49 protein-coding genes, 6 pseudogenes and 1 riboswitch (1 of these 56 only partly in view) are annotated in these 56694 nt (G+C 71.2%); of the genes and pseudogenes, 30 read left to right on the top strand and 25 right to left on the bottom strand.

Translation table 11 applies throughout. The features are described from left to right. On the bottom strand, positions 1–3271 hold the 5' portion of the coding sequence (locus tag POF73_RS19015) for a pyruvate carboxylase (RefSeq protein WP_272116829.1). 104 nt of this gene lie to the left of the window's left edge; 3271 of the gene's 3375 nt are visible here — the first part of the coding sequence; the start codon lies at positions 3269–3271; its stop codon lies beyond the left edge, outside the window. A 237-nt stretch (positions 3272–3508) separates the two neighbouring features. Between POF73_RS19015 and POF73_RS19010 the strand changes: the two genes are divergently transcribed. The 13 genes and pseudogenes from POF73_RS19010 (at position 3509) to POF73_RS18950 (ending at position 19905) form a co-directional block, all read left to right on the top strand. After that, on the top strand, positions 3509–5602 hold the full coding sequence (locus POF73_RS19010; protein WP_272116827.1) for a SpoIIE family protein phosphatase: 2094 nt from the start codon (positions 3509–3511) through the stop codon (positions 5600–5602). 170 nt (positions 5603–5772) lie between these two features. Then, on the top strand, positions 5773–8217 hold the full coding sequence (locus POF73_RS19005; protein WP_272116825.1) for a SpoIIE family protein phosphatase: 2445 nt from the start codon (positions 5773–5775) through the stop codon (positions 8215–8217). A gap of 60 nt (positions 8218–8277) precedes the next feature. Then, positions 8278–8550: pseudogene (locus POF73_RS19000) on the top strand (cellulose binding domain-containing protein); the annotation flags it as partial. A gap of 36 nt (positions 8551–8586) precedes the next feature. Next, positions 8587–10218, top strand: a complete 1632-nt coding sequence (locus POF73_RS18995) for a cellulase family glycosylhydrolase (protein WP_272116820.1) — start codon at positions 8587–8589, stop codon at positions 10216–10218. Positions 10219–10476: 258 nt separating this feature from the next. Continuing rightward, the gene (locus POF73_RS18990) at positions 10477–10731 is read left to right on the top strand and encodes an EF-hand domain-containing protein (RefSeq protein WP_272116818.1); all 255 of its coding nucleotides are present in this window, start codon (positions 10477–10479) and stop codon (positions 10729–10731) included. Positions 10732–10749: 18 nt separating this feature from the next. Continuing rightward, positions 10750–11268, top strand: a complete 519-nt coding sequence (locus POF73_RS18985) for an alpha/beta fold hydrolase (RefSeq protein WP_272116816.1) — start codon at positions 10750–10752, stop codon at positions 11266–11268. Next, a complete protein-coding gene (locus POF73_RS18980) occupies positions 11244–11528 on the top strand; it encodes a hypothetical protein (protein ID WP_272116814.1) in 285 nt (94 codons plus the stop codon). The genes POF73_RS18985 and POF73_RS18980 overlap by 25 nt, the downstream gene beginning before the upstream one ends. Before the next feature lie 149 nt (positions 11529–11677). Beyond that, positions 11678–13486: a methylmalonyl-CoA mutase family protein gene (locus POF73_RS18975; protein WP_272116812.1), complete on the top strand. Its 1809-nt coding sequence runs from the start codon at positions 11678–11680 to the stop codon at positions 13484–13486. Continuing rightward, on the top strand, positions 13486–15678 hold the full coding sequence (gene scpA / locus POF73_RS18970) for a methylmalonyl-CoA mutase (protein ID WP_272116810.1): 2193 nt from the start codon (positions 13486–13488) through the stop codon (positions 15676–15678). The genes POF73_RS18975 and scpA overlap by 1 nt, the downstream gene beginning before the upstream one ends. Then, positions 15675–16661 carry a methylmalonyl Co-A mutase-associated GTPase MeaB gene (gene meaB / locus POF73_RS18965; RefSeq protein WP_272116808.1) on the top strand — a complete coding sequence of 329 codons (987 nt, stop codon included), beginning with the start codon at positions 15675–15677 and terminating at the stop codon, positions 16659–16661. Before scpA ends, meaB begins: the two co-directional genes overlap by 4 nt. A gap of 80 nt (positions 16662–16741) precedes the next feature. After that, a riboswitch (cobalamin riboswitch) is annotated at positions 16742–16896 on the top strand. An 86-nt stretch (positions 16897–16982) separates the two neighbouring features. Continuing rightward, positions 16983–18026 carry an ABC transporter substrate-binding protein gene (locus tag POF73_RS18960; RefSeq protein WP_272116806.1) on the top strand — a complete coding sequence of 348 codons (1044 nt, stop codon included), beginning with the start codon at positions 16983–16985 and terminating at the stop codon, positions 18024–18026. Beyond that, on the top strand, positions 18023–19075 hold the full coding sequence (locus POF73_RS18955; protein WP_443049548.1) for a FecCD family ABC transporter permease: 1053 nt from the start codon (positions 18023–18025) through the stop codon (positions 19073–19075). Before POF73_RS18960 ends, POF73_RS18955 begins: the two co-directional genes overlap by 4 nt. After that, on the top strand, positions 19072–19905 hold the full coding sequence (locus POF73_RS18950; RefSeq protein ID WP_272116804.1) for an ABC transporter ATP-binding protein: 834 nt from the start codon (positions 19072–19074) through the stop codon (positions 19903–19905). Before POF73_RS18955 ends, POF73_RS18950 begins: the two co-directional genes overlap by 4 nt. Positions 19906–19944: 39 nt before the next feature. On the opposite strand, the gene POF73_RS18945 is transcribed toward POF73_RS18950, so the two are convergent. Beyond that, a complete protein-coding gene (locus POF73_RS18945; RefSeq protein ID WP_272116803.1) occupies positions 19945–20760 on the bottom strand; it encodes a methyltransferase in 816 nt (271 codons plus the stop codon). A gap of 338 nt (positions 20761–21098) precedes the next feature. Here POF73_RS18945 and POF73_RS18940 point away from each other — a divergent pair, with 338 nt between their 5' ends. Beyond that, positions 21099–21746, top strand: a complete 648-nt coding sequence (locus POF73_RS18940) for a hypothetical protein (protein ID WP_272116800.1) — start codon at positions 21099–21101, stop codon at positions 21744–21746. Further along, positions 21743–22162, top strand: coding sequence for an expansin EXLX1 family cellulose-binding protein (locus POF73_RS18935; RefSeq protein ID WP_272116797.1), 420 nt, complete (start codon positions 21743–21745; stop codon positions 22160–22162). Before POF73_RS18940 ends, POF73_RS18935 begins: the two co-directional genes overlap by 4 nt. A gap of 13 nt (positions 22163–22175) precedes the next feature. Here the strand turns inward: POF73_RS18935 and rph are convergent, their stop codons facing one another. The 3 genes from rph to POF73_RS18920 form a co-directional block, all read right to left on the bottom strand. Then, positions 22176–24773 (bottom strand): rifamycin-inactivating phosphotransferase, encoded by a 2598-nt coding sequence (gene rph, locus POF73_RS18930; protein ID WP_272116795.1) that lies wholly within the window; start codon positions 24771–24773, stop codon positions 22176–22178. Between the two features lie 205 nt (positions 24774–24978). Next, entirely contained in the window at positions 24979–25167 is a 189-nt protein-coding gene (locus POF73_RS18925) for a hypothetical protein (RefSeq protein WP_272116793.1), read from the bottom strand. 132 nt (positions 25168–25299) lie between these two features. Next, entirely contained in the window at positions 25300–26181 is an 882-nt protein-coding gene (locus tag POF73_RS18920; RefSeq protein WP_272116791.1) for a PhzF family phenazine biosynthesis protein, read from the bottom strand. A gap of 291 nt (positions 26182–26472) precedes the next feature. Here POF73_RS18920 and POF73_RS18915 point away from each other — a divergent pair, with 291 nt between their 5' ends. After that, positions 26473–26661 (top strand): hypothetical protein, encoded by a 189-nt coding sequence (locus POF73_RS18915; RefSeq protein ID WP_272116789.1) that lies wholly within the window; start codon positions 26473–26475, stop codon positions 26659–26661. An 82-nt stretch (positions 26662–26743) separates the two neighbouring features. Here POF73_RS18915 and POF73_RS18910 read toward each other — a convergent pair whose 3' ends face one another. Beyond that, on the bottom strand, positions 26744–27133 hold the full coding sequence (locus tag POF73_RS18910) for a VOC family protein (RefSeq protein WP_272116787.1): 390 nt from the start codon (positions 27131–27133) through the stop codon (positions 26744–26746). Between the two features lie 177 nt (positions 27134–27310). Between POF73_RS18910 and POF73_RS18905 the strand changes: the two genes are divergently transcribed. The 3 genes from POF73_RS18905 to POF73_RS18895 are packed head-to-tail and all read left to right on the top strand — an operon-like array spanning position 27311 to position 30919. Continuing rightward, positions 27311–28633, top strand: a complete 1323-nt coding sequence (locus POF73_RS18905) for an MFS transporter (protein ID WP_272116785.1) — start codon at positions 27311–27313, stop codon at positions 28631–28633. Further along, positions 28630–30015, top strand: a complete 1386-nt coding sequence (locus tag POF73_RS18900) for an alpha/beta hydrolase family protein (protein ID WP_272116783.1) — start codon at positions 28630–28632, stop codon at positions 30013–30015. The genes POF73_RS18905 and POF73_RS18900 overlap by 4 nt, the downstream gene beginning before the upstream one ends. A 52-nt stretch (positions 30016–30067) precedes the next feature. Then, positions 30068–30919 carry a PaaX family transcriptional regulator gene (locus POF73_RS18895; protein ID WP_272117021.1) on the top strand — a complete coding sequence of 284 codons (852 nt, stop codon included), beginning with the start codon at positions 30068–30070 and terminating at the stop codon, positions 30917–30919. Here the strand turns inward: POF73_RS18895 and POF73_RS46260 are convergent. The 9 genes and pseudogenes from POF73_RS46260 to POF73_RS18855 form a co-directional block, all read right to left on the bottom strand. Further along, positions 30916–31059 (bottom strand): annotated as a pseudogene (locus tag POF73_RS46260) (IS481 family transposase); the annotation flags it as partial. The gene POF73_RS18895 and the pseudogene POF73_RS46260 sit on opposite strands and share 4 nt — an antisense overlap. 95 nt (positions 31060–31154) lie before the next feature. Further along, a complete protein-coding gene (locus tag POF73_RS18890; protein WP_272116781.1) occupies positions 31155–31358 on the bottom strand; it encodes a hypothetical protein in 204 nt (67 codons plus the stop codon). A 6-nt stretch (positions 31359–31364) separates the two neighbouring features. Then, positions 31365–31667 carry a putative quinol monooxygenase gene (locus POF73_RS18885; RefSeq protein ID WP_272116779.1) on the bottom strand — a complete coding sequence of 101 codons (303 nt, stop codon included), beginning with the start codon at positions 31665–31667 and terminating at the stop codon, positions 31365–31367. A 263-nt stretch (positions 31668–31930) separates the two neighbouring features. Continuing rightward, on the bottom strand, positions 31931–32734 hold the full coding sequence (locus tag POF73_RS18880) for an Ldh family oxidoreductase (RefSeq protein ID WP_272116777.1): 804 nt from the start codon (positions 32732–32734) through the stop codon (positions 31931–31933). A 126-nt stretch (positions 32735–32860) separates the two neighbouring features. Continuing rightward, positions 32861–33586, bottom strand: coding sequence for a GntR family transcriptional regulator (locus tag POF73_RS18875; RefSeq protein ID WP_272116775.1), 726 nt, complete (start codon positions 33584–33586; stop codon positions 32861–32863). 114 nt (positions 33587–33700) lie between these two features. Continuing rightward, on the bottom strand, positions 33701–35524 hold the full coding sequence (locus POF73_RS18870) for a glycoside hydrolase family 15 protein (RefSeq protein WP_272116773.1): 1824 nt from the start codon (positions 35522–35524) through the stop codon (positions 33701–33703). Between the two features lie 268 nt (positions 35525–35792). Further along, a complete protein-coding gene (locus POF73_RS18865; protein WP_272116770.1) occupies positions 35793–36659 on the bottom strand; it encodes an NAD(P)H-binding protein in 867 nt (288 codons plus the stop codon). A 68-nt stretch (positions 36660–36727) separates the two neighbouring features. Further along, positions 36728–37000, bottom strand: coding sequence for a hypothetical protein (locus POF73_RS18860; RefSeq protein ID WP_272116767.1), 273 nt, complete (start codon positions 36998–37000; stop codon positions 36728–36730). A gap of 102 nt (positions 37001–37102) precedes the next feature. Further along, a complete protein-coding gene (locus POF73_RS18855; protein WP_443049556.1) occupies positions 37103–37972 on the bottom strand; it encodes a helix-turn-helix domain-containing protein in 870 nt (289 codons plus the stop codon). Positions 37973–38337: 365 nt separating this feature from the next. Here POF73_RS18855 and POF73_RS18850 point away from each other — a divergent pair, with 365 nt between their 5' ends. Continuing rightward, on the top strand, positions 38338–38919 hold the full coding sequence (locus tag POF73_RS18850; protein ID WP_272116763.1) for a 2'-5' RNA ligase family protein: 582 nt from the start codon (positions 38338–38340) through the stop codon (positions 38917–38919). A gap of 103 nt (positions 38920–39022) precedes the next feature. Here the strand turns inward: POF73_RS18850 and POF73_RS18845 are convergent, their stop codons facing one another. After that, the gene (locus POF73_RS18845; RefSeq protein WP_272116761.1) at positions 39023–39589 is read right to left on the bottom strand and encodes a TetR/AcrR family transcriptional regulator; all 567 of its coding nucleotides are present in this window, start codon (positions 39587–39589) and stop codon (positions 39023–39025) included. A gap of 85 nt (positions 39590–39674) precedes the next feature. On the opposite strand from POF73_RS18845, the gene POF73_RS18840 reads away from it, so the two are divergent. The 3 genes from POF73_RS18840 (at position 39675) to POF73_RS18830 (ending at position 43786) form a co-directional block, all read left to right on the top strand. Then, a complete protein-coding gene (locus tag POF73_RS18840) occupies positions 39675–40598 on the top strand; it encodes an SDR family oxidoreductase (RefSeq protein WP_272116758.1) in 924 nt (307 codons plus the stop codon). Positions 40599–40971: 373 nt separating this feature from the next. Beyond that, complete coding sequence (locus POF73_RS18835; RefSeq protein ID WP_272116756.1) at positions 40972–42363, top strand: family 2B encapsulin nanocompartment shell protein; 1392 nt, start codon at positions 40972–40974, stop codon at positions 42361–42363. Further along, the gene (locus POF73_RS18830) at positions 42350–43786 is read left to right on the top strand and encodes a cysteine desulfurase (protein ID WP_272116753.1); all 1437 of its coding nucleotides are present in this window, start codon (positions 42350–42352) and stop codon (positions 43784–43786) included. Before POF73_RS18835 ends, POF73_RS18830 begins: the two co-directional genes overlap by 14 nt. A 16-nt stretch (positions 43787–43802) precedes the next feature. Here the strand turns inward: POF73_RS18830 and POF73_RS18825 are convergent, their stop codons facing one another. Further along, the gene (locus POF73_RS18825; RefSeq protein WP_443049547.1) at positions 43803–44150 is read right to left on the bottom strand and encodes a UTRA domain-containing protein; all 348 of its coding nucleotides are present in this window, start codon (positions 44148–44150) and stop codon (positions 43803–43805) included. Between the two features lie 26 nt (positions 44151–44176). On the opposite strand from POF73_RS18825, the pseudogene POF73_RS18820 reads away from it, so the two are divergent. Further along, positions 44177–44521, top strand: a pseudogene (locus tag POF73_RS18820) (cellulose binding domain-containing protein); the annotation flags it as partial. Between the two features lie 34 nt (positions 44522–44555). Here the strand turns inward: POF73_RS18820 and POF73_RS18815 are convergent. From POF73_RS18815 to glyA, 7 genes and pseudogenes are all read right to left on the bottom strand, one after another. Beyond that, positions 44556–44948, bottom strand: a complete 393-nt coding sequence (locus POF73_RS18815) for a VOC family protein (protein ID WP_272116751.1) — start codon at positions 44946–44948, stop codon at positions 44556–44558. 200 nt (positions 44949–45148) lie between these two features. Beyond that, positions 45149–46001 (bottom strand): annotated as a pseudogene (purU, locus tag POF73_RS18810) (formyltetrahydrofolate deformylase). After that, positions 46001–46609, bottom strand: coding sequence for a sarcosine oxidase subunit gamma (locus tag POF73_RS18805; RefSeq protein WP_272116749.1), 609 nt, complete (start codon positions 46607–46609; stop codon positions 46001–46003). The pseudogene purU and the gene POF73_RS18805 overlap by 1 nt, the downstream one beginning before the upstream one ends. Continuing rightward, positions 46602–49442: a sarcosine oxidase subunit alpha family protein gene (locus POF73_RS18800; protein WP_272116747.1), complete on the bottom strand. Its 2841-nt coding sequence runs from the start codon at positions 49440–49442 to the stop codon at positions 46602–46604. The genes POF73_RS18805 and POF73_RS18800 overlap by 8 nt, the downstream gene beginning before the upstream one ends. Further along, complete coding sequence (locus POF73_RS18795; RefSeq protein ID WP_272116745.1) at positions 49439–49720, bottom strand: sarcosine oxidase subunit delta; 282 nt, start codon at positions 49718–49720, stop codon at positions 49439–49441. Before POF73_RS18795 ends, POF73_RS18800 begins: the two co-directional genes overlap by 4 nt. A 23-nt stretch (positions 49721–49743) precedes the next feature. Beyond that, on the bottom strand, positions 49744–50964 hold the full coding sequence (locus tag POF73_RS18790) for a sarcosine oxidase subunit beta family protein (RefSeq protein ID WP_272116743.1): 1221 nt from the start codon (positions 50962–50964) through the stop codon (positions 49744–49746). Next, positions 50961–52265 carry a serine hydroxymethyltransferase gene (gene glyA / locus POF73_RS18785; RefSeq protein WP_272116742.1) on the bottom strand — a complete coding sequence of 435 codons (1305 nt, stop codon included), beginning with the start codon at positions 52263–52265 and terminating at the stop codon, positions 50961–50963. Before glyA ends, POF73_RS18790 begins: the two co-directional genes overlap by 4 nt. A gap of 96 nt (positions 52266–52361) precedes the next feature. Between glyA and POF73_RS18780 the strand changes: the two genes are divergently transcribed. Further along, positions 52362–53042 carry a GntR family transcriptional regulator gene (locus tag POF73_RS18780; protein ID WP_272116740.1) on the top strand — a complete coding sequence of 227 codons (681 nt, stop codon included), beginning with the start codon at positions 52362–52364 and terminating at the stop codon, positions 53040–53042. Positions 53043–53076: 34 nt separating this feature from the next. On the opposite strand, the gene POF73_RS18775 is transcribed toward POF73_RS18780, so the two are convergent. Next, a complete protein-coding gene (locus tag POF73_RS18775; RefSeq protein WP_272116738.1) occupies positions 53077–53214 on the bottom strand; it encodes a hypothetical protein in 138 nt (45 codons plus the stop codon). 78 nt (positions 53215–53292) lie between these two features. Here POF73_RS18775 and POF73_RS18770 point away from each other — a divergent pair. The 5 genes and pseudogenes from POF73_RS18770 to POF73_RS18745 form a co-directional block, all read left to right on the top strand. Beyond that, positions 53293–53541, top strand: a pseudogene (locus POF73_RS18770) (aldehyde dehydrogenase family protein); the annotation flags it as partial. A gap of 85 nt (positions 53542–53626) precedes the next feature. Beyond that, a pseudogene (locus POF73_RS46255) lies at positions 53627–54329 on the top strand (aldehyde dehydrogenase family protein). A 281-nt stretch (positions 54330–54610) separates the two neighbouring features. Continuing rightward, on the top strand, positions 54611–54877 hold the full coding sequence (locus tag POF73_RS18755; RefSeq protein WP_272116731.1) for a hypothetical protein: 267 nt from the start codon (positions 54611–54613) through the stop codon (positions 54875–54877). 146 nt (positions 54878–55023) lie between these two features. Next, on the top strand, positions 55024–55491 hold the full coding sequence (locus tag POF73_RS18750) for a carboxymuconolactone decarboxylase family protein (RefSeq protein WP_272116729.1): 468 nt from the start codon (positions 55024–55026) through the stop codon (positions 55489–55491). A gap of 20 nt (positions 55492–55511) precedes the next feature. Further along, positions 55512–56694 (top strand): alpha-hydroxy acid oxidase (locus tag POF73_RS18745; protein WP_272116727.1); only part of this gene is annotated, 1183 nt, incomplete at its 3' end.

Raw genomic sequence — 56694 nt, 5'->3', positions numbered from 1 at the left:
TCTTCATCGCCTCGATGGTGGCCACCGTGGCACCGGCCTCCACCTCGTCCCCCTCGGCGACCGTGAGGGTCACCACACCAGCGAACGGTGCCGCGACCTGGCCGGGGTTGGCCCGGTCGGCCTTCTCCGTCACCGGGACGTCCGAGGCGGCCGCACGGTCGCGGACCTGGATCGGCCGCAACTGGCCGTTCAGGGACGACATCACGGTGCGCATACCGCGCTCGTCCGCGTCGCCGATCGCCTGCAACTCGATCAGCAGCCGCACACCGCGTTCGAGGTCGACGGCGTACTCCTTGCCCGGACGCAGCCCGTAGAAGAAGTCCTTGCTGTCCAGCACGCTGGTGTCGCCGTAGGTGTCCCGGTGCGTGTCGAACTCGCGTGTCGGCGCCGGGAACAGCAGCCGGTTGAGCGTCGCCCGCCGGTCCTTGGCCAGCCCCTCACGGTCGTCGGCGGCGAGTTCCTGCACCGGCTTGGCCTCGGCGCGGCCCTGCAGCGCCTTGCTGCGGAACGGCTCGGGCCAGCCGCCGGGCGGGGTGCCCAGTTCGCCGCGCAGGAAGCCGATGACGGAGTCGGGGATGTCGAACCGGTCCGGCTCCCCCTCGAAGTCCTCCGGGGACACACCGGCGCCCACCAGGTGCAGTGCCAGGTCGCCGACCACCTTGGACGACGGGGTGACCTTCACCAGACGGCCCAGCATCCGGTCGGCGGCGGCGTACATCGCCTCGATCTCCTCGAAGCGGTCGCCCAGGCCCAGCGCGATCGCCTGGGTGCGCAGGTTGGAGAGCTGCCCGCCCGGGATCTCGTGGTGGTAGACGCGGCCGGTCGGCGAGGCCAGGCCCGCCTCGAAGGGGGCGTAGACCTTGCGGACGCTCTCCCAGTACGGCTCCAGGTCGCCGACGGCCTGGAGGTCGAGGCCGGTGGGCCGCTCGGAGTGGTCGGTCGCGGCCACGATCGCGGACAGCGACGGCTGTGAGGTGGTGCCCGCCATGGAGGCCACCGCCCCGTCCACCGCGTCCGCCCCGGCCTGGATGGCGGCCAGGTAGGTGGCGAGCTGGCCGCCCGCCGTGTCGTGGGTGTGGATGTGCACCGGCAGGTCGAACTCCCGGCGCAGCGCCGACACCAGCCTCGACGCGGCCGGTGCCCGCAGCAGACCGGCCATGTCCTTGACGGCCAGCACATGGGCGCCCGCGTCCACGATCTGCTCGGCGAGCCGCAGGTAGTAGTCCAGCGTGTACAGCCGCTCCGACGGATCCGACAGGTCGGAGGTGTAGCACAGGGCCACCTCCGCGACGGCCGTGCCGGTCTCCCGTACGGCCTCGATCGCGGGCCGCATCTGGTCGACGTCGTTCAGGGCGTCGAAGATGCGGAAGATGTCGATGCCGGTGGCGGCGGCCTCCTGCACGAAGGCGTCGGTCACCTCGGTGGGATACGGCGTGTAACCCACGGTGTTGCGGCCGCGCAGCAGCATCTGCAGGCAGATGTTCGGCGCGGCTTCCCGCAGGGCGGCCAGCCGCTCCCACGGGTCCTCGGCGAGGAAGCGCAGGGCGACGTCGTAGGTCGCGCCGCCCCAGCACTCCAGGGACAGCAGCTGGGGCAGGGTGCGGGCCACCACCGGGGCGACGGCGAGCATGTCCTTGGTGCGCACCCGGGTGGCGAGCAGCGACTGGTGGGCGTCGCGGAACGTGGTGTCGGTGACGCCGATGGTCGGGGAGGCACGCAGCCAGCCGGCGAAGCCCTCGGGACCGAGTTCGGCGAGCCGCTGCCGGGACCCGGCGGGGGGCTCGCCGACCGGCAGCGCGGGCACCTTGGTCAGCGGGTCGAGCAGGTCGGGCCGTTCACCGTGCGGCTTGTTGACGGTGACGTCGGCCAGGTAGGTGAGCAGCTTCGTGCCGCGGTCGGCGGAGTGGCGGGCGGTGAGCAGATGCGGGCGCTGCTCGATGAACGACGTGGTGACCCGGCCGGCCTGGAAGTCGGGGTCGTCGAGGACCGCCTGCAGGAAGGGGATGTTGGTGGCCACGCCGCGGATGCGGAACTCGGCCACGGCACGCCGGGCACGCCCGACCGCGGTGGTGAAGTCCCGGCCCCGGCAGGTCAGTTTCACCAGCATCGAGTCGAAGTGGGCGCTGATCTCCGTACCGGCGTGGGTGGTTCCGCCGTCGAGCCGGATGCCGGAGCCGCCCGGCGAGCGGTAGGCGCTGATGCGGCCGGTGTCCGGGCGGAAGCCGTTGGCCGGGTCCTCGGTGGTGATACGGCACTGGAGGGCGGCGCCGCGCAGGGTGACGGTCTCCTGGGCGAGGCCGAGGTCGGTCAGCGTCTCGCCGGCGGCGATGCGCAGCTGCGACTGCACCAGGTCGACGTCGGTGACCTCCTCGGTCACGGTGTGCTCGACCTGGATGCGCGGATTCATCTCGATGAAGACGTGGTTGCCTTCGCGGTCGAGGAGGAACTCGACGGTGCCGGCGTTGCGGTAGCCGATCTGCCGGGCGAAGCGCACCGCGTCGGCGCAGATCCGGTCGCGCAGCTCCGGGGCGAGGTTCGGCGCGGGCGCCAGCTCGATCACCTTCTGATGGCGGCGCTGCACCGAGCAGTCCCGCTCGAAGAGGTGGATGACGTTGCCCTGCCCGTCGGCGAGGATCTGCACCTCGATGTGGCGGGGCTCGACGACGGCCTTCTCCAGGAAGACGGTCGGGTCGCCGAACGCGGACGCCGCCTCACGGGACGCCGCCTCGATGGACTCCCGCAGCTGGGCGGGCTCCTCGACCCGGCGCATACCGCGCCCGCCACCGCCCGCGACGGCCTTGACGAACACCGGGAAACCGATGTCCTCGGCGGCACGGACGAGCTCGTCCACGTCGTTGGACGGCGCCGAGGATCCCAGCACCGGCACGCCGGCCTCCCGTGCGGCGGCCACCGCGCGGGCCTTGTTCCCGGTCAGCTCCAGGATCTCCGCGCTCGGTCCGACGAACGTGATGCCCGCCTCCTCGCAGGCGCGGGCCAGATCGGGGTTCTCGGACAGGAAGCCGTAACCCGGGTAGACGGCGTCCGCCCCCGCGCGGCGCGCCGCACGGACGATCTCCTCCACCGAGAGATACGCCCGCACCGGATGTCCCGGTTGACCGATCTCGTAGGCCTCGTCGGCCTTCAGCCGGTGCAGGGAGTTGCGGTCCTCGTGCGGGAAGACGGCGACGGTGCGCGCGCCCAGTTCGTAGCCTGCGCGGAACGCGCGAATCGCGATCTCACCGCGGTTGGCGACCAGCACCTTGCGGAACATTCTGGATCCCTTCAGCCTGCCGGTGACTGAGAGCCTGTGGACATACCCCCGTCGTCCGCCCGCAGGCGGGGGTTTGTTCACAGGCTCTGCAGCACCCATGGTGTCGGCGACACTCGGGTCACGCCATGTGAGCCCGGCCACTTATCGATGATCGATCACACGCTCGTTCGGGGCCGGCCGGGCCTAGGCTGTCCTTGAGCCTCCTGTGGTCAAGGGTCATGTGAGCGAGGTGCCCTGATGACCAGCGCGAGTCACCGCGGTGCACGTGCCCACGACGCGATCGGCGAAACGCCGGACCGGCGTGGGCCCGCGGTCGGGCCTGCGGGCGTGGCGGGACATGCGGGGGTGTTCCAGGACCTGCTCCCGCTGGCGCTCTGGGTCGTCGACGCCGACGGGCGCCTGGTCCAGTGGTCGCTGGCCGCGCAGGACCTCCTGGGTCACACGCCGGAGCAGGTCGTGGGTCAGGACGCCAGTCGCGTACTCGTACCCGAGGAGAACCTGGGGCTGGCCGACCGTCTGGCACGGACGGTGCGGACGGGGGCGGCGGTGGTCGCACGGCTACCGGTCCGGCATCGCGACGGGACCGTGGTCGAGATGGAGATGTGGCACTGCCCCATCGCGGATGTGCAGGGGCGTACAGGCGTACTGGCCATCGCGGCGGAGACGTCCGCCGTGGAGCGGATGCGGGATGCGCTGGCCGCGCTGGAGGGACTCTTCACCCAGTCGCCGATCGGCCTTGCCATGCTCGGCCCCGACCTGCGCTTCCTTCGGGTCAACGAGGCGCTGGCCCGGATGGACGGCGTGCCGGTGGCGGAGCACGTCGGCAGAAGCGTGACCGAGGTCGCCCCCGGCGCCGGTGCTCTGGAGTCGGTGATGCGGCAGGTCCTCGACCAGGGCGAGGCAGTGGTGGACTTCCGCCACACCTCCGCAACGACGGACCCGGAACGGCAGCGGACGTGGTCCTGCTCCTACGCCCCCTTGCTCGGCGGGGCCGACCAACGGGTGGGCGTGATCGCTTCGCTGATCGACATCACGGAGGGGCAGCGCGCCCATCTGGAGGCGGAGCGGGCACGGCGGCGGCTCGCACTGCTGGCGGAGGCGGGGACGCAGATGGGCTCCACGCTGGATCTGACGCAGACCGCGCAGGAGGTGGTCCGCGTACTGGTGCCCCGGCTGGCCGACTCCGCCGACGTCCAGTTGCTGGAGGAGACCATGGCCCCGGACGAGACCGCCGCGTCCGCCCACGGCGTGGCCCGCCGGGCCGCGGCGGCCTTCACCGATCCGGCCGCGCCCGCCGACCACCTCACGGTCGGCATGACCATGCAGGTGCCGCCCGGCTCGGTGTACGAACAGGTCATCAGCGCCGGGCGTCCCATGAACCTCTACCTGAGCGACATCGGTCCGCTGATCCCCGGCCCCGACGCCGAACAACTGCGCGAGTATCTGTACGCCCACGTGGGCGCCGCGCGTCTGGTCCCGCTGGTGGCCCGGGGCACCGTGCTCGGCGCGGTGGTGGTCACCCGCACCCGCGGCCGCGAACCGTTCGACGACCAGGACACCCTGCTGATCGACGAGCTGGTCGCGCGCGCGGCGCTGAACATCGACAACGCGCGCATGTACGGCCGGGAACGGGACGCGGCGCTCACCCTCCAGCGCAGTCTGATGAACCCCTCCCTGCCCAGCGTCCACGGACTGGAACTCACCGGGCGCTATCTGCCGGCCGGTGATCACGAGGTCGGCTGCGACTGGTTCGACGCGATCGCCCTCCCGGGCGGCCGGACCGGACTGGTGATCGGGGACGTGATGGGGCACGGCATCCACGCCGCGGCGGTCATGGGACAGCTGCGCACCGCCGTACGGACCCTGGCACGCCGGGACACCCCGCCCGACCAGCTGCTGCGCTACCTGGACGCCGCCGTGGCGGACCTGGGCGACAACGAGATGGCCACCTGCCTCTACGCGGTTCACTATCCGGTCACCGGCGACTGCCTGATCGCCAGAGCCGGCCACCCGCCTCCCGTGATCGCCGACGAACGGGGAAACGTCGCCTTCCTGGACGGACCCGCGGGCCCGCCCCTGGGCGTGGGCAGGCAGGACTGCGAACTGCAGCAGACGGTCCTGGCCCCCCACAGTCTCCTGGTCGTCTACACCGATGGTCTGATCGAGACCCGCGGCACCGACCTGGACGACGGAATGCGCCGTCTGGCACAGGCGCTACGGCACCCCGGGCGCCCGCTGGAGAAGGTCTGCGACGACCTGCTGGCCCACGTCATGCCCGAAGTGGCGGACGACGACGTGGCCGTACTCCTGGCACGGGCGTTGCCCCGCTGACCTCGGCCGATGTCCCCTCGAAGGCGTGACCCGCGGGCACGACGACAAGGCACACGGTGGCCGTTCCACCGATACTGGTGGTGAGCCGCCGAACGGTCGGGCACTCGGAACGGCAGCCATGCTCCGGGCGCCCCACCAGGGCCCCGCGAACGGTGCGAGATGGGTGGGCGATGCAGGACACATCCCCGACGACGCTCAGCGAGAGCCCGGAGGATCCGTTCTCGATCCACCAGTCGGCGTCCGCCGTGCTGGACGGCCGCGGACGGGTCGTCGCCTGGAGCGAACAGGCCACGATGCTCCTCGGGTACCCGGCCGAGGCGGTGCTGGGACGGCCTGTGCGCGAGGTTCTGGTCGAGTACGGGGACGAGGCCCTGGTGGCCGAGGCGACCGTCACGTGCCTGCGGGAGGGCGGCTGGTTCGGGCTGCTGCCGGTCCGGCACCACGCGGGTCACCGCGTGTACGTGGGGTTCAGGGCCCGCAAGGTGCAACGGCTGGACTCCGCCGTCGAGTGGCTCCTCATCGGCTCGCTCGCCGAGGACATCGTTCAGTGGGACATCGACCGGGCCGTACTGGACGGCTTCTTCCGCCGCTCCCCGGTGGGTGTCACGGTGCTCGGTCCGGACCTGCGCATCCTGCGGGTGAACCGGGCGATAGCGCGGTTCGGCGGACTGCCGTCGGAGGCCTACCGCGGGCTTCGCACCGCCGACTTCCTGCTCGGCCCCGACTCGGAACTGATCGAGGAACGGCTCCGGGGGGTTCTGGAGTCGGGCCGGCCCTTGATCTTCGCCGAGCAGCGCTGCCGACTGCTGCGGGACCCTCAGAGCGAACTGATCGTCTCCGTATCCGCCTTCCGGATGGAGGACCCCTCCGGCAGGGTGCTGGGCATCACCGAGATCGTCGAGGACGTCACCGACCGTCATCGCGCCCGGCGGCGACTGGCGCTGCTCAACGAGGCGGGCACCAGGATCGGCAGCACCCTCGACGTGGCCAGGACGGCGCGTGAGCTGGCCGAGGTGGCGGTGCCGGCGCTCGCCGACGCCGTCTCGGTGGATCTGCTGGAACCCGTGCCCCGTGGGGAGGAGCCGGCGCCCGACGCCAGGGGCCCGCTGCGCAGGATGGCGGTGCGCAGCATCCGGTCCGACACGCTGGAGGTGATGTATCCCGAGGGCCGTCTGTTCTCCTTCCCCGAGGACACCGCGCCGACCCGCTGCCTGGCCGAGCGGCGCCCGGTCCTGGATCCCCTCGTGGAGGGCAACCGCGGATGGTTCTCGGCCGAGCCGGAGCGGACCGAGAGGGCGCTCGCGCTGGGCGTCCACTCGCTGATGGTGGTGCCGCTGGCCGCGCGGGGTGTGGTCCTCGGCCTGGTCTGCCTGTGGCGCTCGCAGCGGCCGGAGCCGTTCGAGGAGGACGACCTCACCCTTGCGGGGGAGTTCGCGGCGAAGGCCGCGGTCAGCATCGACAACGCCCGCCGCTACACCCAGCAGCGCCACGCCGCCGAGGCCCTGCAACGCAGTCTGCTGCCGAGCGAGGTGCCCGAGCACCCGGCGGTCGAGACGGCCCACCGCTATCTGCCCGCGCAGGCATCCAGCGGTGTCGGCGGTGACTGGTTCGACGTGATCCCGCTCTCCGGGCTGCGAGTCGCGCTGGTCGTCGGGGACGTGGTCGGCCACGGCATGCACGCCTCGGCCACCATGGGGCGCCTGCGCGCCGCCGTACGCACCCTGGCGCACCTCGACCTGGCCCCGGACGAGGTTCTCGCCCGGCTCGACGACCTGGTGGACCAGCTGGCCACCGAACAGCGGCAAACCGATGCCGGCACTCCCCCGATCGTGGGCGCGACCTGCCTGTACGCGATCTACGATCCGGTCTCCCGGCACTGCACCCTGGCCCGTGCGGGACACCCGCCACCGACCGTGCTGGATCCGGACGGCCGGGTGCGCCCGATCGACCTCCCCGCAGGGCCGCCGCTCGGCCTGGGCGGGCTGCCGTTCGAGTCGGCCGAGTTCGAACTGGACGAGGGCAGCCTGCTCGCCCTCTACAGCGACGGACTCCTCCTGGCCGGCGACCGCGACATCGACCAGGGACTGACCCTGCTGCGCACCGCACTGGCCGCTCCGGCCCATTCGCTGGAGCACATCTGCAAGGCGGTGGAGGACGCGATGCTCCCCGACCGCCCCGCCGACGACGTCGCGCTCCTGCTGGGCCGGACCCGGGTGCTCGGGGCGGAAAGGGTGGCCAGCTGGGAGCTGCCTGCCGAGGTCACCGCCGCCGGGCGGGCCCGGACCCTGGTGCGGGACCGGCTCGCCGAGTGGGGGCTGGAGGAGCTGGCCTTCACCACCGAACTGATCGTGAGCGAGCTGGTCACCAACGCCTACCGGTACGCCGGCGGCCCGGTACTGCTGCGACTGATCCGGGACGGCCACCTCATCTGCGAGATCTCCGACACCAGCAGCACCTCCCCCCACCTGCGCCAGGCCAGCAGCACCGACGAGGGCGGGCGCGGCCTGTTCCTGGTGGCCCAGCTCTCCGAGCGGTGGGGCACGCGCTACGGCCGGAACCGAAAGACGATCTGGGCCGAGCAACCGCTGCCACCGCCGCACACGCCGACATCTTGACGCGTCACTGACAACAGTGGCTTGATGTTCCCATGGGAGCGCTCCCACCCCTCTGCGCGCGAAGCGCGCTGTCGGATGACCAACGCGTCCGCCTCCCTCCTCCCGGGCTGGACGGCGACGCTCGTGCCGGCCGACGGCGCCCGCCTCACCCAGGTCTGGAACGGCACGCTCAGTACGGGCGCCGACGGGACGGCGACCGTCGTCAACGCGTCGTGGAACGGCACGTTGGCACCCGGTACGAGCGCGAGTTTCGGCCTCATCGCCAGTACCCCGGCAACGGCCGGCGCTCCGTCGGCGACTGTCACCTGCACGGCGCGCGCCGCGTCATCCTGACGCACCGTCACCCCCATCCCAACCTTCGGAGCCGCCATGAGATCCCGCACCGGCATCGCCCCACGAGTGGCCGCCGTCATAGCCGCAGTCCTGGCCCTGCTCGCCCCCTTGCTCTCCTTCGCCACGCCCGCACAGGCGGCCGCCACCGGCTTCCACATCCAGAACGGCAGGCTGCTGGAGGCGTCCGGGAACGACTTCGTGATGCGGGGCGTCAACCACGCCCACACCTGGTACCCGGGCGAGACGCAGTCGCTGGCCGACGTCAAGAAGCTGGGTGCCAACACCGTCCGCGTCGTCCTCTCCGACGGCCACCGCTGGACCAGGAACAGCGCCGAGGACGTGGCGGCCGTCATCGCCCAGTGCAAGGCCAACCGGCTCATCTGTGTGCTGGAGGTGCACGACACCACCGGCTACGGGGAGGAGGCCGCGGCCGGGACCCTCGACCACGCGGCCGACTACTGGATCGGCCTGAAGGACGTGCTAGCCGGCCAGGAGAGCTACGTCATCATCAACATCGGCAACGAGCCCTGGGGCAACACCAACCCCGCCGGCTGGACCGAGCCCACGATCGCGGCCGTCAAGAAACTGCGGGGCGCCGGATTCGCCCACACGATCATGGTGGACGCGCCCAACTGGGGCCAGGACTGGCAAGGCGTCATGCGCGCCAACGCCCAGTCCGTCCATGACGCCGACACCACCGGCAACCTGATCTTCTCGATCCACATGTACAGCGTCTACGACACCGCACAGGAGATCACGGACTATCTGAACGCCTTCGTCAACGCCGGACTGCCCATCCTCATCGGCGAGTTCGGAGGCCCGCCCGACCGGTACGGCGACCCGGACGAGGACACCATGATGGCCGCCGCCCAGCAGCTGCGGCTCGGTTACCTGGCCTGGTCCTGGAGCGGCAACACCGACCCGATCCTCGACCTCGCGACCGACTTCGACCCCACCCGGCTCAGCTCCTGGGGCCAGCGGATCTTCAACGGCGCGAACGGCATCGCCGCGACGTCCGAGGAGGCCGCCGTCTACTCCGCCGGCGGCAGTGACACCACTCCCCCGACCACCCCCGGAACGCCGACCGCATCCGCCGTGACGTCCTCGTCCGCCACCCTGAACTGGGCCGCCGCCACCGACGCGACCGGGGTCACGGGCTACGACGTCGTCCGTGTCAGCGGTGCCTCCGAGACGGCCGCCACCACGACGACCGGCACCTCCGCCACGGTCACCGGCCTCGCCCCGGAGACCTCCTACTCCTTCGCCGTCTACGCCCGTGACGCCGCCGGCAACCGCTCGCCGCGCTCCGGCACGGTGACCGTCACGACGTCCTCCGGCGGCTCGTCCGCGGCATGCGGGGCCGGCTACCGGGTGACCAACGAGTGGCCCGGCGGCTTCCAGGGCGAGATCGTCCTCCGCAACACCGGCAGCTCGGCGATCAACGGCTGGACGCTGCGCTGGACCTTCCCCGACAGCCAGCGCGTCAGCAACCTGTGGGGCGGCACCGCGACGCAAAGCGGTGCCGCGGTGAGCGTCGCCTCCGTGTCGTACACGGCGACGATCGCCCCGGCGGGTTCGGTCACCCTGGGCTTCACGGCCACGAAGGGCGGCACGAACCCGAGCCCGACGGCCTTCATGCTCAACGGCTCAGCCTGTTCCCTGACTTGAGCCGCCCCGCCGCTGCGCTGAACCTCCTTGGCTCCCTGCCGTCCGGGGCGTCCGGGAGGCGCAGGCTGCCCCGTCGTCCGTTCTCGCCGGTCGGGCTGCCGGTGGGGGTGCGCACGGCGGCAGCGGGGGCGCCGTGTCCGAGGTGGTGACCGTTCGGATCCGACGTGGCCGTCGGGGAACCCGAGGGGGCGAAAAGGCGTTCTTGTGAGGTAACGGGGTGGCAGGGGACCGCCTGCCGACAGGAACGAGGAAGACACTATGAGTGACAAGGCCCGGAAGCTGTTCGAGGCGCTCGACCTCGACCACAACGGGACCCTGACCCGCATAGAGGTGATCACCGCTCTGCGGACGAAGGGCCCGTCTCTGGCCGCGTCGGGAGATCTGCCGGTCTGGGCCGTGGGAGACGAAGACGCCTCCTCGGCACTGTTCGACGCCGCCGACCAGAACGGGGACGATGTGCTGACCCTGGAGGAGTTCGCGGCGGTGGTGGACCGTCGGTTCGGCTGGTCCTGAGACCGGAGCGGTCGCGGGATGCACCGCGCCCGTCTGTTCCCCACGAGCCTCGGCCCGGCCGACGCCCCGGTCCTGCTGCTGGTGCACGGCTGGGGCGGGGACGGCCGGGAGTGGTCCCCGCACGCGGAGGCGCTCGCCGGCCGGTTCCGGGTCGTCGTGCCCGATCTGCGGGGCCACGGTCGCTCGGAGGTGCCGACGACGGGCAACGCTCCCGTGGAGATGGCCGACGACCTCGCCGCGCTGCTGGGCTCGCTCCGCACCGGCCCCGTGATCGCCGTGGGGCACTCGATGGGCGGGCAGGTCGTCAATCCGCTCGCGGTGCGGCACGCGCAGGCCGTGCGGTCCGTGATCGCCCTCGATCCGGCCCAGGGGGCCACGGGACCGAAGTCGAGGGAATCCCGGCCCGGTTGGCGCGGTACCGCAGACATGGGTCCCGCGACGCTGCCGAGTTCGTGGCCGGCGCCTTCGGGCCGGGCGCGCCGACCGGTCTGCGTACGGCACATGTCCGCACCATGCTCGGCACCCCGGACCATGTGATCGCCCAGGCCTACGCCGGCATGTACACCGCCCCCGGCGCGGTCGGCGTCCGCCCGCACAGCGAAGCGTATCTGCGCCGCCGCACCCGGCCCGCGCTCACCGTGTGGACCTCGGCGGAGGCGGCCGCCTGGGAGCGGAGCACGCTTCACCTGCCCGGGTCCCGAGTGGACCACTGGCCCGGCATCGGTCACTACCTGCACGAAGAGCAGGTGGAGCGCACGATCCGGCTCATCGCGGAGTATGCGCGAGCACAGGCGTGACACGCCCGCCGACACTCGCACGCTGCCGTAAAAGCCTGGCTTGTCTGGGCTTCACCAGCACGAAGAGGCTGAGCTCACAGCCACGGAGAGGGCAAGGTCACAGCCGTGCCCTCTGCTGCTCCTTCGGGCCTCTGGCCTAGCATCCGAACATGACGGTCCTGCCTGACGACGGGCTTGAGCTGGCCGCCGAGTTCCCTGACGTGTCCCACGAGCAGTGGCAGCGCCTCGTTGCGGGTGTGCTGCGCAAGTCGGGCAAGGACGTCGAGGGTGCTCAGGCCGAAGAAGCCCTGTCCACCGCGCTGGAGGACGGGCTGCGCACCCGGCCTCTGTACACCGCGCACGACACCGCGCCCACCCCCGGCCTGCCCGGATTCGCGCCCTTTGTACGGGGCAGCCGCGCCGAGGGAAACACGGTGGGCGGCTGGGACGTACGCCAGCGGCACACGACGGCCGACGGCGCCGCGATCCTCACGGACCTGGAGAACGGCGTCACGTCGCTGTGGCTGGCCGTCGGTGAGGGCGGCATCCCGGTGGCGTCGCTCGGCGGGGCCCTGGACGGTGTCTACCTCGATCTGGCCCCCGTCGTGCTCGACGCCGGACGGGATGTCGAGCCTGCCGCGCGTGAGCTGCTGCGGCTGTACGAGGAGCGGGGCGTCGCCAAGGACGTGGCGCGCGGCAACCTGGGCGCCGATCCGCTCGGCCACGAGGCCCGTACCGGGCAGTCGTACGACTTCGCGCAGGTGGCCGGTCTCGCGCGGCTGTGCGCCGAGGAGTACCCGGGGCTGCGGGCGCTGACCGTGGACGCGCTGCCGTACCACGAGGCCGGTGGCTCGGCCGCGCAGGAGCTGGGCTGCTCACTGGCGACCGGTGTCGCGTATCTGCGGGAGCTCACCGAGGCCGGGCTCAGTGTCGAAGAGGCTTGCGGGCAGCTGGAGTTCCGGTACTCCGCGACCGCCGACCAGTTCCTGACGATCGCCAAGCTGCGGGCCGCGCGCAGGCTTTGGGCGCGGGTGGCGGAGGTCTGCGGGGCCCCGGCGGCGGGGGCGCAGGTCCAGCACGCCGTGACCTCGCCGGTGATGATGACCCGCCGCGACCCGTGGGTGAACATGCTGCGCGCGACGATCGCCACGCTGGCGGCCGGGGCGGGCGGCGCCGACTCCGTCACCGTGCTGCCCTTCGACCACGCCCTCGGTCTGCCGGACGCGTTCGCCCGGCGTATCTCCCGCAACACCTCGACGATCCTCATCGAGGAGTCGCATCTGGCCCGGGTCATCGACCCCGCGGGCGGCTCCTGGTACGTGGAGCGGCTCACCGACGAACTCGCCCAGGCCGGCTGGGAGTTCTTCCAGCGCATCGAGCGCGGCGGCGGCCTGGCCGACGTCCTTCGCTCGGGACAGCTCGGGCAGGACCTCGCCGACACCTGGCAGGCCCGCAGCGCCAAGCTCGCCAAGCGGCGCGAACCCGTCACCGGTGTCAGCGAGTTCCCGCACCTGGCCGAGAAGCCGGTGGAGCGCCGTCCCGCGCCCGAGACCCCGTCCGGCGGGCTGCCCCGGGTGCGCCGCGACGAGGCGTACGAGGAGTTGCGCGCCCGATCCGACGCCCACCTGGCGGCGACCGGCTCCCGCCCGCGCATCTTCCTGGCGGCCCTGGGCCCGGCGGCGGCACACACCGCGCGCCTCACCTTCGCCTCGAACCTCTTCCAGGCGGGCGGCATCGAGCCCGTCACCGAGGGCACCTTCGAGGACAGCGGAGCCACGGAGGTCTGTCTGTGCTCCAGTGACGCCCTGTACGAGGAGCAGGCGGCGACCGTGGCCGCCGAGCTGAAGGCCGCCGGCGCCTCGCACGTGTCCCTGGCGGGCCGTCCCGGGCAGTATCCCGGTGTCGACGCGTACGTGTTCGCGGGCTGTGACGCCGTCGCCGTCCTGTCCGCCACCCTTGACCGCATGGGAGTGTCCTGATGACCGCCCCCCTTGGCCCCTCCGTCCCCGACTTCTCCGGGATCGAGCTGGGGACGCCCGCTGCCGACGGCGGCGCCGACGAGTGGCGTTCGGCCGTCAAGCGGGCGGCCGGCGGGGACGACCTGCTGTGGGAGACCCCGGAGGGCATCCCGGTCAAGCCGCTGTACACCGGGCAGGACCTGGAGGGCCTGGACTTCCTGGGCACCTACCCGGGCGCCACCCCGTATCTGCGCGGCCCGTACCCCACGATGTACGTCAACCAGCCGTGGACGATCCGTCAGTACGCCGGTTTCTCCACGGCCGAGGAGTCCAACGCCTTCTACCGGCGCAACCTCGCCGCCGGTCAGAAGGGCCTGTCGGTCGCCTTCGACCTGCCCACGCACCGCGGCTACGACAGCGACCACCCGCGGGTGACCGGTGACGTCGGCATGGCGGGCGTGGCGATCGACTCGATCTACGACATGCGGCAGCTCTTCGACGGCATCCCGCTGGACAAGATGACCGTGTCGATGACGATGAACGGCGCCGTGCTGCCGGTGCTCGCGCTCTACATCGTGGCGGCGGAGGAACAGGGCGTGCCGCCCGAGAAGTTGGCCGGGACCATCCAGAACGACATCCTCAAAGAGTTCATGGTCCGCAACACCTACATCTATCCGCCGAAGCCGTCGATGCGGATCATCTCCGACATCTTCGCCTTCACCTCGCAGCGGATGCCCCGCTACAACTCCATCTCCATCTCGGGCTACCACATCCAGGAGGCGGGCGCGACGGCCGACCTGGAGCTGGCGTACACGCTCGCGGACGGGGTGGAGTACATCCGGGCGGGCCGTGAGGCGGGCCTGGACGTGGACGCGTTCGCGCCCCGGCTGTCGTTCTTCTGGGCGATCGGCATGAACTTCTTCATGGAGGTCGCCAAGCTGCGGGCGGCGCGACTGCTGTGGGCCAAGCTGGTCAAGCAGTTCGACCCGAAGAACACCAAGTCGCTTTCCCTGCGCACCCATTCGCAGACGTCGGGCTGGTCGCTGACGGCGCAGGACGTGTTCAACAACGTCACGCGCACCTGCGTCGAGGCGATGGCTGCGACGCAGGGCCACACCCAGTCGCTGCACACCAACGCCCTCGACGAGGCGCTCGCGCTGCCCACCGACTTCTCCGCGCGCATCGCCCGCAACACCCAGCTGCTGATCCAGCAGGAATCCGGCACCACCCGGGTCATCGACCCGTGGGGCGGCAGCGCCTACGTCGAGAAGCTGACCTACGACCTGGCGCGCCGGGCCTGGCAGCACATCCAGGAGGTCGAGGCGGCGGGCGGCATGGCCAAGGCGATCGACGCCGGCATTCCCAAGCTGCGCATCGAGGAGGCCGCGGCCCGCACCCAGGCCCGCATCGACTCCGGGCGGCAGCCGGTCATCGGCGTGAACAAGTACCGGGTGGAGAACGACGAGGCGATCGAGGTCCTCAAGGTCGACAACTCCTCCGTGCGCGCCCAGCAGATCGAGAAGCTGCGGCGGCTGCGGGCGGAGCGGGACGAGACCGCCTGCCAGGACGCGCTGGACGCGCTGACCCGGGCCGCCGGCGGCGAGGGCAACCTGCTGGAGCTGGCGGTGAACGCGGCCCGCGCCAAGGCGACCGTCGGCGAGATCTCCGACGCACTGGAGAAGGTGTACGGCCGGCACGCCAGCCAGATCCGTACGATCTCCGGCGTGTACCGCAACGAAGCAGGCGAGTCCCCGACCGTGGACCGCACCCGTGCCCTGGTGGACGCCTTCGACGAGGCCGAGGGCCGACGCCCGCGCATCCTGGTCGCCAAGATGGGCCAGGACGGCCACGACCGCGGCCAGAAGGTGATCGCCACCGCGTTCGCCGACCTCGGCTTCGACGTCGACGTCGGCCCGCTGTTCCAGACCCCGGCCGAGGTGGCCCGCCAGGCCGTCGAGGCGGACGTGCACATCGTCGGGGTGTCGTCGCTGGCCGCCGGTCACCTCACCCTCGTACCGGCGCTCAAGGAGGCGCTGGCCGAGGAGGGCCGCGAGGACATCATGATCGTGGTCGGCGGGGTGATCCCGCCGCAGGACGTGCCCACGCTCCTCGACATGGGCGCGGCGGCCGTCTTCCCGCCCGGGACGGTGATCCCGGACGCGGCGTACGACCTGGTGCAGCGGCTGGCGGCCGACCTCGGGCACGACCTGTGATCGATGTCGACGCGTATGTGAAGGGGGTACTCGACGGGAAGCGGGCGATCATCGCGCGCGCCATCACCCTCGTCGAGTCCACCCGCCCCCAACACCGGCCGCTGGCACAGGAGTTGCTCACCGAGCTGCTCCCGCACAGCGGCCGGGCCCGGCGGATCGGCGTCAGCGGGGTGCCGGGGGTGGGCAAGTCGACGTTCATCGACGCGTTCGGCTCGATGCTGACCGGGCTCGGGCACCGGGTGGCCGTCCTCGCCGTCGACCCCTCCTCCAGCCGTACCGGCGGTTCGATCCTGGGCGACAAGACGCGTATGGAGCGCCTGGCCGTCGACCCGGCGGCGTTCGTGCGCCCCTCCCCCACCGCGGGCACGCTGGGCGGGGTCGCCAAGGCGACCCGTGAGTCGATCGTGGTGATGGAGGCGGCGGGCTACGACGTGATCCTGGTGGAGACGGTCGGCGTCGGCCAGTCCGAGACCGCGGTCGCGAACATGGTCGACTCCTTCCTGCTGCTCACCCTCGCCCGCACCGGCGACCAGTTGCAGGGCATCAAGAAGGGTGTCCTGGAACTGGCCGACGTGATCACCGTCAACAAGGCGGACGGCCCCCACGAGCGCGACGCCCGGGCGGCGGCACGGGAGTTGGCGGGCGCGCTGCGGCTGATGCACGGCAAGGACGCCGCCTGGACACCTCCGGTGCTGAGCTGCAGCGCCCGCGAGTCGAGCGGTCTGGACGTCGTCTGGGAGCGCCTCGAACAGCACCGCACCCTGCTGGACTCGACCGGCCGCCTCGCCGCCAAACGCCGCGACCAGCAGGTCGACTGGACCTGGAACATGGTCCGCGACGAACTCCTCGGCCGCCTCCACGCCGACCCCGCGGTACGGGCCCTGACACCGCTCCTCGAACAGCAGGTCAGGGACGGCACGTTGACACCGACGCTGGCGGCCGAGCGCATTCTGGGGGCGTTGGGGAGTGCCGAGCTCTCCTGAGCCCCGCGGATGCCCCCCACCTGAGGTGTGATCGGGGAGCCTGAGGCTCCTGTGGTAGCTTGCCGAGGCCAGTCGTACCCGTGTGCGTATACGTACGCGCACGGGTCAGGGAATCCGGTGCGAATCCGGAGCTGACGCGCAGCGGTCAGGGCGACGGGCGGGGCAACGGCCACTGGACGGCGAACACGGTCCGGGAAGGCGTCTCGTCCGGGTGACCCCGAGTCCGAAGACCTGCTGGCAGCCTCCGGCAGCGGGAAGGGCCGGGGGGAGCACCGTACGACCGGGCTTCGCGCAAGAGCCCTCGACGCCGAAGGAAGTCCCGTGCCGTTCGCACGCCCTGTCCGTCCTGCCGCCGTACTCCTGAGCGGTGCCCTGCTGCTGACCGGCTGTGGCGGCTCCTCCGGTGCGGAGGCGAACAGTCCGGCCGCAGGTGCCTCCGCCGGTCATCCGGTCGGTCTCGACAACTGCGGTCACCAGGTGCGCGTCGAGGCGCCTCCACGGCGGGCGGTCTCCCTCAACCAGGGCACCACCGAGATCATGCTGTCCCTCGGCCTCGCCGACCGGATGGTGGGCACCGCCACCTGGACCGATCCGGTGGCGAAGGGACTGGAGAAGGCCAACGCCGAGGTGGACCGACTGGCGGACAACGCCCCGTCCTTCGAGAAGGTCCTGGACACCGAGCCGGACTTCGTCGCCGCCTCCTTCGCCTCCACGCTCGGCAAGGGTGGGGTGGCCACCCGCGAGCAGTTCGAGAAGCTCGGCGTGCCCACGTACCTCTCCCCCTCCGACTGTGCCGGCAAGGACAACAGCGGCGACGGCGACGGCTCGCGGGCCAAGCCGCTGACCATGGACGCGGTCTACGGCGAGATCACCGACCTGGCGAGGATCTTCGACGTCGAGGAACGCGGCCGGAAGCTCGTGGCCGAGCTCAAGGCCCGGTTGGCGACGGCGAGCGCCGGGCTCGACGTCGGGGACGTCACCCTCATGTACTGGTTCGCCAACTCCCAGTCCCCCTACGTCGCGGGCTGCTGCGGCGCCCCCGGCGTCATCACCCGCGAACTCGGGGCCAGGAACTCCTTCGACGGCACCCACGAGGAGTGGCCCCAGGTCAACTGGGAGACCGTCGCCGACCGCGACCCCCAAGTCATCGTCATCGGCGACCTGTCCCGCAAGCAGGAGACGGCCGAAACCGCCGCGAGCAAGATCGAGTTCCTGGAGTCCGACCCGGTGACGAAGAACATGACCGCGGTGCGGAGGAAGCAGTACGTGTTCCTGTCCGGGCAGGCCATGAACCCGACCATCCGCACGGTCGAGGGCGTGGAGAAGGTGGCGCAGGCCCTGCGGCAGTTCCGCTACGCGGGGTGAGCACCGTGCTGTCGGCCGTCGCCCCGGCGGCGCTGCGCGGACTGCGGCGTACGGTGCTGTGGGCTGCCGGTCTCACGCTGCTGTGCGTCTCGGTGGCCGTGGCGATCACCATCGGGCCCGCGGACATCGCCGTAGGGGACGTGTGGGCGACGGTTGCGGCCCATCTCGGCTGGGGCCGCGCGGAGTTGACGCCCATCCGGGACGGCATCGTGTGGAACCTGAGGCTGCCGCGCACCCTGCTCGCCGCGGTGTGCGGCGCGGGGCTCGCCGTGTGCGGGGCGGTGATGCAGTCCCTGCTGCGCAACCCGCTCGCCGACCCCTTCGTCCTGGGCGTCTCCTCGGGGGCATCGACCGGCGCGGTCATGGTCGTCGTACTCGGTGCGGGCGGCGGCCTGCTGTCGGTCTCCGGCGGCGCGTTCCTCGGTGCGATGGTCTCCTTCGGGCTGGTACTGCTGCTCAGCCACACCCTGGGCGGCACCACGGACCGGGTGGTGCTCGCCGGGGTCGCCGCGATGCAGTTGTTCTCCGCGCTGACCTCCTTCGTCGTGGTGACGGCGGCCGACGCGGAGGCCACCCGCAGCGTGCTGTTCTGGCTGCTCGGCTCCCTCAGCGGGGCCGGCTGGACCGACGTGGGCGTGGGCCTGGCGGCCCTGGCTGTGACACTGCTGGTGTGTGCCGGGTACGCCCGCGCGCTGGACGCGTTCGCGTTCGGTCAGGACGCCGCGGCCGCGCTGGGCGTGCACGTGGCCCGCACCCGCCTGGTCCTGCTGTGCACGACCGCCCTGCTGACGGCGGCTCTGGTCAGCTCGGCCGGCGCGATCGGCTTCGTCGGCCTGGTCCTCCCGCATGCCGTCCGCCCGCTGACCGGCCCCGGGCACACCCGGCTGCTGCCCGCCACCGCGCTCGCCGGGGCGGTGTTCCTGGTCTGGGTCGACACCCTCGCCCGTACCCTCCTCGACCCGCAGGAGGTGCCGGTGGGCGTGATGACCTCGCTCATCGGTGTCCCGGCGTTCGTCCTCGTCCTCTACCGGAACCGGGGCAGCCGATGAGCAGGGACCCGCTGAGCGACCCCGCCCCGTCGACGGGCCTGCGCGCCGACCGGGTCGGTCGTACGGCCGACGGCACCCTGATCCTGGACGGCGTCAGCCTTGCCCCGCGTCCGGGGACCGTCACCGGTCTGCTCGGCCTGAACGGCTCGGGCAAGTCCACCCTGCTGCGGCTGCTCGCCGGTGTCATCGCCCCGGATTCCGGCTCCGTCACTCTGGACGACCGCCCGCTGGGCCGGCTGGGCCGCCGCACGGTCGCCCGACGGGTCGCCGTGGTGGAGCAACAGGCCGACACCCAGGTCGCGTTGAACGTCCTCGACGTCGTACGCCTCGGCCGCATCCCGCACCGCCGGGCCTTGAGTCCCGCGGCACCGGCGGACGAGGCCGCCGTCCGCTCGGCGCTGGCCCGCACCGGCCTCACCGACAAGGCCGACCGGCCCTGGCACACCCTGTCCGGCGGCGAACGCCAGCGCGTCCAGATCGCCCGCGCCCTCGCCCAGGAACCCCGCGAACTGCTGCTGGACGAACCCACCAACCACCTCGACATCCAGCACCAGCTCGCCCTGCTGGACCTGATCACCGAACTCCGCCTCACCAGCGTCGTCGCCCTGCACGACCTGAACCTGGCCGCCATGTACTGCGACCGGGTCCTCGTCCTCAAGCAGGGCCGCGTGGTGGCGAACGGCACTCCGGCCGAGGTCCTCACCGAACCCCTCATCGCCGAGGTCTACGGCGTACGCGCCGCGGTCACCCAGCCCGTCGGCCCCGGCGACCGCCCCCACATACGCTTCCTGGGCGCCCTTCCGCCCGGCCCCAAGGGCGAACGGCTGTAGGCAGGTTGAACCCTGATCCCGGCTCGGGGCAGGACCGCCTCAGACCGCGGGGCGCCGCCCCCAGGCGGAGATCATCGGCGCGGTGGCCAGATCCAGGCCGCCCGCGGTGACGTTGGCCAGGTGGCGGTCGATCTCCTCGTCGGTGGCCAGCCCCGCGGCGACGAGTTTGTCGCGGACCTGTCGGACGCTGGCCTCCTCCAGCACGGTGGACGCGGGTGAGGTGATCGGGAAGTAGGCGTCGGCCTCGACGTCGACGAGCCCGGCCTCACGCAACAGCCGCGGCAGCTTGCGCCCGTACTCCAGATCCGCGCCACGCTGCCGCATCAGTTCGCGGAAGCCGCGGCGCAGCCTGTTGGCCAACTCCTGCTCGGGGCCGTACTCGTCGGGGCAGATCAGGGGCAGCAACGCCGGGTCGCCGTCCTCCAGCAGCAGTCGGCCGCCGGGGCGCAGCGCCTCGACCATCGACCGCAGGGCCCGGTCGCGCTCGGCGACATGGATCAGTACGAGCCGGGCGTGGATCAGGTCGAACGGCCCCCCGGCCGGGGGTGCGTCGGCCGCCACGTCGTGGCGCAGCACTTCGAAGCCGGTGGCCTCCGGCATCCAGGAGGTGTCGATGTCGGTGGCCACGACGTGCCCGCCGGGGCCGACGCGCTCGGCCAGCCAGGCCGACACGGTGGGCCCGCCGGCGCCGACCTCCCAGCACCGCCAGCCCTCGTCGACGCCGAGCGTCTCGAAGTGCCGGAAGGTCGACGGGTTGAAGAGCGCCGACAGTGCGTCGAACCGCTCGCCCGCCTCGGCCTGACGGTTGTCCAGGAGATAGCCGTTGCCGGAGGTGTCCCGCGCATCCTGTGCCATGGGCCGATCATCGCATGCGAAGCATCACATCGTTGACATGCCCAAGACACGTCATTACCCTCCGGAAATCGGTGAAAGCGCTTTCTCCGGCCCGCCCCGGGAGGACACCTCATGAGGTCGTCGTCACGCGCCGCACTCTGCGTTCGCGCGTCCCCCGGCACCGGAGCCTGCGAGACCCACGGCACCGTCACCGAGCCGCGCACCTACTACGCGTGACGCCGGCCACCGCGACGACCGCACCCTCCCTCGTCCGGGGCGGGAGTCGGCAGGATCGCCACCTGAACCACCGTCGCCCCCAACAGCAGCGCGACGGCCCACCCCCCCAGGAGGACCTCTCCATGAGTTCACGACGGGCTCCGAAGCCCACTCGGCGCACCCCCATACCCTGGCGCGACAAGGCGGTTGTCGTTGCGCTGACCGGCGCTGTCCTGTTCGGTCCTGGCGTGGCACAGGCCACCCCGCAGACCACACCCGCCTCGGCGGCGCAGGAACAGGTGAGGGCCGCGGCCTCCATCACCTGGACGCTCGAACGCGCCGGCAACCCCACCGAGGACCAGCGCACCGCCTACGACCTCATCACCCGGGCCATGAACGCCGCGGTCGCCCGTTACAACATCCTCAGCGACCTGGGCAAGGCCATCACCGTCCGCTACGACCCGAGCGTGCCCACCGCGGACGGCAATCTCAACGGCACCATCCGCTTCGGCAACCGCAGCTACATGAACGAACGGACCGCGCTGCACGAGATCGCCCACACCATCGGCGTGGGCACCAGCTCGGGCTGGTCACGCCTCGGCGGCAGCGGCACCTGGACCGGCGGGCAGGCCACGGCGCTGGTCAGGCAGTTCGACGGCGGCAGCGCCAAACTGTCCACGGGCGGCGGCCACTTCTGGCCCTACGGCCTGAACTACGACAACGAGTTCTCCAACACGGCGGCCGACCGCCACGTCCAGATCGTCGCCGCGATGGTGCGCGACGGACTGTGACCGGTGAGGGGAGCCGGTGCCCGGAGTGCCGCCCCGGGGACATCGACCTCAGTGAGCGTGCCTTCGCGCAGATCGCCGACCCCGTGGCGGGCCGGGTGCCGATCACCTGGCGGCTCGTCAGCCCGGACATCGGCGGTCCCGTCACCTACCGCTACAAGGAGGGCTCCTCGCAGTGGTGGTGCGGCATCCAGGTCCGCAACCACCGCAATCCCGTCGCCGCCCTGGAAGTCCGCACCGGCTCCACCTGGACCCGACTGCCGCGCCACGAATACAACTACTTCGTCTCGGAGAACGGCACCGGCTGCGGCTCCGGCATCCGCATCACCGACCTCTACGGCGAGACACTCACCGACTCGGGCATCACCATCACCCCGAACGTCGACCAGCCCGGCCGGCGCCAGTTCGCCAAGCGCTGACCGGTGTGGTCGGTCAGGACAGGATCTCGACGTACCCCTCGGTTCCGTGCACACGGATCCGCTGCCCGTCCCGGATCAGCCGGGTGGCCCCCTCCACGCCCACGACGGCCGGCAAGCCGTACTCCCGGGCGATCACCGCGCCATGGGTCATCACACCGCCCACCTCCGTCACCAGGCCCGCGATACCGACGAACAGCGGTGACCAGCTGGGGTCCGTGAAGGCCGTGACCAGGATGTCGCCCGCTTCGAGATCGGCCTCCGCCATGTCCAGGACGACGCGGGCCCGTCCCTCGACGGTGCCGGCGGAAACCGGCAGGCCGATCAGCGCGCCGGCCGGCACGTCGTCGCGCCGGTAGGCCCCGGTGACGGCCTCTCCGTCCGAGGTGAGCACCCGGGGCGGTGTGAGCGCTTGGTACGACCGGAACTCGTCCTTGCGCCGCTGGATCAGCCGGTGATCCACCTGGCACGAGCGCACGACGTCGTGGAACTCCTGGAAAGTGAGGTAGAAGACGTCCTCCCGCTCGGGAAGCACCTCGGCCTGCACGAGGCGCTCGGCCTCCTCCAGCAGGGCCTGCTTGTAGACGAAGTAGCGGCTGATGATGCCGTACTTCGGGTATTCCCGGTACCCGATGAAGGTTCTGACCCGGTCGATCATCCGCTTGGCCTCGTCGGCCTTGCGCTCCCCGTCCGGCAGGGCCCGCAGGCGTGCCAGCACGTCCTGTTCCTTTTCCTGCGCCTTCTGCCGCCCTTGTTCGAAGCGCCGTTCGGCGGCACCCGGTTCGAAGTTCCTGACGTTGTCGAGGATCACGGGCACGAGCGTGGCGGGGCGCTCGCGCCAGCGAGGCCTGGTGATGTCGATCTCGCCGACGCAGCGCATTCCGTACCGGTCGAGGTAGGCCTCGATGGCGTCGCGTGCTTCGGTCCCGCCCGGGAGCTTCGCCAACTCGTCCAGGAAGCCGTCGTCGTCGACGCCCTGCAGGAACGCCACCACCTCCGTATGCGGGCGGATCACGTCCGCGACGTCGAGCAGCGCCAGTCCCATCTCCGAGGTGACGTTGTCGGGGGCGGACAGTGTCAGCGTGTCAGCCGCGTTCTTCTCACCCAGCCATTCCCGCAGCTTGTCGTTGAGCCACCACGTGGCCTCCATCCCCGCCATGATCGCCTGCATGCTCAGCGGATCACTGAGGACCCGCTTGTGCTCCTGGAATGCCTCCAACAGGAAGTCGAACAGCGCGGGTCCGGTCCTCGTCCGGATGTCGCGTTCCAGGGCGGCGATGGATGTCCGGCTGCGCTCGATCAGCTCGGTGACGATGGCCGGATCGGTCTCGATCGGGTTGGACGCGCCGCCGACCGGCGGCCCGCCGGGACCCGCGTCCGGGAGCGACGGGACGAAGCCGTCGCGGTCGAGGACCGTCTCCAGAGCGTCCCTGACCAGCGGATCGCCTTTCCCCATGAGCTCCAGGAGGGCGGCGCGGCTCGCAGGCGAGGCCAGGCGCCGGGTGACATCGACGAACAGCCTTCCCCCGGCCTCCTGCATCGGCGCCATGGCCGTCAGCTGCCACATGGAGTACCCCAGTGGCTTCATGGGGTCGGTCATCATCTGCTGATGACCGACGGAGACATAGAGGTGATTCTCCTGGTCGCCGGTCTCCGGGATGGGGAACAACGTGGTGATCGGCCGGCTCTGCACGATCCGGAAGCCATCGTCGACCAGGCACCATTCGATGTCCTGCGGGCGGCCGAAGTGCGCCTCGATCCGCCGCCCGAGCTGCACGAGCCGCACGACCTGCGCATCCGTCAACGCAGGCTGCTCCTGCCGCTGTGCGTCGACCGCCACTTCCTGCGTACCGCCGGCCGGCAGGGCGTGCACGGCACGCTGCTTGGCGGCGATCGTCTTGGCGACCACTTCACCGTCTCGCACCTTGAAGACGTCCGGGTTCACCAGGCCGGAGACCAGGGCCTCGCCGAGGCCGAAGCCGGCGTCCACGGTGGCGACCTTACGATTGCCCGTGACGGGGTCGGCCGTGAACAGGATGCCGGACGCCTGCGGGAAGACCATCTGCTGGACGACCACGGCCATGTGGACCGTACGGTGGTCGATGCCGTTGCGCCGGCGGTAGGTCACGGCCCGCTCGGTGAACAGCGAGGCCCAGCACCGGCTGATGTGCCGGAGGATCGCCGTCGGCCCCACGACGTTCAGGTACGTGTCCTGCTGGCCGGCGAAGGAGGCCGTCGGCAGGTCTTCCGCCGTCGCGCTGGACCGGACGGCGTAGGCGGCCCGCTCGCCGATGCGGGCGAGCGCGTGGGTGATCTCCGTCGCGAGATCGCCCGGGACGGCGGTCTCTTCGATGGTCCGGCGGATCTGTGCGCTGAGCGTGCGGATCGACTCCCCGTCGTCCGGGTCCGCACGCGACAGCTGATCGAGCAGGTCGTCGATCGACGGCACCTGCGCCATGATCCGCCGGAAGGCGCCCGTCGTCACGCAGAAGCCACCCGGGACGCGGATCCCTTCGATCCGCGACAGCCCGCCCAGGTGCGCGCCCTTGCCGCCGACGACCGCGACCTGCGTCTCGTCGACCTCCTGAAGGTCCAACACGTACTGCTCGGTCATTACGTCCCCTCCGAGGCAGCCGTGTGCTGTCGCACCTGCGGTGACCGCCCCCATTTCCGCAGGTTGTGGCATCGGGCGACGATTCTCCGCTGATACCCGGGCCTTGCGGCAAGCCCCCCACCGCGCTATATGTTGAGAGTGGCGAGGAGATGTGTCTCCTCGCCTTTGCTCTTTGTCCTTCGCCTGCCGTCGTCAGCGGTTCGTCTTACAGGACCGAGACACGAATGCAGTCGTCCTGCGCCCCCCTTCCGGTGTCGACCTGCACCGTGATGTCGGCGACGTCGGCCTCGGCGCAGAGCCTTTCCTGCGCCGAGGCCGCGGGTGCGGCGCCCAGGCTCAGCAGGGCGGCCATGAGCGGGACGGCCATCAGGGCGCTGATACGGCGGCTGTGCATGGCGACCTCCGAGGAAGGCGTGAATACTCCATTCAGGCCATGCCCACGCCTTCGTTCAACACCTGCAACCCCTCGCCGTTTCACCCTCACGGGTGACAACTCGAACTTCAGACCTGCTTGCTACGAGTGGCGTCACCGAGGCATGCGGGTGCCCGCGCCGCTGACCCGGACCTTCGGGTCACCCGCGTGCAGGGTCACGGTCAGCACGCCCGGCCTGCCCATGTCCTCGCCCTGGTGCAGGGTGAGCACCGACTCCTCGGGCACCAGGGCGAGTTCACGCGCGTAGGCACCGAAGGCGGCGGCCGCGGCACCGGTCGCGGGGTCCTCCACGACGCCGCCGATCGGGAAGGGGTCGCGGACGTGGAAGACGGTGTCGGCCGCGCGCCACACCAGTTGCACGGTCGTCAGATCCAGCTTGCGCATCAGCGCGGCGAGCCGCTCGAAGTCGTACGACAGGTCGGCGAGCCGTTCCCGGCTTCCCGCGCCGAGCACCAGATGCCGGGCACCCGCGAAGGCGATGCGCGGCGGCAGCTGCGGGTCGAGGTCGGCCGGGGGCCAGTCCAGCGCGGCGAGGGCCTCGGCCAGTTCGTCCGGGGCGATCTCCTCGATCCGGGGCTCGACACTGGTCAAGGTGGCCCGGAGGGTGCCGTCGGCGTCATCGGTGACGGTCACCGGCACCGTACCGGCGCGCGTGGCGAAGACGAGGTCTCCGGGGCCGATCCGCTCGGCGAGCGCCACGGCGGTGGCCACGGTGGCGTGGCCGCAGAACGGAACCTCCGCCAGAGGGCTGAAGTAGCGGGCCGTGAAGGCCCGTCCGGGTTCCCCGCCCAGCCCGTTCGGTGGGTCGGTCAGGAACGCGGACTCGCTGTACCCCAACTCCGCGGCGATCTCCAGCATCGCGGCGTCGTCGAGCCCGGAGGCGTCCAGGACCACGCCCGCCGGGTTCCCCCCTTCCGGGCGGGACGAGAAGGCGGTGTAGTGCAGCACTTCGGCGACCGGCTCATTCGTGTTCATGCCGTACGACAACCAGCGCGCAGGAGCGCCGATTCCCGACCCCTGCCAACCCGGCAGTGACAGACCGCTGTTGCGCCAGAACTTGGCCGAAGCCGGTGCGGCGGGTGAGTTATGGAACGTTCAATAATCCGTGGCGACGTTTTCCGCCCGGTACCGGGCGACCGTTTCGAGGCACCCCACTCCGGCGCAGCCGGGCCCCCGGAGCCGAGAATCCGGAGTTCTCCATGCGTCGTCGCCCAGGCCGGCGTCACCGCCACGCTCCGGGTCACGATCACCGACGGGGACTCCGTCATGACCCAGACCGCGGCCGTCTACAGCTGCCACCGCGACTTCACCGTCGGCCGCGCGAAGGACATCTCCGTCACCGTGCCGGCCGGCCAGTGGGTGCAGGTGTTCAGCAGTCACGGCTGCTACGACTCGATCAACGTCAGCGGCGCCACGATCGAGACCGACGGACAGGTCATCGACTTCACGCTCTGACCGGCATCTTCGTACGCCTGCCCCGCACAGCAGCGGTCGAGGGCCGCACTCCGCGCCGGAGTGCGGCCCTCGGTGCAGGTGCCTAGGCGGTCCAGCCGCCGTAGGGCACGGTGATCAGTTCCATGGCATGGCCGGCCGGGTCCATGAAGTACACCCCGCGGCCGCCGTCGTTGTGGTTGATCGTGCCGGGCTGTCGCCGATGCGGGTCGGCGTAGTGCTCGATACCGCGCTGCCTGATCTGTGCGTACGCCGCGTCGAACTCCTCCTCGGAGACCAGGAAGGCGTAGTGCTGCATGGTGATGTCGTCCGCGGGGATCGTGGCGAAGTCCAGCGTGACGCCGTTGCTCAGGCCGACGGCGATGAACGGACCCCACTCTGCGGTGATCTCAAGGCCCAGCAGGTCCGCGAAGAACTGTGCGGACTCCCGGTTGTCCCGGGCGTGGACGATCGTGTGGTTCAACTCAACTGGCAAGGAATGCCTCCGAAGGCATCTCCCGACACCTCCATGCCTCGCCCAGTCGGCGACCGACACGCGATGTCGCCGCAAACCTTACCTGCCACCACGGATTCATGTTGTGCACTTTCTTGACGGCAGCAACAGACAAGCCTACCTTCGCGGTGTCCTTCCCACCGGTCAAGGGAGACCGCGATGTCCCCGTCCCCGTCTCAACTGCGCCGCGTAGCCCTCTCCGGGCTGCTCGGTACCGCGGTGGAGTTCTACGACTTCCTCGTCTACGGCACCGTCGCCGCGCTCGTGTTCGGCGAGCTGTTCTTCCCCGGCGCCGACCCCGCCGTCGGCACCATCGCGGCGTTCGGCACGTTCGCCGCCGGCTATGTCGCCCGGCCGCTCGGCGGCATCCTCTTCGGGCACTTCGGCGACCGACTCGGCCGTAAGTCCATGCTGTTGCTCACGATGGGCCTGATGGGCGGCGCCAGTTTCCTCATCGGTCTGCTGCCGACGTACGACACGATCGGCGTCTGGGCGCCCGTTCTGCTGATCGCCCTGCGCGTCCTCCAGGGCATCGCCATCGGCGGTGAGTGGGGCGGCGCGACGCTCATGGTCGTCGAGCACGCCGGGGAGCGGCGCCGTGGGCTGTGGTCCAGCTTCACGCAGATGGGAGCCCCGCTCGGCTCGCTCATCTCCGCCGCCGTGGTCGCCTTCGTCTCGACGCTCCCCAAGGACCAGTTCACGGCCTGGGGCTGGCGTGTGCCGTTCCTGCTGAGTGTGGTGCTGCTCGGCGTCGGGTTGTTCGTCCGGCTGAAGGTGGTCGAGAGTCCGCTGTTCGCCGAGGTGAAGAAGGACCGTGCGGAGGCGCGGCTGCCGATCCTCGACGTGCTGCGGCGTCCGCGTCCCGTGCTGCTGGCCTGCGGTGTCGGCATCGGCGCCTTCACCGCCCAGTCCCTGCTGACCAGTTACCTCATCGCGTACGCCACCGGCATCGGATACGCCCGCCCGCAGGTGCTGACCGCGCTCACGGTCTCCGCCGCCGTCGCCCTGGTCGTGCTGCCGTGCGCCTCCGCGCTCTCCGACCGTGTCGGCCGCCGCCCGGTCGTACTCGCCGGAGCCGTCCTGTCGGCCGCCACCGCCTTCCCGGTCCTCGCGCTGGTCGACTCCAAGTCGCCGGGCGCGCTGATCCTCGCCGTCGTCCTCGGCCATGGCATCGCCCAGTCGCTGATGTACGGCCCGCTGGGCGCCCTGTTCAGCGAGATGTTCGGCACCCGGGTCCGCTACACCGGCGCCTCCCTCGGCTATCAGGGCGCCACCCTCGTAGGCGCCGGCTTCTCCCCCATGATCGCCGGCAGCCTGGTCGCCGGCAGCGGCAACAGCACGCCCGTCGCCCTGCTGCTGTGCGGCGGCTCGCTCATCACCGCGCTGACGGTGTGGTTCGTCCGCGAGACCAGCCGTACGTCCCTCTCCGACCCCGCCACCGGACTCCCCACCACCCCCCGCACGGAGGAGATCACCGCATGACGACCGGCGCCCGCGCCCGCACCTCCCTCGCGGCAGCCCTTCTGCTCGCCGTCACCGCGCTCCCCACGTCGGCCGTCGCCGCCACCCCCGACACGACCCACGTCGACGGCCGACTCCCCTCGGGCGCCGCCTACATGATGGATGTGCCCGCCCACTGGAACGGCACCGTCCTGCTGTTCGGCCACGGCTATACGAGCGGCCCGGCCAACCCCGCCCAGGACGCCCCGGACGACGCGACGAAGGCCCTGCTCCTCCAGCGGGGCTACGCCCTGATCGGGTCCTCGTACGCCACCACCGGCTGGGCGGTGACGGACGCGGTACCCGACCAGCTCGCCACCCTCAGCGCCTTCACCGAACGCTTCGGTGCGGCCTCCCGCACCATCGCCTGGGGGCGGTCGTACGGCGGACTCGTCACCACCGCCATCGCCGAGCGCCACCCCGAGCGGATCGACGGCTCGATCTCGCTGTGCGGTCTGGTCCACGGCGGTGTCGCCAACTGGAACAACACCCTCGACCCCGTCTTCGCCATCAAGATGCTCCTCGCACCGGACTCCGACGTCCCACTGGTGGACATCACCGACCAGACGGCCGCGAACGACGCGGCGAACGCCCTGACCACGGTGGTCGACTCGGCGCAGACGACGGCCGAGGGGCGGGCCCGTATCGCCCTCGCCGCCGCCCTGCACAACATCCCGGTCTGGAACCAGCCGACGCAGACCCGGCCGGCCGCGACCGACTGGGACGGCCAGCAGGCCAACCAGTACGAGGCCGTCAAGGGCCTGCTGAAGATCGCCGCCTTCAACCGGCGGCAGGAGTCCGAGGCCCGGGCGGGCGGCAACATGTCCTGGAACACCGGCGTCGACTACGCGAAGCTGCTCGGGCAGTCGTCGGTCCGCAAGGAGGTGACCGAGCTGTACCGGAAGGCCGGGCTGTCCCTGCGCGCCGACCTGGCCGCCCTCGACCGGGCCCCGCGCATCAGCGCCGACCCGAGCGCCGTGGCGTGGATGGCCGGCACCAGTTCCTTCACGGGCAGGCTGGCCAAGCCGCAGCTGTCCGTCCACACCATCGGCGACGCGCTCGTCCCCGTGCAGACGGAGAGCGCTCTGAAGCGGGCCGTCACCGCCGCCGGGTCGGCGTCCCGGCTGCGGCAGGCGTACACCGACAACGCGGGCCACTGCACCTTCAGCCCCGCCGAACAGCTCGCCGCCCTGCACACGCTGGAGGACCGGCTCACCACGGGCAAGTGGGTCGGCACCGACCCCGCGGCCCTCAACTCCCGTGCCACGCGGGCAGATCCGAGCACTCCCGCCCGCTACGTGTCCTACCGACCCACCCCGTACCTGCGCCCGTACGACCTTGCCCACCCCGCCGACGGCCGGTGACGTGGTACGACCGCCCGCCGACGGCACGGCGGGCGGTCGTACCCTTGCCACCGTGGTGGACGACGACATCCTGGACAGTCAGGACACATCCGAGGGCCCGCAGCAGCGCCCCCAGTCACTCATGCTCGCCTTCTTCGGCAACCACGTCCTGGAGGAGGGCGATCTGTGCGTCTACTCGGGCAGCATCATCGAGGTGCTCGGCCGCGTCGGGATCGGTGAGCAGGCCGTACGATCCACGCTCACCCGCATGGTCAACCGCGGCCTGCTGCGGCGCCAGCGCGAGGGCCGCAAGATGTTCTTCGGCCTCACCCCGCAGGCGACGCGTGTCCTGCAGGACGGCCGCGCCCGGGTCTGGCAGCAGGGCGCGGTCAACGACGACTGGGACGGCTCCTGGACCCTGCTCGGTTTCTCCCTGCCCGAGTCCTGGAAACGCCAGCGCCACGACCTGCGCTCCCGGCTCGGCTGGTCCGGGTTCGGCGCGCTGTACAGCGGGCTGTGGATCGCCCCCGGCAACGTCGACGTCGCCGGCGTCGTCGCCGAGCTCGGGCTCGCCGACCATGTCAAGATCTTCCACGCCCAGGCGGACCAGGCCACCGACATCGAGCTGATGATCCGCGACACCTGGGACCTGGAGAGCATCGCCGCGCGCTATGTCACCTTCGACAAGCGCTGGACGGCCCATCTGGACGCCGGAGCCGGGGCCGATCCGATCGGCACCCGGCTGCGGCTGGTCAGCGAGTGGCTCTCCACCATCCGCACGGACCCCCGGCTCCCCGCCCGGCACCTTCCACCCGAGTGGCCGGCCCGCCCCGCCCAGGAGACCTTCCGCCGCGTCGCCGAGCACACCGCACGCCCCGCACAACTGATGGCCCACGACCTGCTGGAGACCACCAGCCTGCGCTAGGTGTATTGGCCTGCGGGGTTGTTCACGCGGGTGATGGGTGGCCGGCCGGCGAGTGCGGTGTGGCAGCGGTGATGGTTGTAGGTATGCAGGAAGTCTGCCAGGGCTGCAGTGCGTTCGTCGTTGTTGGCATAGGGCCGTAGGCACTGGCTTCCTCAAGGAGAGGCAAGTCGTACTCCTCGGCGGAGGGCAGCTGTCGCCGACGCAGGCAGATCGTGCAGCGCATAGCGCGCCGCGGCTAAGAGCAGGGGCAGGCCGTGCCGGGCTGGAAGACGGTCTGGCCGGTGGTGACGACGGCCTTCTCGGAGTTCCACTTGCCGACACAGGGGATGGTCGCGACTCCGCCGCCGCGGTCGAAGCGATCGACCTCGTCGGGGCGGATCAGCAGACTGGGCTCGGTGGGGCGCTGGGGGCACACGGCGGTGGCTCCGTTCAGGGACACGGGAGTTCAGGAGTGGTGGAACAGGCGGCGGGAGAGCGTGTTGACCTGGCTGCCGGGGACGACGTACTTCTCCGCCGCCGTACGCCAGACCTTGAAGTGGGGTGCGGCGCGATGGGCCTCGACGGCGGCCTCGTCGTCGCAGATCTCGTGGAAGGCGAAGTGGTGGTCGTCGGCCAGGTCGCACACGACGTCGAAGGAGCGGCAGCCGGGCTCGTCGGTGAACGAACGCTCGGCGTTCTCCTCGATGGCGGCGAGGAAGTCCTCGCGGCGGCCGGGGACGACCTGGAGGGACACGGTCAGGGCGATCATGCGGGCAGCGCCTGGGAGTTGACGGGACGGGGCAGGGGTACGGCGGTGGCGTTGGCGATGTGGGTGAGGGAGGCCCAGGTGTCGTCGGCGAGCGTGATGCCCTTGGTGCGCAGGCGTTGTGCGGTACGGACCTCGGGCTCGCCGGGGACGAAGACCTCCGCCGTGCCGGGGGGCGGTGGGCGTGGACTTGGTCTCCTCGATCAGGGCCTCCATGCGCGCCTCGAACTCGGCCGGGTCGGCCATCGCCGCGATGTCGACGCAGATCAGCAGATGCCCGACGCCACTGCGCCCGGTGGGCCGGTACGGGCCGTCGCGGACGAGCCGAAGGCACTGCCGGTCAGCACGCCCGCCAGCACGTCGAACATGAAGGACATGGCGTAGCCCCTGTGGCCGGCCATCGGCAGGATCAGGCCCTCGATCGCACGGGCCGGGTCGGTGGTCGGCACACCGTCCGCGTCGGCCGCCCAGCCCTCGTGGATCGGCTCGCCCCGCTCCCTGGCATGGTGGATCTTGCCGCGCGCGACGGCGGTGTCGGCGATGTCCATCACGACCGTTCCACAGCAGCCGCTCGGCGCGGCGATCGACCACGGGTTGGTGCCGATCCGCTTCTCCCGGCCGCCCCAAGGGGCCATCGCCGGACTGGCGTTGGTGGCCTGCAGCGCCACACAGCCCTGCTCGGCGGCTCTGCGGGTGAAGTACGCGGTGGTCCCGAAGTGGCCCGAGTTGCGGACGGCGACCGCGCTGATCCCGTGCCGGTGTGCACGCTCCACACCCTGGGCCACCGTGTGAGCGGTGAGCACCTGGCCGAGGCCGTCATGGCCGTCCACGACGAGGACGGCGCCGTTGTAGCTGACGGTGCGCGGGGCGGCGACGGCGGCCGTCGCACCGTTCGCCAGCCGGTCGAGGTACCCGGACAGACGCAGCATCCCGTGCGACGGGTGCCCCGACAGCTCGGCGGTCACCAGCGTGTCCGCCAGCAGCCCCGCGTCCTCGGCGGGCACACCGTGCGTCTCGGTCGTGGCGGCGGCGAACCCGAACAGGTCGGCGGCGCCGACGGTGTGCGGCATGGGGATCCTCGCGTCGCAAGCGTCGAGATGGGTCCACGGGATGTGTCCACGAGACGCAACCGAGCATGTATCCATCTCTGTATACAGCAGGCCTCGTGAAGGTGACCATGACCCGGGATCGGGGTCTCAGCCGACGATGTCCACCTGAACATCGGCGCCGGCCGCGAGATCCTGGCCGGTCAGGCTGTCGATGAGGGCCTGAAGGGTCTGTGCCAGATGGTGCCGACAGGCCGCCTCGGCCGCCTGGGCGTCCCCTCGGGTGACCGCCTTGAGTATCGCCCGGTGCTCCTCCAGCGAGGTGAGCATGCGGCGCGGCCCGCTGTGCGAGAGGTGCCGCAGCCGTACGGTCTGGCTGCGCAGGTCGCGGATCGTGCGGGCCAGATACGGATTGCGGCAGGCGGCGATGACGGCCTGGTCGAAGCCCTCGGCGATGTCGTGGAAGCCCTGGTACGACCGCGCCCGGGCGGCGGCGTCCAGCGCACGGAAGGAGTCGTCGAAGTCCCCCAGCCGCTCCAGCAGTTCGCGGAACGGCACCGCCACCCGCTCGTCGGCCGCCCCCGCCCGCGCGACCGACGCGGCGGCCTCCGGCTCCAGCAGCATCCGGAACTCGAAGAGCGCCCGCACACCGCCCAGCGAGATCGCTGCCACCCGGGCGATCTCGCCGGGCACGAAGTCGACGAGGCCTTCCCGGGCCAGCCGCCGGATGGCCTCGCGCACCGGCGTCCGCGAAGCGCCCAGCTCCTCCCCCAGCTGGACCTCGCTCAGCTTGGCCCCCGGGCGCAGCCGCAGCGACTCGATGTCGCCCTTCAACCGCTCGTAGACGGCTTCGCTCTTGCCAGTCACCCGGGCCATGAATCTCCTGCCACCCGCCGCATACGAAACGCCCACGGCACACACCGCTGTATACAGCCTAGCGGCCAGACACAGCCGGGGTCAGCACTCGGGTCGGCACTCCGCCCGACCGGCTCAGCGCTCCGCCCGGTTCAGTTCCTCGTCAAGGGCGAGGGCAGCCCCGATGAGCGCCAGGTGGGTGAACGCCTGCGGGAAGTTGCCGAGCTGGTCGCCGGTGGGGCCGACCTCCTCGGCGAAGAGGCCCACGTGATTGGCGTACGTGAGCATCTTGTCGAAGGCGTAGCGGGCCAGGTCGACGCGGCCGGAGCGGGCGAGGGCGTCCACGTACAGGAAGCTGCACAGCGAGAACGTGCCCTCGCTGCCGCGCAGGCCGTCGGGAGAGGCGGCGGGGTCGTAGCGGTACACGAGGCTGTCGGCGACCAGCTCCTCCTCCATGGCGTCGAGGGTGGACAGCCAGCGCGGATCCCGCGGGCTGACGAAGCCGACGGCGGGCATCAGCAGCAGCGAGGCGTCCAGGACCTCACTGCCGTAGTGCTGGACGAACGCCTTGCGTCGTCCGCTCCAGCCGCGGCTCATCACCTGGTGCAGCACGGTGTCGCGGGCGGTGGTCCAACCGGTCAGGTCGGCGGGGCGGGCGTAGTCCTGGGCGAGGCGGATGCCGCGTTCGAACGCCGCCCAGCACATCAGGCGGCTGAAGGTGAAGTGCTGCCTGCCGCCGCGGGTCTCCCAGATGCCCTCGTCGGGGCGGTCCCAGTGCCGGGTCAGCCAGTCCAGGACGCCGGCGATGTCCAGCCAGCCGTCATGGCCGGCCATCTGGACGAGGTCGTCGGTGCTGGTGAGGGCGTGCACCGCCTCGCCGTAGATGTCGAGCTGGAGTTGGTCGGCGGCGCCGTTGCCGATGCGGACGGGCGCCGAGCCCCGGTAGCCCTCCAGGTGGCCGAGGGTCTCCTCGGCGAGGTGGGGGTCGCCGTCGATCCGGTACATGATCTGCAGGGGTTCGCCGGTGACCGTGCCGCCGGTCCTCAGACGTTCGCCGAGCCACTGGCGGAAGGCGTACGCCTCGTCGACGAAGCCGAGGCCGAGCAGGGCCTGCATCGACAGGGAGGCGTCGCGCACCCAGGTGTAGCGGTAGTCCCAGTTGCGTTCGCCGCCGACCTGTTCGGGCAGGGCGGTCGTGACAGCGGCGACGGGGGCGCCCGTGGGGGCGTACGTGAGGAGTTTGAGGGTGATCGCGGCGCGGTTGACGACGTCCTGCCAGCGGCCCCCGTAGCGGCTGCGGCGAATCCACCGGTACCAGAACCCGCGGGTCCCGCCGAAGTCCGACCGCAGGCTCTCGGGCGTCGCCGGTTCGGGCGCCTCGGCTCCCGCCGCACACACGGTCAGAACGGCGGCCGCCCGCTGGCCGTGCCCGAGCTCGACCACCGCCACCACGTCCGAACCGTCCCGTTCCAACGTGACCGGCCCCACGGTCCGCAGGAACGCGTCGGTGCCGGGCCCGGCGAAGTGCGCGGTGTCCGGGCGCAGGTCGAGGCGGTGGCCGGCGCGGCCGTAGTCGAAGCGGGGACGGCAGGCGAGGCTGAACCGGACCCGCCCCCGCGTCACCCGCATGATCCGCACCAGCCGATGCCGGTCGGTCGCGATCTCCGGCCGCTCCACCGGCATGAAGTCGACGACCTCGCCGACCCCGTCCGGGGTGAGGAAGCGGGTGATGAGAACGGCGGTGTCGGCCAGGTACAGCTGTCGCGTGGTGACGTCCTCCCCTTCGACCGAGATGACGAAGTGACCGCCCCGGTCGTGGTCCAGCAGCGCGGCGAAGAGGCTAGGCGAGTCGAAGCGCGGGGCGCAGAGCCAGTCGACCACGCCCTCGGACGAGACGAGCGCCGCCGTCTGGAGGTCTCCGACCAGGCCGTGATCCCCGATGGGTGGATAGCGCCGCATGGTGATCCTCCCGGCCTCGCGCCGCCCCACGGCCGACGACGCGCACCGGCTGCGCCCCGGCTTCCTTCCCCCCGACCATCCTCTTCCGACACTCCTGTCGGGACGGGGGCTCCGCCACAGGGGTTACGCCACACGCGTGAACGCGGACCGGCACGTCCGCCCTGCGCACCACGCGAGAACTACGACCTGTCCGGCGTACCCCCCGTGGACTACGACCTGTCCGGCGTACCCCCGGTGAGCTACGCCCCGTCCGGCATACTCCCGAGGGCTACGGCCGATCCGGTGTGCTCCCGGAGGGCTCGGACCTGAAGATGTCCGCATGCTCCGCGGCCCACTGGGCGAAGGTGCGTGCCGGGCGGCCGGTCACCTTCTCGACGGTGTCGACGACCGTGCGGCCCACCTCCGGGGTGTTCCCGTAGGCCTCCAGCAGGAAGCCGATCACGTCCTCGGGCCGGCCCGCCGTCCGCCATCGCGCGACGGCCTGTTCCTCGGTCAGCTCGACGAGGGCGATGTTCCGGCCGCGGGCGGCGGCGATCGTCGCGACCTTGTCGCCGACGGTCAGCAGTTCGGGGCCGGTGATCACGTACTCCTGCCCTCCGTGGCCCTCCTCGGTGAGCGCCACCGCGGCGACGGCCCCGATGTCGGCCTCGTGAACCATGGCGCTCAGCCTGGCGACGAACGGCTCGCGGACCTCGTCCTCGGCCACCACCCCGTCCGCCCACTCCAGGGCGTTGGCCATGAACTCCACCGGCATGAGGACGGTCCACTCCACACCGTCGTCGGCGCGCACGGCATCCTCCAGCAGGGTCGGTCCGCCACCGTGCAGCACGGTGACCCGGCGTACGCCGGCCGCGTGGGCCAGCTCCAGGATGCGCGGGCCGGTCTCCAGCGGGGCGAAGTAGGGCCCGCCGAAAGTGATCAGATGGAGTCCGGTGATGCCCTCCAGGGCCGGGCCCAGGCTGTCGGGTTCGGTCAGGTCGCCCTGGACGACTTCGACACCGGCCGGGAAGTCGGCCTTCTTCGGATCCCGGGTGAGGGCGCGGACGGCGTGCCCACGGGCGAGCAGTTCGGCGACGACCTGGCGGCCGACGGTGCCGGTCGCGCCGGTGACAAGAATCTTCTGCGTCTGAGTCATGGCACGACCGTAGGAGGACTTGCGGTCAGTTTCTGTCCGCAAGTCCGACCCGCTGCGCGCACCGTCCCTCAGGGCAGATCCCTGCACCTGGCGAGCAGTTGGAGCCCGGCGACGATCCGGTGGATGCCGTAGAGCACCGGCGCCCAGGTCACGAAGTGCGCCCCTGTGCCGTGGACTTGCCCGTGAGTGACGACGGTGACGAGCAGTCCCCCGATGAGCCAGGCCGCGCCGAACTCGACGGAGCGTTTTCCTCTCGTCTGCCAGGCCGCCCGCTGCTCCGGCGGGACGGTGCTGTTCGTCGCGCGCAAAGTCCCGTACGGGCGTGTGTCGTTGTCGGCCAACTTGGTCCCTGAGTCGATGCAGATACCCCCTCGTACGGCCGTCGGCCGGTCGGCCGGTCCCCCGCGCCGTCCGACCGGCCGACGGCCGTACGAGCGGTGACGCTATCGGCCGGTGGCCGACGTGGTCTTGGACGAATTTGCACTCGCCGAGAGAGCGAGCGCCCCTTCCACCCGGCGAGCGGCCATCATCTGTCCGGGAGTGGTGCCGGCTATGGCCCGGAACTCGCGGTTGAGGTGCGCCTGGTCGTAGAAGCCGCAGGCCGTCGAGATCTCGGTCAGACTCGTGGCACCTCGGCCGAGCAGCGCGACGGCGTGCCGGAAACGCAGCACCCGAGCCGACGCCTTGGGGGTCAGCCCGATCTGCTGGGTGAACCGCCGGATCAGGTAGCCCTGGCTCCACCCCACTTCGGCGGCGATGCGGGCGATCGGGATCACCCCCGCACTGCCGGACAGCAGCCGCCAGGCGTGGCCGACCTCGGGCGAGGGTTCCGGGCCGTGTCCGAGCCGGGCGAGCAGCGCCGCGTCCAGCAGGTCGAACCGGGCCGCCCAGTCCCGGGTGTCCGCCAGCCGCTCCACCAGCCACCCGGCGTCGGGCCCCAGAACGTCCCGGACCTCGACGGCCAGGTTCGTCAGCTCGCTCATCGGCATGCCGAACAGCCGGTAGGCGCCCAGTGGCGTGAACTCGACCCGGATCGCCTCCTGGCCGCCGGGATGCACACAGATCGCGGGCCGGTCCTCCAACCCCACCACCAGCGACCCGATCCTCCCGCTGTCCCCGCCCGGTAAGCCCAACCGCCGGACCTGGGAAAACGGCTCCGCGAGGCTGATCACCAGGGTCGCGTGCCCGGTCGGCACCAGCCGCGCCTCGTACGGCGAGGTCACCGCTTCCCAGTAGCCGACGTAGCTGCGCAGAAACGGCCGTAACCCCGGATGCCAGGGCCGTGTGACCCGCCACAGACCACCGAGCCGCATGATGTCGACCGCACCGACGGCCGCCGGCCCGCCCTGTGCGCCATGAACCGCCAAGAGGTTCACCTCACCCCTGTGGGGGCCGCCCCGAGCAGACCGCCCGGCAGCTCAGCCGTACCCTCTTCGGCTGTCCGGTACGGCAGCCGATCATGCCGATTGCTTCACTTTATCCATGCCTGCGCGCCCACCTCACGGGAAACGAAGTGAAGTTGACAGGTGAACGGGTGCGGATCCGACGAGCCGTACGGGCATGCGCCCCAGGGAGTCGAAACAGCCCCATATGCCCGATTTGAGACCATGACCCTGTGGGCGGTGATCCGGCTCTCGGCGACGCCGGGCCGAACGATGCGACCGATGCGATGGGTGCGATGGATGCGATGGGTGCGCTCACCATGACCCCGACGGCCCGGACGGCAGTGGCGTGGCTGCCTCCACGCGAGCTCTGGCCGGTGATCCAGGACATCCGCTGGGAGCACGATCCGCAGGTACGGCGGTGGCCGCCGCATGTGAATCTGCTGTTCGGCTTCGTGCCGGAGGAGGAGTTCGAGCGGGCCGTGCCGCTGCTCTGTGCGGTCGCGGCGCGGAACCCGGCGTTCACGGCACGTCTGGCCGGGGCGCGGTACTTCCGGCACCGGCACTACGCGACGGTCTGGCTCGATCCGGCAGCGGCGGACCCGGCCCCTTGGGCCCGCCTCCAGCGCGAGTTGCAGCTGCGGTTCCCGCTCTGTCGCGGACGCGGCGGCCGCTTCACCCCGCATCTGTCGCTCGGCCGCACCCAGGACCCGAAGGGCCTGGCCGCCGAGTGCGCCGCCCGGCTGGGCACGTTGTCGGCGACGGTCGAGGAGGTCGTGCTGCTCTCCCGACGCGGCAAGGAGGACCCCATGCGCCCCCGAGCCGCGATCACCCTGGGCACGGGCGAGGTCCGCCGCCCACAAGTACCGACCACGTGAATGGACGACCCCGCGGCCGCACGAGCCGGTGGCACGGGCGGCGGCCGACCAGCCCCCGGCGGCGCACGGACGGCGGCCGACCAGCCCTCGCGGCGACGGCCGGCTAACCCCCCGCGGTCACGGCCTTGAGCTGCGCCAGTGCCTCCCGCGTCACCTGCGCCAGTGTGCGCTGCTCCGCCTCCGCGATCCACCTCTCGAAGCCGACCTTGAAGACGGCGACCCCGGCCTCCGCGGTGAGACTCGCGGCCGGTTCAGTGACGGCGCGTCGGCGCAGGGCGTCGGCGAGCGCGGCCGACAGCGAGGCGAGCTTGATCAGCTCGCGCTCCTGGAGTTCCGCGTTCGCCACGATGACGGCCTGCCGCTGCCGGGAGTGTTCGCGGCGGCCGTCGAACACCTCGGAGACCGCTTCGAGCCCCGTCGCGATCGCGTCCATCGGCGCTGCGGATTCCGGAGCCTCGGCGACGGCATTCACGAACAGGTCCTGCAACGCGCTCGAACCGCCGAACAGCACCTCGCGCTTGTCGGCGTAGTGCCGGAAGAAGGTCCGCTCGGTCAGACCGGCCCGCTTGGCGATCTCCGCCACGGTGGTCTGCTCGTAGCCGCGCTCGCGGTAGAGCTCCAACGCCGCTTTGGCCAAGCGTTCACGTGCGTTCGGCTCCCATCTTCCCATGCCCGGATCCTACGCGATGACAGTCCCTGACATCACATGCTAGCGTCGATGACAGTCACTGACATCAACAGTTTGGGGCTCTCCCATGCGTATCTTCGTGACCGGCGCGTCCGGCTGGATCGGCTCCGCCCTCGTGCCCGAACTCCTCGACGCGGGCCACCAGGTCGTGGGGCTCGCCCGCTCCGACGCCTCCGCCGTCGCCCTCATCGTCGCCGGGGCGGAAGTGGTCCGCGGCACGGTCGACGACCTCGACATCCTGGGCCGTACCGCCGCCGCCTCGGACGGGGTGGTCCACCTCGCCTTCAAGCACGACCTCGCCTTCAACGGCGACTACCGGGGCGCCGCCGAGGCCGACCGCCGCGTCGTCGACACCTTCGGCGACGCGCTGGCCGGCACCGACCGCCCGTTCGTCCTCGCGTCGGGCCTGGCCGGTCTGAAGCCGGGGCACGTGGCGACCGAGCGGGACCTGCCCAAGGTCGACGGTTCACCTACGTCCATCCGCTCGGCCACCGCCGTAGCGGCCCTCGCGCTCGCCTCGCGTGGCGTGCGCTCGGCGGTGGTGCGGCTCGCTCCGACCTGCCACGGCGAGGGAGACAACGGGTTCATGGCGACCCTGGTCGCCATCGCCCGCGCCAAGGGTGTCTCCGGCTACGTCGGCGACGGTGCCAACCGCTGGCCGGCCGCCCATCGCCTCGACGTCGCACGGCTGTTCCGGCTGGTGGTGGAGAAGGCCCCGGCGGGGTCGGTGCTGCACGGCGTCGCGGAGGAAGGCGTCCCGATCCGCGACGTCGCCGAAGTGATAGGCCGTCACCTCGATGTGCCGGTCACCTCCGTGGCCCCCGGCGCCGCGGCGGACCATTTCACCTGGCTCGCCGGCTTCCTGGGACTCGACACCCCGGCGTCGAGCACCGTGACCCGCGATGCGCTCGACTGGCAGCCGACCCGACCCGGTCTCCTCGAAGACCTCGACAAGGGCCACTACTTCCGCGCCTCTCCCACCCTCCTCTGACCACTGCCAGCCGATTCGGGTAGTTGCCGGTTCAGGCAAATGCGGCCCTGAGAAGGGTCACATAAGCCCGCCTTTAAGAGTCTAAAAGTAGAGATACGGGGCCAAATCCAGCCGTCCGTGGGCAATTGACGGAGCGTCGGGCCGCTCGTCGTCGCTGTGCCCGGACCATTCTCCTCCGGGCCCTCGCCCTTGGTGGCACCGCCTCCCGATGGGCGCGATGCAGTGCGCACCTCCCGCCTGAAGTCGAGTGTTTTCGGCCCGCGCTCAACCGAGCGGTGTCCTGCGCACCTTGTGAGGCCCTGTTGCCCGCTGCACGATCGGCTCGCTCGTACGGAAGTCCGCTCCCGGATCGAATCCACCAGAGGAGACCCCTGTGACGACCGACCGCATCACTCTCAGCCCCGACGCCGCCCGGCAACTCGCGACGACCACGAAGACGACACCGCAGATGCGCGGCATCACCCCGCGCTATCTCCTGCGTGCCCTGCCATGGGTCGACGTCGAATCAGGCGTCTACCGCGTCAACCGGCGCCGCACCTACATCCTCGGCGACGACCGCATCGGCACCCACACCGACGAAGGGAGCCCGCGCGTCATCCCGGGGGACTTACGCGAGATCCCGTACCTGCGCGAGAGCGACGACGCGCTCCTCGGGCAACTGGCCGACGGGTTCACCGAGGTGAGCTTCGAGGCCGGGCAGGTACTGGTCCAGGAGGGCGACACCGCCGAGCACCTGTGGGTGATCGTCCAGGGCCGGGCCGAGAAGCGCGCCGCCGGACGGTACGGCGACGAGGCGCTGATCCAGGTCGTCGGCGACGGGCAGTACTTCGACCTGGAGGCGTGGACCAAGGGCGAGTCCATGCCGTACGCCGTCAAGGCCGTCACTCCCGGCGTCGCCCTGCGCGTCGAGCGTTCAGCCCTCGCCGGGCTGATGGAGCGCGACGAGGCGCTGCGCGGTGCGGTGGACTCGTACACGGCGGGCGGCATGCCCGCACCCGGCACCGAGGCGCCCATCGACCTGAGCGGTGGCCATGTGGGGGAGGTCGATCTGCCGAGCACGTACGTCGACTACGAGGACGCTCCGCGCGAGTACCACATGACGCTGGCCCAGACGCGGATGATGGTCCACTCCCGCGTCGCCGACCTCTACAACGGGCCGATGGACCAGACGCGAACCCAGGCCAACCTGACCATTCAGGCCCTGCGTGAGCGCCAGGAGAACCTGATGCTCAACCACCCCGAGTTCGGGCTGTTCCACAACGTCCCGACCGGGCAGCGCGTGCAGGCGCGTACCGGTGCTCCCACCCCCGACGACCTGGACGAACTCCTCGCGAGGGTGTGGAAGCAGCCGGCCTACTTCATCGCGCATCCGAGGGCGATCGCCGCGTTCGGGCGGGAATGTACGCGGCGCGGGGTGCCCCCGGTGACGGACAGCCGGTTCGGCAGCCCGCTGCTGACCTGGCGCGGCGTGCCGCTGCTGCCCTCCGACAAGGTGCCCTGCCCGAACGGCTCCGGCAGCGCGGCCGGCACCACCGAGATCCTGCTGGTGCGGATCGGCGAGGCCGAGCAGGGCGTGGTGGGCCTGCGCCCCGCGGCCGTACCGGACGAGGTCGAACCCGGTCTGTCCATGCGGAACATGGGCATGGACCAGAAGGGCATCACGTCGTACCTGATGACGGCCTACTTCAACACCGCCGTGCTGGTGGACGACGCCATCGCCGTACTCCAGAACGTCGAGGTGTCCAAGTACCATGACTACGCCTGACGTCACGGCGCCGCTGACGCCGACAGCGGCGGAGCAGGGCGCGGTTGCCGAGTCCGGTACGGCTCTCGCGAGCGCGGCGCCTCCTCCAAGTACGGCGGCTCTTCCCGGGGCGCCCCCGGCCGTGCCCGGGATCACGCCGCCCGCGCCGCCCACCTCGCCGGCCGCGGTGCCGTCCACCGACCCCTCGCCCCTGCCGCGCCAACCGGGTGGTTTCACCGCCGAGATGGTGCGCCACGAGTTCCCGATCCTGCACCGGACCGTCAACGGCCACCCGCTCGTCTGGCTCGACAACGCGGCCACCACGCAGAAACCGCGTCAGGTCATCGAGGCGCTCACCGCCTACTACGGTGCCGCCAACTCCAACATCCACCGCGGGGCCCACACCATGGCGCGGGAGGCCACCGAGGCGTACGAGGCGGGCCGGGCGGCCGTCGCCGACTTCCTCGGCGCACCGAGCCCGGACGGCGTCGTCTTCGTGCGCGGCACCACGGAGGCGATCAACCTCGTCGCACAGACCTGGGGCCGGGCCAACCTCGGCCCCGGGGACGACATCCTGGTGCCGGTCCTCGAACACCACTCGGACATCGTGCCGTGGCAGATGCTCGCCAAGCTGACCCGGGCCCGGCTCGTGCCGATCCCGCTCACACCGGACGGCGAGATCGACCAGGCCGCGTACGCCGATCTGCTGTCCTCGCGGACCCAGCTCGTCGCGATCAGCCACGCGTCGAACGTCCTCGGCACCGTGCCACCCGTGCGGGAGATGACGGCCCTCGCCCATCGCTACGGCGCCAAGGTCCTGGTCGACGGGGCTCAGGCCGTCGCTCACTTCCCCGTCGACGTACAGGACCTGGACGCCGATTTCTACGCGTTCTCGGGCCACAAGCTGTTCGCGCCGACCGGTATCGGTGCCCTGTACGTCAAGCCGGAGCTCCTTGCCGGCATGGCACCGTGGCAGGGCGGCGGCAACATGATCGAGTCCGTGGACTTCGGGCAGACCACGTTCGCGGCCGCCCCGCACAAGATGGAGGCCGGCACCGGACACATCTCCGGGGTCATCGGACTGCTCGCCGCCCTGAACTGGCTGACGTCCCTCGACCGGGAGGCCGTCACGGCATACGAGGAAGGGCTCATGTCGTATGCGCAGCAGGCCCTTGCCTCCGTGCCCGGACTTGAGCTGATCGGTTCGGCGCCCGACCGGATCGCGGTGCTCACCTTCACGCTCGCGGGGCAGGACCCGGCCACCGTCGCCGACTGGCTCGACCGCGACGGAATCGCCATCCGGGCCGGCCACCACTGCGCCCAACCGGCCCTCGCGCACTACGGGTTGGAGTCGGCGGCCCGTGCCTCCCTCGCGCTCTACAACACGTCCGAGGAGGTGGACCAGCTCGTCGCGTCGCTGCGCAGGCTGCAGCAGAGCGGCTGACGACGCGAGCGGTGCCTCAGCGGGGTCCGCGCGGCCGGAGACGGCCGGGCGGACCCCTTCTCCGCGTGCGCCGACCGCCGTCACCGGTCGGCGTGCACGTCCCCCTGAGCCGTGAGCACGACGGGCTCGCGCGGTGGGAGACTCCGGGCGGAATGCCGGGGAGGGATCCCGTCGGGGCCGGTTGTCCCTGACCGGCCGAGAGGCCCAGGGTGAGGCGGGTGACGATGCGGTAGCGGTCGCCGCGGTAGATGGAGTGGACGTATTCGACGGCCCGGCCGTCGGTGTCGCTGGTGAGGCGCTCGAAGAGGAGTGCGGGAGACAGGTGGGGCACGCCGAGGATCTTGGCCTCGGCCCGGCTGACCACGGTGGGTTCGATCGTCTGGACGGCTGGGTGCCACGTACCTCTACGCCTGTTCCTGGGCGGTCAGGGGCTGCGCCAACATCACCGGCACCTTCGGCACACTCGCCAACCCCACGGCCACGGCCGACCACTACCTGGACATCGGCTTCACCAGCGGGGCGGGCACCCTCGCTCCCGGCGCCGACACCGGGGACATGCAGTTGCGCTTCCACCGCTCGGACTGGCAGCCGCTCAACCAGAGCGACGACTACTCCTTCGGCCCTTCCCAGACGTCGTACGCCGACTGGGCGAAGATCACCGCCCAGGTGTCCGGCAACACGGTGTGGGGCACGGCCCCCGAGGGCAACGACCCGACCGATCCCCCCAGGACACCGTCCCCAACGGCTAGGGCCGGCCGGAAGGCTCCGGTCAGTTCTCCTGGAGCACCGAGAGAACGTTCCCGGCGGGGTCGGTGAACCATGCGATCGCCGCCGGGCCGCCGTTGCCGACCCGGACGACGCCCTTCGCGTCGTGCTCGAACCCGGCGTAGCGCTCAAGGGTCACACCGCGTCGCTCCAGTTCGGCGACGGCGGCCTCGATGTCGTTCACGGGGAAGTTGAGAATCGTGAACGAGGCTGGGGTGTGCGTCTCCTTCGGGTAGACGAAGACCTGCGCGCCGCTGCCGAGCTTGAGGATCAGCACCCTCATCTCCCCCTGCCCGGTCTCCTCCACGTCCAGGCCGAGAACCTCGCCGTAGAACCGGCGGGCCTCTCCGAGGTCGTCGACCGAGAAGCCGCTGAACGCCTGCGATTGTCCGAGCATGCCGCCTGTCTCCTTCAGGGGGTGAGCCGTCCCGAGAGCTCAGGGCACACCACGGGCGGCACGATCATCGGCACGCCACGCGGGCGGCGTCCGGATGGTCGTGCGCCCTTCACTCAGGTGCGCGTCGGCCGGCACACCAGGGCACCGGGCGGCTGCGTGTCACGGTGCCGTGTGAGGGGACGCGACGATCCGGCCGGGCTTCAGCGCAGGACCACAGTGCGCCTTCCCTGGACGAACACCCGCAGTGCCAGCGGACCGCTCGGGCGAGGGCCGCCGACTCCGCGTCGCGGCCGATGGCGGCCAGGTCCTCGGCGGTGTGGCTGTGGTCGACGTCGATGACCTCCTGGGCGATGATCGGGCCTTCGTCGAGGTCGGCGGTGACGTAGTGGGCGGTCGCGCCGACGAGCTTGACGCCGCGGTCGTGTGCCTGGTGGTAGGGCTTGGCCCCCTTGAAGCTCGGCAGGAACGAGTGGTGGATGTTGATCACCCGGCCGGCCAGCCGGGTGCACAGGTCGTCGGAGAGCACCTGCATGTAGCGGGCCAGCACGACCAGGTCGACGTCGAACGAGTCGACCAGCTCCAGGAGCCGGGCCTCGGCCTCGGGCTTGGTCGCGGCGGTGACCGGCACGTGGAAGAAGGGGATGCCGTGCCAGGTGACGACTTCCTCGTGCTCACGGTGGTTGGCGACGACCGCGACCACGTCGACGGGCAGATCCCCGCTGCGGGTACGGAAGAGCAGGTCGTTCAGGCAGTGGCCGTAGCGGGACACCATGACCAGCACCCGGCGCCAGGTACCGGCCGGTTCGAGGTGCCAGCGCATGGCGAGCGGCGCGGCCACGGCGGCGAAGTCCCGGCGCAGGGCCTCGATGGTGTGCTCGGCACGGTCGTGGCGAAGCGCACCCGCTTGAAGAAGTGGCCGTCGCGGCGTTCGCCGAACTGCTGGTTGTCGATGATGTCGCTGCCGTGCTCGACGAGGAACCGCGAGACGGCGTGGACGATTCCGGGCGCCTCGGGGCAGTCGAGGGTGAGTACGTACTCGATCGGCGCCCCCATCACGCCACCTCCGGGCCGCGGTACTCGCTCATCGCGTCGACGAGCCAGCGGGCCAGGTAGTCGGCGAACGAGGAGCGCGGAAACAGCCGGTACGTCGGTGTGTCGTCGACCTGCCAGAGCAGGACGGCGACGGGGCCCACCGTGGTGGACACCGCCCGGCCGGGGCCGAAGACCCGGGGATGCAGGTCCAGCGGGCAGCCCTTCTCCAGCACCTGCCGGGCAGCCGGGCCGCTCAGCTCCAGCGTGGTGCGGTTGGCCGAGACGTCCACGACGGAGCCGGGGTCTGCGCCCAGCGCCTCCCCCAACTCGGCGGCCACGGCGGTCGCTTCGGCCTGGGACACCACGAGCCATTCGTCGGGGCCGAGCCAGAGGACCGTATGCGGGCCGGACGTCGTGGTGTCGCCGCACTCGCGCGGCAGCGGTGCGGCCAGGGTCTTCTCGATGCGGTCGGCCGCCTCGGACCCGGGGGCGACCCGCAGGTCGACCATGGTGAGGAACGGCCACTCGGTCAGCGTGACGCCGCGGGCGCCGGTGACCGTGGCGGCGCGCATCCGCTCTTGAAGATGTGCCAGCGGGCTCACCCGTGCGGCGATCGTCGGCTCAGCCATCGCGCTTGGTCCCTTCGGGGTCGTAGAGGACGAAGTCGGTCACCTCGACGGGCACCAGTCCGTCGTCCAGCGGGGCGAGCAGGGTCTGCCCGATCCTGGCCCGTCCGTCGGCGACGAGGGCGAGGGCGAAGGGGCGGCCGAGGGCCGGGCTGTGGTAGCTGGAGGTGACGTGCCCGAGCATCGGCACGGGCACCGTCTCCAAGGTGACGTCAGGCGCGACGAGTTGGGCGCCTTCGGGCAACCGGGTGGTGCCGTCGCTCGGCAGCAGGCCGACCAGTTGCTTGCGGTCGGTGCGGGCGGTGTCGGCGCGGGAGTAGGACCGCTTGCCGATGAAGTCCTTCTGCTTGGAGACCACCCAGGACATGCCCGCGTCCTGCGGAGTGACGGTGCCGTCGGTGTCCTGGCCGACGATGATGTAGCCCTTCTCGGCCCGCAGGACGTGCATGGTCTCGGTGCCGTACGGGGTGATGCCGTACGGCTGCCCCGCCGTGTACACCTGCTCCCAGACGGACCGGCCGTACCAGGCGGAGACGTTGATCTCGTAGGCGAGTTCGCCGGAGAAGGAGATCCGGCAGATGCGGGCGGGGACGCCGGAGGCCAGGGTCGTCTCGCGGAAGGCCATGAACGGGAAGGCCTCTGCCGACAGGTCTACGTCCGGCGCGAGTTGGGCGACGACCTCGCGCGACTTCGGGCCGACGACGGCGATCGTCGTCCACTGTTCGGTCACCGACGTGCAATGGACGTCGAGTTCGGGCCACTCGGTCTGCAGCCACTCCTCCAGCCAGTCCAGGACTCCGGCGGCACCGCCGGTCGTGGTGGTCATGAAGTAGCGGTTGTCGTCGAGGCGGAGGGTCACCCCGTCGTCGAAGATCATGCCGTCGGGCTTGCACATCACGCCGTAGCGGGCCATGCCGGGCTTGAGCTTCTTGAAGGCGTTGGTGTAGACGCGGTTGAGGAACTCGCCCGCGTCCGCGCCCCAGATCTCGATCTTGCCCAGGGTGGAGGCGTCCATGAACGCCACGCCCTCACGGGCCGCACGGCACTCGCGGGCCACGGCGGTGTCCATGTCCTCACCGGGCCGGGGGTAGTAGCGGGGGCGCTTCCACTGCCCGACGTCCTCGAACTGCGCGCCGTGCGCCACGTGCCAGCCGTGGACGGAGGTGGTGCGCTCCGGGTCGAACAGTTCGCCGCGCTCCCGCCCGGCCAGGGCCGCGAAGGCGATCGGCGTGTAGGGCGCCCGGTAGGCCGTGGTGCCGATCTCGCCCAGCGAGCCGCCGAGAGCCTCGGCGATGACACCGATGGCGTTGACGCCGGACGTCTTGCCCTGGTCGTTGGCGGTGCCGAGCGAGGTGTAGCGCTTGACGTGCTCGACGCCGCGCATGCCCGCGCCGGTGGAGCGCCAGACGTCGGCGACGGTCACGTCGCGCTGGAGGTCCACGAAGTGGGTGTCCCAGGCGGCGGGTTCGCCGTCGGGGCCGGGGACCAGCCACAGGGCGCGCGTCGGGCCGGCCGCGAGCCGAGCGGCCTCGGACGGTACGGCGACCGGGAACCCGGCTTCCGTCGCGGCCAGCGCACCCGCCCGCGCCCCCTCGGCCAGACAGCCGTCGAGGTCGTACGTCCCGCGCGCCGCACCGACGACCTGCTGGTTCCGTACGGTCCCGGCGGGGACGAAGGCGACCAGGTCCTCGTCCCAGCGCAGCCGCCCCTGACGCTGGCTGTGCAGGTGCACCACCGGGCTCCAGCCGCCCGAGACGGCGAGCAGGTCGCAGTCGAAGGACTGCGGGGAACCGGTGAGTCGGCCCTCCGCGTCGAGGGCCTGGACCGTGACGCCGGTGAGCCGGCCCTCGCCCGTGGTGTCGACCACCGCGCTGCCCGTCAGCACCCGCACCCCGGTCGCCGCGGCGGCTTCGGCCGCCCGCTGGGACAGTTCGGGGCGCGCGTCCACGACGGCGGCGATGTCGATCCCGGCGGCATGCAGATCGCTGACGGTGTCGTACGCGCTGTCGTTGGTCGTGCTCACCAGGGCCCGCGAACCGGGCGCCACGGCATACCGGTTGAGGTACGTCCGGACAGCACCGGCGAGCATCACCCCGGGCCGGTCGTTGCCCGCGAAGACCAGCGGACGCTCGTGCGCGCCGGTCGCCAGCACCACCTGCCGGGCCCGGATGTGCCACAGCCGCTGGCGCGAGACGCCCTCGGGGGCGGCGGCTCCGAGGTGGTCGGTGCGCCGTTGGAGGGCCAGCACGTAGTTGTCGTCGTACGACCCGAAGGCCGTGGTGCGGAGCAGTACGACGACCTCGGGGGCGGCGTCGAGCGCGGCGCGGGTCTGCGCGACCCACTCCGCGTCGGAGAGCAGCGAGCCGCCGGGCTCCGGCCGGTCGTCGACGAGGATCACCCGGGCGCCGGAGGCGGCGGCAGCGGCGGCGGCCGCGAGGCCGGCGGGTCCGGCGCCGACGACCAGGACGTCGGTGTGCGCGTACTTCTTGTCGTAGACGGCGGGGTCGGGGGTCGGGTCGAGCCGGCCCATCCCGGACAGCGTGGTGGCGGACAGGCCGTCGTAGAGCTCCACCGTGGTCGCCGGGAGCATGCCCTCCGAACACGAACCGTCCAGCTGCACCAGGGCGTTGGGCTCCTCGGCCCCGGCGGCGACGATGCCGCGCGGGCGGCCGCGGTAGAGCGACGGGGCGGCCTCGACGAGGCCGTTCGCGAGCATCGCCGAGGCGACGGTGTCGCCGGGGTGCCCGGTCAGCTCCCGTCCGTCGACGGTGAACCGCAGCACGGTGGCGCGGTCGATACGGCCGCCGTGCGGGAGCCGGAAGTGCTGGTCGGTCATCGGTGCCCTCCGGGGCGTTGCTCGTCGAGCCGGTAGGAGGCGAGCACCTCATGGGTGGCGGTGTCGCGCAGGACGTTGAACCAGCGGCGGCAGCCGGTACCGTGCATCCACCGCTCGGCGAAGGGGCCCTTGGGGTTGTCGCGGTAGAAGACGTACTCGGCCCACTGCTCGTCGGTGAGGTCGACGGGGGTCTCGGGGTAGGGGACGTGGGCCTGTCCGCCGTAGTGGTACTCGGTCTCGTCGCGAGGACCGCACCATGGGCAGGTGATCAGCAGCACGGTGTCCTTCTCTCAACAGGCTTTCAGTGGGCCACGGCGGCGGCGCCGTGTTCGTCGATCAGCGCGCCCGTCCTGAAGCGGTCGAGGGCGAAGGGGGCGTTCAGCGGATGCGGTTCGCCCGTGGCGATGGTGTGCGCGAAGGTCCAGCCGGCGGCCGGGGTGGCCTTGAAGCCGCCCGTTCCCCAGCCGCAGTTGACGTACAGGTTCTCCACCGGGGTGGCGCCGATGATCGGGGAGGCGTCCGGACTGACGTCGACGATGCCGCCCCAGGTGCGCAGTACGTGCGCCCGCGCGAAGACGGGGAACAGCTCGACGGCGGCGGCCATCTGCTGCTCGATGACATGGAAGGAGCCGCGCTGCCCGTAGCCGTTGTAGGCGTCGACACCCGCGCCCATCACCAGCTCGCCCTTGTGGGCCTGGGAGACGTAGACGTGTACGTGGTTCGACATGACGACGGTCGGGTGCACCGGCTCGTGCAGTTCGGAGACCAGGGCCTGCAGGGGATGCGACTGCACCGGCAGCCGTACGCCCGCCCGCTCGGCCAGCACGCTGCTGTGCCCGGCGGCGGCCAGACCGACCCGGCCGGCGTGGATGCGGCCCCGGTTGGTCTCGACGCCCACGACGCGGTCGCCGTCCTTGAGGAAGCCGGTGACCTCGCAGCCCTGGATCAGGTCGACGCCCAGCTCATCGGCGCGGCGGGCCAGCGCCCAGGCGACGTGGTCGTGCTTGGCGATGCCGGCCCGGGGCTGGAAGGTGCCGCCGAGGACCGGATAGCGGGTCCGCGGCGAGACGTTGAGGATGGGGCAGACCTTGGCGACCTCGTCCGGCTCCAGCCACTCGGCGTCGACCCCGTTGAGCCGGTTGGCGTTGACGCGGCGTACGCCCTCGCGGACGTCCTGGAGCGTGTGCGCGAGGTTGAGGACGCCGCGCTGGCTGAACAGGAAGTCGTAGTCCAGCTCCTCGGGGAGTTCCTCCCACAGCTTGAGGGCGTGTTCGTAGATCGCCGCGCTCTCGTCCCAGAGGTAGTTGGAGCGGATGATCGTGGTGTTGCGGGCCATGTTGCCGCCGGCCAGCCAGCCCTTCTCCAGGACGGCGACCTTGGTGATGCCGTGGTTCTTGGCGAGGTAGTAGGCGGTGGCCAGGCCGTGGCCGCCCGCGCCGACGATGACGACGTCGTACGAGGAGCGCGGCTCGGGGTTGCGCCAGAGGAAGTCCGGGTGCTCCGGCAGCGGCTCGGTGGTCATGCCGCGTCTCCGTTCAGGTGGGGGTAGAGCGGGAAGGCGGAGGCCAGCTTCCCGACGCGGGCGCGCAGTTCGTCGTCGGGCCGTTCGCCCTTGAGTGCCTCGGCGATGATGTCGGCGACCTCCCGGAACTCCGCCTCGCCGAAGCCTCGGGTGGCCAGCGCGGGAGTGCCGATCCGCAACCCCGACGACACCATCGGCGGGCGCGGATCGAACGGCACCGCGTTGCGGTTGACGGTGATGCCGATGCGGTGCAGCCGGTCCTCGGCCTGCTGCCCGTCGAGCGCGGACTTGCGCAGGTCGACCAGGACCAGGTGCACTTCCGTACCGCCGGTCAGCACCGTGGCTCCGGCCTCGGCCACGTCGTCGGCGAGCAGCCGTCCGGCGAGGATGCGGGCGCCGTACAGGGTGCGCTGCTGGCGCTCCCTGAACTCCTCCCCCGCCGCCACCTTGAACGCCACCGCCTTGGCCGCGATGACGTGTTCCAGCGGGCCGCCCTGCTGACCCGGGAACACCGCGGAGTTGATCTTCTTGGCGAGGTCGGCGCGGCTGAGGATGACGCCGCCGCGCGGGCCGCCGAGGGTCTTGTGGGTGGTGGTCGTGACGACGTCGGCGTACGGCACCGGGCTCGGGTGCAGGCCCGCGGCCACCAGGCCGGCGAAGTGCGCCATGTCCACCATCAGGTAGGCGTCCACCTGGTCGGCGATCCGGCGGAAGGCGGCGAAGTCCAGCCGTCGCGGGTAGGCCGACCAGCCCGCGACGATCATCTTCGGCCGGTGGGCCAGGGCGAGCTGCTCGACCTCGTCCATGTCGATGCGCATGTCGGACTCGCGCACGTGGTACGGCACGACGTTGTACAGCTTGCCGGAGTAGTTGATGCGCATGCCGTGGGTCAGATGGCCGCCGTGCGCCAGGTCGAGGCCGAGGATCGTGTCGCCGGGCCGGAGCAGCGCGAACATGGCGGCCGCGTTGGCCTGGGCACCCGAGTGCGGCTGCACGTTGGCGGCCTCGGCGCCGAACAGCTCCTTCACCCGGGAGATGGCCAACTGCTCGACGACGTCGACGTGTTCGCATCCGCCGTAGTAGCGGCGGCCCGGGTAGCCCTCGGCGTACTTGTTGGTCAGGACCGAGCCCTGGGCCTCCATGACGGCGGCGGGGGCGAAGTTCTCCGAGGCGATCATCTCCAGCGTGGACTGCTGACGGTGCAGTTCGGCGTCCACGGCGGCGGCGACGTCCGGGTCGATCCTGCTGAGCGGGAGGGTGAGAGGGGAGGCGAGTGTGCTGGTCGACGGGTTGGTTGCCATCTGTGCACCATCCTGAGAGCCAACTCATGAGCAACTGATATATTAGACTGCTGCGGTACGGTATGGGAGCTCGCCGCACAGGTCAAGGGGGCACCCATGGAGCAGGTCGCGACCGAGCCCGCGGGCGGGGCGCCCAGGGACGCGGAGCCGACTCTCGCCGAGCGCGCCTACCGCGCCATCCGCGACCGGCTCGTCATGCTCGAAATCCGCCCGGGCGCCCCCATCAACGAGGAGCAGCTGGCCCAGTCCCTCGGTGTCGGACGCACACCGGTGCGCGAGGCGCTCAAGCGGCTCCAGTACGAGCGGCTGATCACGACCTATCCCCGGCGCGGCACGTTCGCCACCGAGGTCAACATCACGGACCTGGCCCATATCTCCGAGGTGCGGCAGGAACTGGAGCCGCTGGCCGCCGCCCAGGCCGCGCGGCGCGCCACGGTCGCGGACCGGGCGACCCTGACCGCCCTGCGGCGGGAGCTGGAGAGCGCGCACTCCGGTCGGCACGCCGCCGCCGAGCTCATGCACCTGGATCTGCAGGTGCACCGCGCCGTCTACGCCGCGGCGCACAACCCGTACCTGGAGGACACCCTCGTCCGCCACGACAATCTGGCCACCCGCATCTGGTGCCTGTTCATCGACCGGCTGTCCGACATGGCCGGCCATGTCGAGCAGCACGGACCGTTGATCGAGGCGATCGTCGCCGGTGAACCGGAGAAGGCGGCACAGCTCGCCCGCGGGCATGTGGAGGGATTCGAGCGGGCCATTCGCGGGGCCATCTGAGGCGCGGTCCGACCGGAAGTGAGTCCGTGCCGGGCTAGCGTCCGCGCCTGCGCCGTATCCAGCCGGTTCCGAGGGCGACCACGGCGATCACGGACACGAGGATCGCCCCAAGGACCACCGTCACCCCGGCCGCAATCACGGTGATCGCCCACCAGGGCCCCTCGGATTCCACAGCACACCCCCCGAACGGATCACCAGTACCGGGCAGGACGCCGGTCTCCGGGAACTGGTTCCCGGGGAGCGCTCGGAGGTGCTGCACGGCATCGCCGACCGCGTGGCCGGGAACGCCGGGCTCCTCGCCAGGCTGGAGTCGGCGAACACGGGCAAGCCGCTCACCGTGTCGCGGGACGACATCGGCATGACCGTCGACACCTTCCGCTTCATGGCCGGTGCGGTGCGCGCGACCACCTCCATGGCCGCCGGCGACTACGCCGAGGATCACCTGTCGCTGATCATGCGTGAACCGCTCGGGGTGATCGGCGTGGTCACGCCCTGGAACTACCCCCTGCTCATGGCGGCCTGGAAGATCGCGCCGATCCTCGCCGCCGGCAACACCCTGGGCCGCCGCCGCCCCCCTCAAGCGGGTGCACCTCGAACTCGGCGGCAAGGCGCCGGTCGTGGTCTTCCCGGACGCCGACCTCGCGGCGGCCGCGGCGGCGTTGCGCGTGGCCGGCTTCTGGAACTCGGGGCAGGAATGCGGGGCGGCCTGCCGTGTACTCGTCCACGAGTCGGTCGCCGAGGAGTCGTGGACCAACTCGTGGGCCAGGTACGGGAGTTGGCCGTCAGTGAGCCTCGTGCCGGGGACGACGTCGAGGTCGGGCCCATGGTTTCGAAGGCGCACTTCGAGCGGGTCACGGGGTACCTGGAGCGGGCGAAGAGCGAAGGCGTTCGAGTGCGGTGGGCGGCGGGGCTCTCGACGGGCTCGGCTATTTCGTGGCCCCGACGGTGCTGGTCGAGGTGCCCGAAGGGGCCGAGGTCGCCCGTGAGGAGATCTTCGGCCCGGTCGTCACGGTCGAGACCTTCGCCGACGAGGACGAGGCCGTACGACGAGCCAATGACATACCCCTCGGCCTGTCGGCCTCGGTGTGGACCGAGAACGCACGCCGCAGCCACGACATCGCCGCGCGCCTCGACTTCGGCACCGTCTGGGTCAACTCCCATCTCATGCTGGCGAGCGAAGTCCCCTGGGGCGGCTTCAAGGGCTCCGGCTACGGCCGCGACCTGTCGATCTACGCGCTGGACGACTACTCCCGCTCCAAGCACGTGATGCACAACCACGGGCGCTGATCCCGCGCACGTCCCACGAGCCGGCCTACAGCGAGGGCGGCCTGGAGCCCTGGCTGCGCCGCAACGGGCGACGCCCGGTCGGCTGGGCCGAGACGGGCACCGATCCGGTCCAGGAGACACGCACGTCGTGGTTGTACGACTTTTCCCCCAACCGCTGAGGACCCGGTACGGGTGGCTCCCTGTGCGCCGTCTATTCGAGTGCTTGTCTGCACGTCACCGCTTCTCGTCTGTGGGTGGGCGGCATACCTCTGGCGACCACACACCTACCGAAGGAGACGCTCATGCGTGCACCTATCGCCCTGGCCGCCCTCGCTCTCGCCGGGACAGCTCTGCTCGGAGGCCCGGGCCTGGCCTTCGCCGACGACGAGATGGGGACCGGCGGAGCCGATTTCGGGAACAACGCTCCGGCCATGCCCAACTTCGGCCAGGGCTCGTCCGATTCCGACCCGAGCGCGTCCGGCTCCAACCAGAGCACCCCTGGTTCCGACCAGGGCACGCCCAGCTTCGGCGCGGTCGGGTCCGTCTTCGACCCGACCAGCGCCGGCTGACGGCTGGTCCGCGCTTTCATTCCCTGCCCCCCGCACCGAGATGTTGTCGGTGCGGGGCGCGGGGTTTTCCCCATTCGAATACGCACTCGCCTGAGGCCAGATATCGACGTCTTCTGAATCGGCCGCGCCGACGTTAGCGTGGCGGCATGACAGAGCAACGGATAAACGTGGGAAATCAACTCCCCGACGCCTTCGGGCGACTTCGGGAGATCCGGGACCTCGTCGAAAAGGCAGCCGCCGATGCCGGCCTCGACATGAGACTCGTCGAACTCGTCAAGATCAGGGCGTCGCAGATCAACGGCTGCGCCTACTGCCTCGATCTGCACACCCGCGACGCCCGGAGGCTGGGCGAGGACGAGCGCCGGCTGCACCTGGTGGCCGCCTGGTGGGAGACCAATCTGTACAGCCCCCAGGAGCGGGCCGCGCTCGCGCTCACCGAGACCATCAGCAAGCTGTCGCAGACCCAGGACGTACCCGACGACCTCTACGCGGAGGCGACCTCGGTGTTCACGAAGGAGCAGTACACGGCGATCGTCTGGTCGATCAGCGTCATCAACTCCTTCAACCGGCTCGCCGTCACCAGCCGCAAGGCCCTGCCCGCGCGCGTCGCCTGAGGACGCGAGGAAGGTATTCCGTGACGAATCGACGCTTGCCGCGGCCCCGAGAGGTGGCCCAACTCCTGCGCCCCAAGCCGTTCGTGCTCGATCCGACCGACCGCAGGCTGTCGTCCGCGCACTCCATACCCGATCTGCGCCGCATCGCCCACAGGCGCACTCCCCGCGCGGTGTTCGACTACACCGACGGAGCGGCGGAGAACGAGGTCAGCCTGCGGCGCGCCCGGCGGACGTTCCGCGACCTGGAGTTCCATCCGCATGTGCTGCGCGGGGTTCCCGACGTGGACACCAGCACCGAGATACTGGGCAAACGCTCGGCCCTGCCGTTCGCGTTCGCCCCGACGGGGTTCACCCGCATGATGCACCACGAGGGCGAACGGGCCGTGGCCTCCGTCGCCGAGCAGGCGGGCATCCCGTACGCCCTGTCCACCATGGGGACGACGTCGATCGAGGACGTCGCCCGCATCGCACCGAACGCGCGCAGGTGGTTCCAGCTGTACGTGTGGCACGACCGCGGAGCCGGCCGCGAACTCATGCAGAGGGCGCACGACGCCGGATACGACACGCTTCTGCTGACCGTGGACACCCCGGTGGGCGGGGCGCGGCTGCGGGACATGCGCAACGGCCTGAGCATCCCGCCCCGGCTCACGCTCCGCACCTTCCTGGACGGCGCCACGCATCCGGCCTGGTGGGTGAACCTCCTCACCACCGAGCCCCTCACCTTCGCGTCCCTCAGCTCCTGGGACGGCACGGTGGCGGAGCTGATCAACGCGATGTTCGACCCGGCGCTCGACTTCGACGACCTCGACTGGGTGCGGCAGAGCTGGCCGGGGAAGCTGGTGGTGAAGGGGATCCAGAGCGCCGAGGACGCCCGGGACGTGGTCAAACACGGTGCCGACGCGGTGCTGCTGTCCAACCACGGGGGCCGCCAGCTCGACCGGGCCCCGACCCCGCTCGAACTGCTGCCGAGGGTCCGGGACGAGATTCAGCAGGACGCGGAGGTCTGGCTGGACGGCGGGATCCTCTCCGGGGCGGACATCGTGGCCGCGATCGCCCGCGGTGCTGACGCCTGTCTGGTCGGCCGGGCCTACCTGTACGGCCTGATGGCGGGCGGCGAACGCGGAGTGCGCCGCGCGGTGGACATTCTGCGCACGGAGCTGGTGCGGACCATGCAGTTGCTGGGTGTGCGCTCGACGGCGGAAC

Source organism: Streptomyces sp. HD (assembly GCF_028369295.1).
GTDB lineage: Bacteria > Actinomycetota > Actinomycetes > Streptomycetales > Streptomycetaceae > Streptomyces.
Note: the sequence above shows the minus strand (reverse complement) of the source record. Positions and strands in the feature narration are given on the sequence as shown.

What these genes read in the sequence shown, in the direction of transcription:
- POF73_RS19010 (WP_272116827.1), top strand. Translation starts at nt 3,509, where the DNA reads ATGACCAGCGCGAGTCACCGCGGTGCACGTGCCCACGACGCGATCGGC.
- POF73_RS19005 (WP_272116825.1), top strand. Translation starts at nt 5,773, where the DNA reads ATGCAGGACACATCCCCGACGACGCTCAGCGAGAGCCCGGAGGATCCG.
- POF73_RS18995 (WP_272116820.1), top strand. Translation starts at nt 8,587, where the DNA reads ATGAGATCCCGCACCGGCATCGCCCCACGAGTGGCCGCCGTCATAGCC.
- POF73_RS18990 (WP_272116818.1), top strand. Translation starts at nt 10,477, where the DNA reads ATGAGTGACAAGGCCCGGAAGCTGTTCGAGGCGCTCGACCTCGACCAC.
- POF73_RS18985 (WP_272116816.1), top strand. Translation starts at nt 10,750, where the DNA reads ATGCACCGCGCCCGTCTGTTCCCCACGAGCCTCGGCCCGGCCGACGCC.
- POF73_RS18980 (WP_272116814.1), top strand. Translation starts at nt 11,244, where the DNA reads ATGCTCGGCACCCCGGACCATGTGATCGCCCAGGCCTACGCCGGCATG.
- POF73_RS18975 (WP_272116812.1), top strand. Translation starts at nt 11,678, where the DNA reads ATGACGGTCCTGCCTGACGACGGGCTTGAGCTGGCCGCCGAGTTCCCT.
- scpA (WP_272116810.1), top strand. Translation starts at nt 13,486, where the DNA reads ATGACCGCCCCCCTTGGCCCCTCCGTCCCCGACTTCTCCGGGATCGAG.
- POF73_RS18950 (WP_272116804.1), top strand. Translation starts at nt 19,072, where the DNA reads ATGAGCAGGGACCCGCTGAGCGACCCCGCCCCGTCGACGGGCCTGCGC.
- POF73_RS18945 (WP_272116803.1), bottom strand. Translation starts at nt 20,760, where the DNA reads ATGGCACAGGATGCGCGGGACACCTCCGGCAACGGCTATCTCCTGGAC.
- POF73_RS18940 (WP_272116800.1), top strand. Translation starts at nt 21,099, where the DNA reads ATGAGTTCACGACGGGCTCCGAAGCCCACTCGGCGCACCCCCATACCC.
- rph (WP_272116795.1), bottom strand. Translation starts at nt 24,773, where the DNA reads ATGACCGAGCAGTACGTGTTGGACCTTCAGGAGGTCGACGAGACGCAG.
- POF73_RS18925 (WP_272116793.1), bottom strand. Translation starts at nt 25,167, where the DNA reads ATGCACAGCCGCCGTATCAGCGCCCTGATGGCCGTCCCGCTCATGGCC.
- POF73_RS18920 (WP_272116791.1), bottom strand. Translation starts at nt 26,181, where the DNA reads ATGAACACGAATGAGCCGGTCGCCGAAGTGCTGCACTACACCGCCTTC.
- POF73_RS18915 (WP_272116789.1), top strand. Translation starts at nt 26,473, where the DNA reads ATGACCCAGACCGCGGCCGTCTACAGCTGCCACCGCGACTTCACCGTC.
- POF73_RS18905 (WP_272116785.1), top strand. Translation starts at nt 27,311, where the DNA reads ATGTCCCCGTCCCCGTCTCAACTGCGCCGCGTAGCCCTCTCCGGGCTG.
- POF73_RS18900 (WP_272116783.1), top strand. Translation starts at nt 28,630, where the DNA reads ATGACGACCGGCGCCCGCGCCCGCACCTCCCTCGCGGCAGCCCTTCTG.
- POF73_RS18885 (WP_272116779.1), bottom strand. Translation starts at nt 31,667, where the DNA reads ATGATCGCCCTGACCGTGTCCCTCCAGGTCGTCCCCGGCCGCCGCGAG.
- POF73_RS18880 (WP_272116777.1), bottom strand. Translation starts at nt 32,734, where the DNA reads ATGCCGCACACCGTCGGCGCCGCCGACCTGTTCGGGTTCGCCGCCGCC.
- POF73_RS18875 (WP_272116775.1), bottom strand. Translation starts at nt 33,586, where the DNA reads ATGGCCCGGGTGACTGGCAAGAGCGAAGCCGTCTACGAGCGGTTGAAG.
- POF73_RS18870 (WP_272116773.1), bottom strand. Translation starts at nt 35,524, where the DNA reads ATGCGGCGCTATCCACCCATCGGGGATCACGGCCTGGTCGGAGACCTC.
- POF73_RS18865 (WP_272116770.1), bottom strand. Translation starts at nt 36,659, where the DNA reads ATGACTCAGACGCAGAAGATTCTTGTCACCGGCGCGACCGGCACCGTC.
- POF73_RS18855 (WP_443049556.1), bottom strand. Translation starts at nt 37,972, where the DNA reads ATGCGGCTCGGTGGTCTGTGGCGGGTCACACGGCCCTGGCATCCGGGG.
- POF73_RS18850 (WP_272116763.1), top strand. Translation starts at nt 38,338, where the DNA reads ATGGATGCGATGGGTGCGCTCACCATGACCCCGACGGCCCGGACGGCA.
- POF73_RS18845 (WP_272116761.1), bottom strand. Translation starts at nt 39,589, where the DNA reads ATGGGAAGATGGGAGCCGAACGCACGTGAACGCTTGGCCAAAGCGGCG.
- POF73_RS18840 (WP_272116758.1), top strand. Translation starts at nt 39,675, where the DNA reads ATGCGTATCTTCGTGACCGGCGCGTCCGGCTGGATCGGCTCCGCCCTC.
- POF73_RS18830 (WP_272116753.1), top strand. Translation starts at nt 42,350, where the DNA reads ATGACTACGCCTGACGTCACGGCGCCGCTGACGCCGACAGCGGCGGAG.
- POF73_RS18815 (WP_272116751.1), bottom strand. Translation starts at nt 44,948, where the DNA reads ATGCTCGGACAATCGCAGGCGTTCAGCGGCTTCTCGGTCGACGACCTC.
- POF73_RS18805 (WP_272116749.1), bottom strand. Translation starts at nt 46,609, where the DNA reads ATGGCTGAGCCGACGATCGCCGCACGGGTGAGCCCGCTGGCACATCTT.
- POF73_RS18800 (WP_272116747.1), bottom strand. Translation starts at nt 49,442, where the DNA reads ATGACCGACCAGCACTTCCGGCTCCCGCACGGCGGCCGTATCGACCGC.
- POF73_RS18790 (WP_272116743.1), bottom strand. Translation starts at nt 50,964, where the DNA reads ATGACCACCGAGCCGCTGCCGGAGCACCCGGACTTCCTCTGGCGCAAC.
- glyA (WP_272116742.1), bottom strand. Translation starts at nt 52,265, where the DNA reads ATGGCAACCAACCCGTCGACCAGCACACTCGCCTCCCCTCTCACCCTC.
- POF73_RS18780 (WP_272116740.1), top strand. Translation starts at nt 52,362, where the DNA reads ATGGAGCAGGTCGCGACCGAGCCCGCGGGCGGGGCGCCCAGGGACGCG.
- POF73_RS18755 (WP_272116731.1), top strand. Translation starts at nt 54,611, where the DNA reads ATGCGTGCACCTATCGCCCTGGCCGCCCTCGCTCTCGCCGGGACAGCT.
- POF73_RS18750 (WP_272116729.1), top strand. Translation starts at nt 55,024, where the DNA reads ATGACAGAGCAACGGATAAACGTGGGAAATCAACTCCCCGACGCCTTC.